A 55,881-nucleotide genomic window follows, 5' to 3' on the forward strand; every position below is an offset into this window, starting at 1 on the left:
AACATGACCCAGTGCTCCGATGGTCGCCGTCAACGCATCCACATCACCGCATTCCAGCGTCAACTTCACGCCGTTCGGCAGCGACGCGCTCACCTTGGCTGGAGAGGAAAAAGGCGCTGTCCTTTTCGATGCCGACCTACGTGCCCCATCGCAAGTCCCCGGCAAATCCACCGCAGCCATGCTGCTCTGTCGCAGCAAGGCCCGATCGGAAGTGCTTTCAATCTGAACCGGGATGAACGCCGATGGTGGGGGCTGTGGGAGGGACTGGGTCTCCGCCCGCTTCTTTATCCACTTCCGAAGAAGGTTCGCATTGACCCCATGTTCGAGCGCAAGCCTCGATACCGACACGCCAGGCTCAAGACAGGCCGAGACAAGACGGTCCTTCGATGCCGGGTCGTATCGGCGTCGCCCGTCCCGACCGACAAGCCTCACCCGCAGTTTCTGCTCATCTTCTTCCATCACAAGGTGTCCACCTATTTTGGTGGACACCTCATGCATCAGAGCACTCAACAGCAAAAGGTGCGGGGAAATTCGCGCTTACCCAGCAGCATTCGTTTTGGAATGTTGAGATCACCGGCCCCCATGCCTGTGCGGAGCCAGATGGCGGTCGCAAGTACGCGGCGATGAACGACGGGCGGCACCGTTTCGTCAGGCAGTCCGCTCATTTGGACACACGCTCGGCGGACAATTTGGGCAAGAAGACCGTTCCGAGTCAGGCCGACCGCGTGCGACTTGAATATGTCTCGGCTAGTTCTGCCCCGCCGCTGTCTGACAATGAAGGCAGTGATGTCGGTGTCGTGTTCACGCGCCAACGGATTCTCGGCGTAACTGAGCCTGCCGTAAAGGTCCTGCCAGTTGTCCTTGTTAAAGAACTGGTGCTCGGATGGCCTGCTCCCGGGTTCGATACGTAGCCTTCACACCCACTGCGTCCAACAGGGGAGCAGGGTTGCGCGACACCTCGTTCACATACTCCCGCAAGACCTCACGCCTCAATAGGGCATGCGCAGTCGGGCCTGTAGGGCGCGGATTCTTCAAGACGGCTTGCAGGTTATTCTTTATCTCGTCGAGGCTCTGCCCGAAAATTCGAACCGAGGCCCCGATCCTGATGAGTTCGGCCACGACAGGGGCAGTGTTCTCGCGCGCCAACTTCCCGGAGACACCGAGAAGTTCCATCGCAACTGGCGCATCCAGATAGACAACGAGGTCGGTCTTATCGACCGAGGTCACCGGCTTCACAAAGTCCTGAACGACCTCGGTCAGAAGCCCGATAGCTGCAATCCGGGCAAGTACCTCAGCACTGCCTTGGTTCTCCTCGATTGCATGTTTGACGAAGCGCGCGCACAGGAATTTCTCTTCGTCTCGGAGGGAGGTCGTATTGGGGATTTCTACTACCTGCCGCAGCTTTCCTGACGCATCCGGTTTGACGCCCGCTTTGAACTCGATGCTCTTCTCGCTGAACGCTTCGACGTAAAGGAGCCATTCGACAAGGATGTCCTCGAACTCTTCGACGTCTCGGGGGATTGTAGTGAGTGGCGAAAGCGCTTCGGAGAACTCCTTAAACTGAGTGGCGATGCGGCGTAGCTCAGCCTCAACGGTCTGAGTGGATGCATCCGGCTCGCCGTTGTCAGCCATCTGAATCGTATACGTGGTATCCTTGGCACCTGCGATGTCAGCAACAATCCAGCCGTGACGCTCTAAGTAAGGGACAAATGTCTCGACCAGATCGGAGTTGAAGTTCCACTTGTACATATCGCGAATTGCTGCGGCGATGACATCTGGGTCGAGTTTGCTGCCATTGTGACGGCGCAAGATCGGATCGAAGAACGGCAGCAACCCTTCCAGCACGTTTCCGCTGTCATTTCCGAGTGCAGACAACGCCCCGTAAATGCGAACCGCCGACCGAGTAAGTTGCGTTGCCATGACCCGTATTGAACCGTTGCCTACGGTTGCAGACTAAGGGTCAACGTGGTCGCAGGCTACTGCTTATTGTGCATGTCAAGATGATCATGGTCGGTAATTGTTATGGTCAACGTCGCGGATAGACGCGAACAGCTTCCACCTCTCTTAGCCAAATCAATCCGAAGCGATCCGGCGCCCTAGTGGACGCTCCGCTTCCGAGCCGAGGCGTCGCAGTATGGTCACATCGGGGAAGGTCCGCTTCCGCTCATCGCAAACAGCCTCGAACCGTCGGGCTGAATGACCGCAAACAATAATCCATAGCCGACGATCGCGATCACTGGCCTTGGAATGTCTGGCAAGGGTCAGGAGCGCTGGTTGCGCTCAACGTCGGGTTTCGGGAAGGAGAAACGGCCCAGGACGGGCAGCAATGGGTAGGGAACGCTGGTTGCGTTGAATGTCGGCTATCGGGGGGCTCGGCATAAGCATCGGACCTAAAAGCGGGCACGGGCAAGCCGACGCTCGGCAAAACCAGCAGGACACGTGAGCAATCCCGCCCGCGCTTTCGACCAGCTCAGAAGATCGAGTTGGTCACCGCTTTTATCGGGCCGAGCAGGATCGATCCTTCCGGCACGCCGGCGTCGATCGGAATGGCTTTGCGGTTTGCTGTCGCCACCATCGGCTGACCGATGTCGGCCGTCACCACGACCGGGGTCTTGTTCGGCACACGATCATAGAGATCGATGATGTCCTGGTTCATCAGGCGCACACAGCCCGACGACACCGATTTGCCGATCGACCGCCATTCCGGCGAACCGTGCAAGCGGTAGAGCGTGTCCTGGTTGCCCTGGAAGAGATAAAGCGCCCGCGCGCCAAGCGGGTTCTTGAGCCCACCGGGCATGCCGCCATTGTCGGCGCTGTACGGCTTCAACTCCGGCTGCCGGGCGATCATGTCGTCCGGCGGCGTCCATTTCGGCCATTTCTGCTTCCATTGGACCACCGCATCGCCCGACCATTCGAAGCCGGCGCGGCCGAGGCCGACGCCATAGCGGATCGCCTGGCCGCCCGGGCGCACCAGGTAGAGGAAGTGATTGGTCGTGTCGACGACGATGGTGCCCGGCTGCTGCCCGGTCGGATCGTCCACGATCTGGCGCAGGAACTGCGGGTCGATCTTGTCGACCGGTATGGCCGGCAGCTCGAAGCCGCCATCGGACATCGCCCCATACATCGTCACATAGTCGCCGAGCGCCGGCTCGACATAGGTCGGCGGCGGTGGCTCGACCGGTTGTTGCGACAGCGTGGTGCAACTGGAGACCGCGACCGAGGCGGCGCCAAGGGCTGCTGCGTTGAGAAAACCGCGACGGCTCAGGCGCAGAGAGGACGATGGGGGTGTGAACATGATTGCCTTTTTTAAGTCTCAAATCGCAACAAAGCATAAATGCGTCCTGTTGCGCAGGTGCCGAGCAATGCCCGGCGCGATAGGCGGTTCCAATTCTGGCCGCAGGGTGGACAAACAAAGGCAAAGCTGTGACTGGATCGTCACTGTTGCGCCGAGGCAACATGTCCGGTGTCACCCCCCGGCGACCAGACCTTCAAGGGACGGCAGGATCAGGGCCGGTGGAAAATCCCGGTATTCCTCTGGCTGATTGGCGCGGTTGATCCACACCGTCCTGAAGCCGAATTTGGTGGCGCCGGCGACGTCCCAGCGGTTGGATGACTGGAAAGAGACAGCGCCCGGATAGAGGCGCCAGCCCGTGGTGACCATGTCGTAGACCGACGGGTCGGTCTTGAAGCGCCTGACGCTGTCGACGGAATAGACGTCGTCCAGGACCTGGTCGAGCGCGGCGGACTTGACGGCCGCTTGCAGCATTTCAGGCGAACCGTTGGACAGGATCGCCAGCCTTGCTCCCGATGCCTTGAGCGCCTTGAGCACGGCCGGCACCTCCGGATAGCAGTCCAGCCGCCAATAAGCCTCGAGCAGCTTCGCCTTCAGCCCGGCATCGGCGGACGGAACCTTGCTCAGGGCGAAATCGAGCGCCTGCTCGGTGAGCTGCCAGAAATCGGCATAGGCCCCCATCAGCGTCCTGACCCAGGAATATTCCAGCTGCTTGGCGCGCCAGATCTCGGACAGCAACTGGCCGTCCGGCCCGATCTGGTCGGCGTGACGGCGCACGGCCGCATGCACGTCGAACAGCGTGCCATAGGCGTCGAAAACGTAAGCCGCGAACTGCATTCGACAGTTTTGAGGCCGCGTAAGGCAAGGCGCAAGCGCTGATTGCAGTCCGCCAGCCCGCTGGCCTCAACAAATCTCAGCCAAGCCGGTTGACGGCGGCCGCCAAAGCATCTTCCAATGCGCCGCAACAAGCATCGAACGGAACCTGGCAATGACACTGGCGACTGCGGCGCAATCCGCGACATGGACCTTCGTCGACGGCGACTGGTACGAGGGCAATGTTGCCATTCTAGGGCCGCGCAGCCACGCCATGTGGCTTGGCACCAGCGTGTTTGACGGCGCCCGCTGGTTCGAGGGCGTCGCTCCCGATCTCGATCGTCATGCGGCAAGGGTAAATGCCTCGGCGATCGCGCTCGGTCTGAAACCGACGATGAGCACCGACAGGATCGTCGGCCTGACCTGGGACGGGCTGAAGAAATTCGACGGCAACACGGCGGTCTACATCAGGCCGATGTATTGGGCCGAGCATGGCGGCTATATGGGCGTGCCGGCCGACCCGGCCTCGACGCGTTTCTGCCTTTGCCTCTATGAATCGCCGATGATCTCGCCGGCGGGGTTTTCGGTGACGGTGTCGCCGTTCCGGCGCCCGACCATCGAAACCATGCCGACCAACGCCAAAGCCGGCTGCCTTTATCCCAACAACGGCCGGGCCATCCTGGAAGCCAAGATGCGCGGCTTCGACAATGCGCTCGTGCTCGACATGCTGGGCAATGTCGCCGAGACCGGCACCTCGAACATTTTCCTGGTCAAGGATGGCCATGTCCTGACGCCGGCGCCGAACGGCACCTTCCTGTCCGGCATCACCCGCTCGCGCACCATGGCCCTGCTTGGCGAATACGGGTTCACGACGACGGAAAAGACGCTGTCGATCCGCGACTTCCTGGAGGCGGACGAAATCTTCTCGACCGGAAACCACTCGAAAGTCGTGCCGGTCACCCGTATCGAGGATCGCAATCTGCAGCCCGGACCGGTGGCCAAGAAGGCGCGCGAACTCTATTGGGAATGGGCGCATTCGACTTCGCCCGGCTGACCCGCTAAAAAGCGGCCGGCGCTTCGTTTCCGGAGTTGTTCCAGACCAATCCAGTCCTATGTTAGTCCGGTATCGACACCGGATTTTTCCACGAGGGAGTACGACCGATGGCTTTTGAATTGCCCGCCTTGCCCTATGATTACGAGGCTTTGCAGCCTTATATGTCCAAGGAAACGCTGGAATATCACCACGACAAGCACCACAAGGCCTATGTCGACAACGGCAACAAGCTGGCCGCCGAGGCGGGCATGGGCGATTTATCGGTCGAAGAGGCCGTCAAACAGTCCTTCGGCAAGAATGCGGGCCTCTTCAACAATGCCGCCCAGCACTACAATCACATCCATTTCTGGAAATGGATGAAGAAGGGCGGCGGTGGCAACAAGCTGCCCGGTGCATTGCAAAAGGCGGTCGACAGCGATCTTGGTGGCTACGACAAGTTCAAGGCCGACTTCATCGCCGCCGGCACCACCCAGTTCGGTTCGGGCTGGGCCTGGGTCTCGGTCAAGGACGGCAAGCTGGCGATCTCGAAGACGCCGAATGGCGAGAACCCGCTCGTCCATGGCGCGACGCCGATCCTCGGCGTCGATGTCTGGGAACACTCCTACTACATCGACTATCGCAACGCCCGGCCGAAATATCTCGAAGCCTTCGTCGACAGTCTCATCAACTGGGACTATGTGCTCGAACTCTACGAAAAGGCCTGATCCGTTCCAGAAAGCCCCGGCAGAACCGGGGCTTTTCTTTTTCAGCATCAGAACGACAGCTGCAAAAATTTCACGCAAGCGTGAGGCGAAGCGTCGGAATTTTTAAGCCATCCTTGCCGTTTGTCATCGGTGTGGGGCCGCATCCTGAATTGCCTTCAACATGGAGCCAAGTGAATGAGAAAGCTTATCCTCGCCATCTCGATGCTCGCCTTCGCCGGTTCGGCGGCATTTGGAGACCCGGTAGCTGACCGGCAGGCCCTGATGAAGGAACGTGGCAAGATCGCCGCCGGCTTGTCGAAAGTGGTCAAGGGCGAGACGCCCTACGACGCAGCTTCGGTGCTGACGGCGTTGCAGGCACTGCAGGTCAATGCCGAGAAATTCCATGCCGGCGTCGACACGCTTTTCCCGGCGGGCAGCGACACCGGCGACACCACGGCGTCCCCAAAAATCTGGCAGGACATGGCCGGCTTCAAGACGGCTGAAGGCAAGTACCTCGCCGACGTCAAGGCGGCGGTCGCCGCAGCACCTGCGGATGCCGACGCGTTGAAGGCGCAGTTCAACACCATCGGCGGCGGCTGCGGCAACTGTCATCAAAACTACAGGGTGAAAAAAGGATGATAGCGGGCAATGCGCTTGCTGAAGAAACTTGTCGGCGCCGCCCTCGTTCTGGGCGGTGCGGCCGCGATTGCCGGCTGGTTCCTGTCGGCTCCGGTCAGGCTCGATGCCGCAACGCTGGCTGAGCTTGGTCCTGGCGACGCCGCCAGGGGCAAGCGCATCTTCTACGCCGGCGGCTGCACATCCTGTCATGCCAAGCCTGGCTCGCAAGGCGACGCCCGTCTTCAGCTGGCGGGCGGCCTTGAACTCAAGACGCCATTCGGCACCTTCGTGCCGCCGAACATATCGCAGGATACCAGGGACGGCATCGGCGCCTGGTCGGTCGAGGATCTTGCCAACGCCATGCTGAAGGGCGTGTCGCCGTCGGGCGAGCATCTCTATCCGGCATTTCCCTATACTTCCTACGCGCGCATGAAGCCGGCCGACATTGCCGATCTCTATGCATTCCTGAAGACGTTACCCGCGGTCGCCGGCAAGGCGCCCGCCAATTCGCTGGGGTTTCCCTTCAACGTCCGACGCGGCCTTGGTCTGTGGAAATTGCTCTATTTGAGTGACCAGCCGGTCGTTTCCTTTCCCGACGGCCCACGGGATCCGGTGTTGACAGGCCGCTATCTGGTCGAAGGCCCCGGCCATTGCGGCGAATGCCACACGCCGCGGGATCTTGCCGGCGGCACCAGGAAGAGCCAATGGCTGGCAGGTGCGGCCGCCGCCGAAGGCAGCGGCATCGTGCCGAACATCACGTCGGGCGAGGGCGGCATCGCGGACTGGTCCGAGGCCGACATCGCCAACTATCTCGAAACCGGCTTCACGCCGGATTTCGATACGGTCGGCGGCGCAATGGTCGACGTGCAGCGGAACATGGCCGTGCTGACCCCGGAGGACCGCGCGGCGATCGCCGCCTACCTGAAAGCCGTGCCGCCGCACCCCAACGGCTATCCGGCGCGCAAGAAGCCGTCGAGCTGACGGCCGTTGCGTCAGCGGTCGCCGAGAAAGTCGAAGCCGGTTTCGAAGAAGTGATTGTAGTCGCAGGTCATTTCCTCGCCGGGCGCAATGTCGCGCAAGGCATAGGTCTCCTCCGGCTGCGAGACGTCGCAATTCGGGCTGTCGGCATGGTTCATGTAGCGCGCATCGTCGGCTTCGAAGACGATGTAATTCGGGTCGCGCCGGTCCGGATAGGCGTAGCGGTCGAGATAGGTTCTGACCGGCCCGGTTTCCCGCTCGTAGGCCGCTACCTCGATGCGCCGGTCGTATTTCGGGTCGAGCTTCCAGACCAGCGTGCCGCGGGCAATGTGGTTCTTGGCAAAGACGCCGATGCCCTGGATGGGCGATTTGTCGAGATAGACATCGACGAGCAACATGGCAGATCCCTGGGTGATTGTGTGTTGGCGCGGCTGTGAAAAGGCCGCGCACTGGGTAGCGCGCGGCCTTTGCAATTGCGAGCGGAAAATCAGCTGTGCCTGCCCATTATCCGCAGCCTCGTACGGCTCGTCGCCTGTCGAGACCCTAGCGCTGTTGCAGCGCCAGCCGGATGCCTAAGGCGCAATAGATACCGCCGACAGCCTTGCCTTGCCATCTCAGCACCGTCGGGTTTCGGCGCAGGAATGCACCGAGGCCGCCCGCACCCACGGCGAAAACCACCGTGCTGACGAGGCCCAACAGAACAAAGATGACGCCCAATATCGCCAGTTGAAGCATCACCGATCCGTTTTCAGGCCGCACGAACTGCGGAAGAAATGCGAGGAAGAAAAGCGCGGTCTTGGGATTGAGAACCTCGGTCAAAACAGCCTGCCGAAATGCTTTGGCAGCGGGGATCGCAAGTGCGCCGGCGGCCGGATAGACAGGCGTTTTCTCGATGATCGCGCGAATGCCGAGATAAATGAGGTAGGCTGCGCCGATGTACTTCACGATGCTGAAAAGCGCCGCCGACGTGGCAATGATCGCCGAAATGCCGACGATCGCCATGAAGGTGTGAACCACGTCGCCGGCCGCGATCCCGGCGCCGGTCGCAATGCCCACCCTGGTTCCGGAACTGGTTGCCCGCGCCACCGTCAGAAGAGTGGCGGGACCCGGGATGAAGACAAAGCCAAGCACAACCGCGACATAAGCTATCAACGTGGCGAGATCGATCATTGGTGGGCTCCGCAACTCTCACCGCCAATGAAGCCACGTCGCGGAACGGAAGGCAATGACCGCTCATCCGCCGATGTTCACGCCGCAAGCTCGGCCTTGCCCGTCACCTTGAGCGCGAAGGCGTAGGTGAAGGCGATTTCCTCCAGTCTTGAAAACCGGCCGGAGGCGCCGGCATGGCCTGAATCCAGGTTGATCTTGAACAGCACCGGATTTTCACCCGTCTTGCGGTCGCGCAGCCGCGCCGCCCATTTGGCCGGCTCCCAATAGGTGACGCGCGGGTCGGTCAGGCCGGCCAGTGCCAGGATCGGCGGATAGTCGAGTGCGGCGACATTGTCGTAGGGCGAGTAGGCGGCGATGGTCCGGTAATCCTCCGCCGACGCGATCGGATTGCCCCATTCCGGCCATTCCGGCGGCGTCAGCGGCAAGCTTGCGTCGAGCATGGTGGTGAGCACGTCGACGAAGGGAACCTCGGCGACGATTCCGCCGAAGCATTGCGGCGCCATGTTGGCGACCGTGCCCATCAGCATGCCGCCGGCGGAACCGCCTTGCGCAACGATGCGGTCATGCTGCGTATAGCGTTCGGCGACGAGGTGGTGGGCGGCAGCGACAAAATCGGTGAACGTGTTCATCTTGTTCGCCCGCTTGCCGTCGTCGTACCAGCCATAGCCCTTGTCCTTGCCGCCGCGAACATGGGCTATCGCGTAGACAAGGCCGCGGTCGACCAGCGAAAACAGATTGGTGTTGAACGCGGCGGGTACGGCTATGCCGTAAGATCCGTAGCCGTAAAGCAGGCAAGGGGCGGACCCGTCGAGCGGTGTGTCGCGGTGGTGGAGGAGCGAGATCGGCACCAGTTCGCCGTCGGCGGCAGGCGACATCAGCCGGCGCGTGACGTAGTGCTCCGGGTCGTGGCCGGACGGCACTTCCTGGGTCTTGAGCAGCACCCGCTCGCGGGTGCGCATGTTGTAATCGAAGACCTGCGCCGGGGTCGTCATCGACGAATAGGAAAAGCGCATGATCTCGGTGTCGTATTCGTAGGAGCCGGACAGGCCGAGCGAGAAGGCTTCCTCGTCGAAGGAGATCAGGTGCTCCTCGCCGCTCTTGCGGTCGCGCACGACGATGCGCGGCAGGCCTTCCTTGCGCTCGAGCCGGACCATGTGGTCCTTGAAGCCGATCACCGAAAGGATCAGCCGGCCCGCTTCGTGCGGCACCAGTTCCTGCCAATTGGCGCGCACCGGATCATGGGCCGGCGCCGTCATGATCTTGAAGTCCTTGGCGCCGTCGGCATTGGTGAGGATGAAGAAGATGTCGCCGCCTTCCTCGAGTTCGTACTGCAGGCCCGTCTGGCGCGCCGCAACCAGCTTCGGCTCTGCGAACGGATCGTCGGCGCTCATGATGCGGTATTCCGAGGTCTCATGATCGTTGATGCCGATCATGATCCACTCGTTGGAGCGCGTGCCGCCGACATCCATGAAGAAGCCGGGATCGGTCTCCTCGTAAATCAGCCGGTCGTTTTCAGGACCGTCGCCAAGCGCATGGAACAGCACTTTGGAAGGACGGTGGTTGGGGTCGAGGCGGGTGTAGAAAAAACCGTCATTGCCGGCATCCCACACACCGCCGCCGCCGGTGTCCGGGACCCTGTCCGCCAGATCGTTGCCGCCGGCCAGATCGCGGACGCGCAGCGTGTAGAATTCGGAACCCTTGTCGTCGAAGGCCCAGAGCAGCTTGCTGTGGTCGTCCGAATGATCGACGCCGCCCAGGCGGAAATAGGGCTTGCCCTCGGCCTCGGCATCGCCGTCGAGCAATATCTGCTTGTCGCCGCCGTCACGCGCCGTGCGGAAATAACGCGGCTGCTGGCCGCCAAGCTTGAAGGAGGAGCCGTAGGCGTAAGGTCCGTCCTTCATCGGCACGGAAGAATCGTCTTCCTTGATGCGTCCCTTCATTTCCGCGAAAAGCTGCTTCTGCAGTTGGACCGTATCGGCCATCAGCGCCGCCTGGTAAGCATTCTCGGCTTCGAGGTGGGCGCGGATTTGGCCGTCGAGCAGGGACGGATCCCTGAACATCTCTTGCCAATTGGCGGCCCTCAGCCAGCCATAATCGTCCGTCCGCGTTATGCCGTGATGCGTGTCGAAGATCGGCCGCTTCTCCGGCTGCGGCGGCGTGGCGGTCGGAAACACTGGGGTTCTGGTCATTGCGTCTCGCTGTGGAAGCTACTTGAATGGCGAATGAACACGCCGAGCAGCGCGGGTTCAAGGGCTATGATCTATTGTCGTGGTGGCTCGAGAGGACGGGCTGGAGGAGCGGATAAGGAATATTTCTTCTCGGACTGCCGCGGTTCTCGCCGTCGCTGCGATGACCCTGCCAGTGCCGGTCAATCTCATGCAACTGCCTTCGCGGCTTGGCAAGTGGCCGATACGGCTGGGTCTACGGAAATACATTACCCCATTTCAATGACACAGCGCACCGCTCCGGCGACGGCTCGCGAGCAACAGTAACGCTTCGCAACCTATGATTTTACTGAATCCGCCGATCATCCAGGCTGTAATGCCGCCGGCAGGGTCAAGCATCGAACTCTATTTACCTGCTGCCGTTTGTGTAATGGCTGCTTGCCGCGGCGCCAGTCGATGCTGGTCTGACCAGAAAAAACGGCAAAGTTACGCTTTGCACGAAAGAGTGAAGCTGAATATGGAAGATTTGACTTGTATCGCTGAATAGACCGAAAGAAGCGAATTGACTTACTTGGCGGCCCGGCCCATTAAGATGCCGCGACGCGAATCGCGGAGGCTTTTTCCTGCACAAGTTCGCGCGATGCCCAACTATCGAAACGGGCGCAAACAGAAACAATTCTCGTTGGGGCCTGAACGCCATGGATATTACCGAAACACCTTCCAGAAACAGCGACGCGCTGATCGAGCTCACCGCCGATGTGGTGGCCGCCTATGTCAGCAACAATCCCGTGCCGGTCGGCGAACTGCCGAACCTTATCGCCGATGTCCATGCCGCTCTCGGGCGTGTCGGCGGGGCCGCCGAGCAGCCTCCTGCCGACAAGCAGAAGCCGGCGGTAAATCCGAAGCGGTCGGTGCATGACGACTACATCATCTGTCTCGAAGACGGCAAGAAGTTCAAGTCGCTCAAGCGTCACTTGATGACCCACTATGATCTGACGCCCGACCAGTATCGCGAAAAGTGGAACCTGGACCCAAGCTATCCGATGGTTGCGCCCAATTACGCGGCCGCCCGTTCGCAGCTCGCCAAGAAGATGGGTCTCGGCCGCAAGCGCAAGGGACGCTGACAAGCGGCTCTTCCGGTTTGATACTCAAACGGCGCCTACAGGCGCCGTTTTCGCATTGTGGGGAGACCAAGCTCAGGCCGCCAGTTCTTCATGCCGCCAGCAACTGCCGTGCGGTCAGGCGGTCTGCTTCAGCGCTGCCTCGGCGTCACGCCTGATGCGCTTGACCATCGAGCGAAGACCATTGGCGCGCTGCGGCGACAGGTGCTCGTCAAGTCCGAGCGCCTTCAATGTGGCCTCTGCGTCGGTCCTCTGGATTTCGCTGGCCGGCCGTCCCGAAAACAGCGCCAGCATGATGGCGACCAGGCCGCGCACGATATGCGCGTCGGAATCGCCCTTGAAGGTGATAACGGGGTCGACACCCCCGCCTTGCTCAGTGGTCAGCCAGACCTGGCTGACGCAGCCGGGCACCTTGTTGGCTTGTATGCGTTGCTCGTCGGGAAACGGCGGCAGCGCTTCACCCAGTTCAATCACATAGCGATAGCGGTCTTCCCACTCGTCGAGCAGGGAAAAGTCGTCGCGGATGGTCTGGATCGTCGTCGTCATTCCCCCGGATATAGTCATCCGGCGCTGCCACGTCACGGAAAAAGAGGAGAAACGCCGCAGGTGCCGAGAGCGAGAGCCTTGCGGTTTAGCGATGAATTCGGCCGAAACAGTCTCAGTTCTTCGCCGGCAAGTGCACTTTCGCCGGCAAATCGACTTTCGCCGGCAAGACGATTTCCCCGGGCACGCTGCCGGTGGTCGTCACCGTATCGGTTCAGCGGCCTTGTCGTCCAGCATGGCGGCCGCGATCTTGGCGGTCTCCCTGGCCCGGGCGGTGATGGTGTGCATTGCCGATTTGCCGGTCTCGCACACGTCCGGCTTGCGCTCGCAGATGCCGGCGATATCGCCGACGGCTTCGCGCGCCGCAAACAGCGCCTGGAGCGGCCCGACGCTTTCGCGGCCCGCATCATCGGCGCCGACACCCAGCGGCAGCGCCAGAAGCACCAGCGAAAACCAGAAAGCAGCTCTTATCAGAAAGCCCATCTGTCTGTCCTTTATGACGTCATGCATCCGAACCGCACGACCCTTGTACCGCGATACTGACACAGACGCGCAAAGGACGGCTTGTCCCGAAAGCAACAGTTTTCCTTAAATTTTAGGTAGATTCGAAACGAAGCGTTTTGAAGTTCATTTGCCTCGAACGGCTCAGATTTTATTCAGCAAATGATAACCATCCAACCTATTGTTTTTCATGATCATTTTCTTAATCGGCGACAGTTTGATGCCATCGGTCGTAGGTGCAGGGGCGGGCGGTGTGGATAACGCTCCGTTTACTATGGCGGCAATTGCCCCGGTTTTTCCCCGCCGGTATCCCGATATTTGCAGCCTGCCGGGGGACGATCGGCCCAGCCTTATCCATTCCTTAAACGCTGGATGCGAGTTTTGGATCGACAAAAGCCGCCTGCAAAGCAGGGCCGTTCACGACCGGGTGCGTTGAGTTGAGTGCGATCAAGGCCAGATACGCCGAGTTGCCGGGCGCGATAGCCGCCGGTTGCGAACGGATGGTTCATCCGTCCGCCCTCGGCCAGAGCGATCGTCGCCGCCACAGCCGGTTCATTGGCGTCATGCTGGCGGCTCCCTTCTTCAGCGCAGGTGCAGCGGTGACGCTGGTCACGTCGGGCATGGGCGCCGCCTTGACTGTGGCTGCGATCTTTGCGGCGTTTGGCCTTTGCTGGTTCGCCGCCTTGCTGGTGGCGGCATCGGGCAAGATGACCCTGGCCGGCCAACTCGCCTTGGTCGTCGGCGGTGTTGCCCTGGGTGCCCTTATCGCTGCCGCCGGCGGTGTGGCCTCGCCGGTTGCCTTGCTTGCGGTGGCGCTGCCGTTTGAAGCCTGGTGGATCGGCCAGTCGCGCCGTGCCGTGATCTGGGGCGCCATATCGGCCTTTGTCGCAGTCTTGCTGCAGCCTTTAGCCGGTTCGGTCTTGCCGCTCGACCAGACCGAAATCGCCGCATGGCACTGGCTGGTACCACTGGCCTGGGCACTCACGCTCATTCCGCGTATCGCTCCGCTTCGCGGCGCCGCCAGCGCACAGTTCGATCCGGCCGGCAGCGACCGGCTCGAAGACCTCATCGACGCCGTCGTGCTGCGAATCGCGGCGCATGGCGAGGTTCTGGACGTCTCGGCTAAGGCACGCGCTATGCTGAGGCTGCCGCCGGAGCTGCTTTTCGGCACCGGACTTTTCGATCGCATCCATCTGTCCGACCGCGTCCCGTATCTCAGTGCGCTGGCCGATATGCGTGATGGAGCCCTGTCGCGCCGGCTCGACCTTCGCGTACGGCTGCCGCAGAGCAGCGGCGTGACGGCCGACAATTACCGGCCGTTCTCGCTCGAGATGATGCGCGCGCCGGGGCAGGAGACTGTCTTCACGCTTCTTCTGTGCGAGAACGACGAACTGGCCGGACTGCGCCAGGAGCTTGCCGCTGCCAATGAGGCGGCTGCCTCCGCCGAGGTGGCGAAAGGACGTTTCCTTGCCGTCGTCGGCCATGAGTTGCGCACCCCGCTCAATGCCATCATCGGCTTTTCCGACATGTTGCTGCACGAGATGTTCGGCAGCTTCAAGGATCCGCGCCAGAAGGAATATGTCGGGCTGGTCAGGGATTCGGGCCAGCACCTGCTTGCCGTCGTCACCTCGATACTCGACGTATCGCGGATCGAATCGGGCGCCTACGCGACCGAACCGGAACCGTTCCGCTTCCGCGAAGCGGTCGAGATGTGCCAGTCCATGATGCGCCTGCAAGCCGAGGCAAAGGCTATCGATCTGCAGGCCCAGATCGCGCCGGACGCAGGCGAAATAAATGCCGACCGTCGCGCCGTGCAGCAGATCCTGATCAATCTCGTCTCTAACGCGATCAAGTTCACGCCCGAAAGCGGCAATGTCGTCATCGGCGCCAAGCGCATCGGCTCGCGGCTGCATTTCTGGGTCCGGGACACCGGCATCGGCATCGCCGAGGAAGACTTCGTCAATCTCGGCAAGCCGTTCATGCAGATCCAGAACGACTATACCCGCCGTTTCGAAGGCACAGGCCTCGGGCTCTCACTGGTGAAGGGGCTGGTGGCGCTGCACGAGGGCACCATGTCGATCGAAAGCATGCCGGGCGAGGGCACCACGGTGACGATCAGCCTTCCCGTGAGCGGCCCGACGGGCCGCTCGGCGGAGAAGACCGGCGTGGTGCCGATGTCCGCGGTCAAAGCCAAGGCGGACGGTGGCAAAGGGGAGAGCAATGGGTCGCTCCGCAAAACAGCCTAAGGCGGTCAAACGCCGCGGCAATGCCTTCGAGCACGGAGCGATGGCGCTGGGCAGCCTGATCTCGCGCAATCCTGTTGTGGTCGGCGGCTCCACCGCGTTCCTGGTGACGCTGTTCTACGTCTCGGCGAACGCGCTTTGGTACCAGCCCTTTCCGCATGCCGGCGCGTTTTTCGCCACCAGGAGTATCGAGCGCTTTCCCCGGGCGGACAGCGACGAGCCCGAAACCACCATCAATATCGTGCGTCCGGCCGCTGCGCCGATCAAGAGCGACCCGGTCGTCGAACAGGTCCAGGGCATATTGAAGGATCTCGATTTCTATTCCGGCACCGTCGACGGGATTCCCGGACCGAATACGCGCAAGGCCATCCAGGCCTATCAGCAGAAGGTCGGATTGAATGCCTCCGGCGAGATCGACAGCGTCCTGCTGGATCAACTGGGCGCCACGCCAAAGACCGCGGCCGTGGTACCGCATCCGGTGCCGCGGCCGGTCGAAACGGCTGCTGTTCCAGCCGCCATTCCAGCGTCCGCACCGGCAAATGCGGTGGCGCAAACGCCTGATCCCCGCATCGTCAAGATCCAGGCCGGACTGAAAGCGTTCGGCAATGACGACATGCAATTGGATGGCGTCGTAGGCGCGCGCACCAAGGCCGCGATCAAGGAATTCCAGGCGCTGTTCGGCTTGCCGGAGACCGGCGAGCCAGACGAGATCGTCTACGTCAAGATGCGCGAGATCGGCCTGACCAACTAAGGGTCGTGACGGCCGCTCGCCGGTCGCTCGGCAAAGACCGGTTACGGTTTTCCGGCCAATGCTGTAAGGACCGCCGCATGTCCAGGAATTCTCCATGCGGGTAACCACCGATCTGTGGGTGTCGGCGCTGTTGCGCCGGGTTTTCAGCGCCGGCGGCTTTGCCGCCGTGGTCAAGCGCGGCGCGACGGAAGCCGGCGCGGTTTTCGTGCTGGCGCGGGGCAGGCTGGGGGAGATAGCGCTGTTCGGGCCGGCGCCGCAGACGAGTTACGATTCAGCCAGGCCGGACGACCGTTTTTTCAGCCTGCTTGGCGAAGGCGACGATGCCGCCATCTTCGACGCGCGGCTGGAGCGCGAGAAGAGATTCGATCCGGATATCTGGGTGGTCGAGATCGAGGCGGGCGCCATTCCCGTCGAGGAGCTTATCTCGGTCAAGGCGTCGTAACGGCAAGCCTTCAGATGCGACGCGCCTTTGGGGTGGCGGCTATATCGGCGCTGTTCGGCTTGCGCAGGTCGGCATTTGCGGCGACGCGCCCAGGCTTGCGAACAATTTTCGATACGGTGTCGGCCTTCCAGCCGCGGAGCCTGTCCAACGCCGCGTCGCGGTGCAGCAGGCGGTAGCGGTCGAGGAAGATGCGGATCGCCTGCGGGTGCGGAAACTCGGTCGGATAGATGGCCGCCGTGATCAGGAACGCCTTGTCTTCACTAAGGTCGAGCGCGCGCAAGGCGGCCAGCAGCGGTGTGTAATTGTGGCTCGCGGTGAGCGTCCGCGCCGTTGAAAAATCGACTTCGAGCGCATCGGCGAGCGCTGTCTGGAAGAATGCCGCATTGCCGGTCAGCGCGGTCTCGCGCAGCTTGACATAGGTTTGTGGCTCGACGAACGGACTGATGGCGGCGCCGCTCTCGGCGCGCATCATGGATCGCAACCGGCGGCGTACAGTTTCAGCGGCATCGGAAGCCTCTTGCCTGTTGACCTCGCCCGCAACCACTTCGGCGTTTTCGGACGCGGCTTTGGCGGTTGTTTCCGGCTGCTGCTGCGACCGCACCAGCGTCGGCCTTTCGAGCACTTTGATGAGATCCGCGATCGTTTGATTGAGATCCTTGCGGCGGGCAATGGCACGGGCATGCGGCAGGCCGTGACGTCCGATCAGCGCGATCAGGTCGACGTCGCTGAGGGCGCGCGAGCGGATGAGCAGCGGAGCGGCGATGTCGACCCGCTCCTGGCAAAGCCGCCGCACCAGCGCGGCGGGTGCATATTCGCATTCGGAAAGGGCTGCCGCGACGTAGCGGCGCGATTCGACCGAGACATTCTCGAAAAGCGGCAGCGTCAGGTCTTCGAGCTGCGCGATCTCCCGGCGCGAAGGGCGGGTGAGCGAGCAGAACGCCGATACCGCGGCGCGAAACAGCCTTTCGGCCTTTCCCGATTCAGCTCCTGCTGCGATTTGCCTGAAATCCGAAGCTGACACGAAGGATACGCCCGACACTCGACACGATCTGGACAGCGCTCTGCCGGGCTGTACCGGTTTCGCGTTTCCCAAGAACAAAGATCAATTTAGCGGCGATCCGTTAGCGCTCCGTTAACCTACTGCCTTCTTAATCGACTATGGAGGCGTTGCGTTGTGCTCCGGGGCAACCGAGAGGAATACGCGAACCATGGGCATGGTACTGTCTTTCGTGCCGCGAACGGCGGCAACCAATCGAGCACAACAAGCCGCGCCGGCGGCAGTGATCATCTTTCCCGGGGTGCGCTACGAGCAGCGGCCGCTGACGGGCGAAACGCGGCCGGCCGGCCCCGACAAGCCGGGACCTTCGGGAACATTGCCGGTACCGCATCACTGAGCATCGGAACCGGCTTAAAAATCCTGCAGTTCGCAGGAACTCTGTTCGAGAAACCGCGAGACGATCGGCTTCCAGCTGTCGTCGGGCACGAACGAACGGATGACGAATACGCCTTCCTCTATCGGCGCCTCGACGAAGATCGCCCCTTGCAGTTCCTCGGGAAGATCCTTGCGGACCTCGATCATCTGGGCCGGCGTCAGTACAACGGTGTCGAGCACGCCTGCGGTCGCGCTGTGGTCGTTGAACGAGTAGATGTTGTGGCCGCCGCGGTCATAGACCGATATCGACCAGAACGGCACCTTTCCCGGCGCCTTGACCCGCACCATCCCCTCGGCAAGATCGAAGCGGCATGCCGCCGCATAAAACAGCGGATCGACCGATTTCACCACCGGCGCGCCGCCGGCTTCCGCGTCGAGCCGGGTCATCTTGTAGAGATCCGAAGCCATGGCCAATCGCGACCAGGCGTCGCGTTCGGAAAACTCGGGGACGAGCACCAGCACGATGATGTGCACGATGCCGGCGCCGAGCAGGCCGAGCAGCACGGCATGCAGCAGGCTACGCATTGCAGCCGACCTTCTGGATCTGCGGCAGCGTGACGTCCGAGAGACCGGTGCTGCTGGCGATCGGCGTGTCGTAGAACGTAAGCACCAAGTACATCTTACCGGCGCCGCTGGTCAGCAGCCAGTTGCCGGGCGCAGGGCGGCTGCCGACGGAAATGACCACCGAATTGTCGGCCTGGCGCAGCACTTGATAGGACTGCAGCGCAGCCGGCCTCGGCTTGCCGGTCTCGACCACGCCAAGCGACTGGTCGGCGGCATAAAGCGTCCAGAACCGGGCGGTGGGAAAGCCGCCCGCAATCTTGTAGGCACATTGCCGCTTGAGCTGTTCGCCGCCGGAATCGCGCTCGGCTATGAAGGACAGTCCTTCCGCCTGTCCGAGCGCCAGCACGCCTTCGCGAGCCACGCGGGCCTTCGAATAGGGATCTGCCGTCGGCGTGCCGATATCGGGGAAGGCGGTCCATTGGCCGATCCTGATGGCGCCGACGCCGTCCTGCAGCTTCAGTGCATACCAGACGCTGCCGCCACCGCCGACGACGGCGATGGCAAGCGAAAGCAGTGTCAGGAAGGCGTTCTTGAGCATGAGGAGGCAAGGGAACCGAAGGCCGGGACTGAAAGATTGCCCCTCGGGGATATCGCGGCGCACGGCCTTGTGGCAAGCGGCCCCGCGCAATTGGCCGTCACAGCGCCGACAGGGTCTCCGGCGCAGCGGGCGCATCGAGCACGGGTGCCGCCTGGAACAGCCTGGTCAGTTCCTTCAGGGTCTGGGTGGTCCGGCTGGACAGCACCGGCGGACGCTCGGCGGCGGCATCGGCAGCTGCCTGTTCGGCGTTCTTCTTTTCCACTTCCTCGGCCTTGGCGGCGATTTCGGCATCGACGAAGGGGTGATCGAGGCCAGGGATCGGCTTGAGATCGATGTGCTGGTGCGCATAGAGCATCAGCCGCTGCCACACCATAGCCGGCAGCGTGCCGCCGGTCATCTTGTTGGTCGCGGTGAAGTCGTCATTGCCGAGCCAGACGGCGGCCGTGTAGTTGCCGGTAAAGCCGACAAACCAGGCATCGCGGTAGGACTGGGTCGTGCCGGTCTTGCCGGCGACGACGATGTTTGGAAGGGCCGCGCGCCGGGCCGTGCCGATCACCGGCACCGCCGCCAGCATGGTGTTCATGTATTTGAGCGCCTGCTCCGACAGCACCCGGTGCGGCGGCGGCGCATCCTTGGCGAAGTCGTAGACCACCTCGCCGGTACGGGTAAAGAGTTGGCTGACGCCGTGCCGGGTTCCGGCAAGGCCGTTCTGGGCAAACACGCTGTAACCCGTCGCCTGGTCCATCACGGTCATGCCCGACGTGCCGAGCACCATGGTCTTGTGCGATTCAAGCGGCGACTCGACGCCCATCGCCTCGGCCATCGCCTTGATCGGCTTGATGCCGAGATAATCCTTGGCCAGCCGCACCGGCACCGTATTGATCGATTTGGCCATCGCCGTGATCAGCGTGACGTTGCCGGCCGACCCGCCATTGTAATTGTGGGGCGACCAGCTGCCCCAGGAGATGGGTCCGCCGGAAACCACCGAATCCGGCGTGAAGCCATGCTCCATCGCCGTCGCATAGACATAGGGCTTGAACGAGGAGCCGGTCTGGCGAAGCGCTTTGGTGGCGCGGTTGAACTGGCTGGCGCCGTAGTCGCGGCCGCCGACGATCGCCCTGACCGCGCCATTGGTCTCGATGACGACGATGGCGCCCTCGGTGACGTTGTATTCCTTGCCGAACTGGCGGAGGTGGAACTCCATCGATTCTTCGGCCGCCTTCTGAATGTTGGCATCGAAGGTGGTGTGGGCGACAAGCGAGTGCGGGCCGCCTTTGGCGGCGATCTTCTTGACCTCGTCGAAGGCCCAGTCGAGGTAATAGTCGGGGCTCTTCTGCTCGCCGCGGTCGACGATTTCGGCCGGGTGCAGCCTTGCCTGCAGCACCTGACCTTCGGTCATGAAGCCGGAATCGACCAGATTGGACAGCACCACGTTGGCCCGCGCCCGGGCGGCGGGCAGGTTTATGTGCGGCGCATATTTGGTCGGCGCCTTGAACAGGCCGGCCAGCATCGCCGCCTCGGCAAGGTTCAGGTCCTTGACGCTCTTGCCGAAATAGAAATCGGCTGCCGCCTCGATGCCGAAGGTGCCGCCGCCCATATAGGCGCGGTCGAGGTAAAGCTGCAGGATTTCCTTCTTCGACAGATTGGCTTCGAGCCACAGCGACAGGAACGCTTCCTTGATCTTGCGCTCGAATGTCCGCTCATTGGTCAGGAACAGGTTCTTGGCCAGCTGTTGGGTGATGCTCGAGCCACCCTGGACGACGGAATTTGCCCGCACATTCTCGAATATGGCGCGCGACAGGCCGAGCACATCGATGCCGTAATGGTCGAAGAAACGGCGGTCCTCGGTCGCCAGCACCGCCTTGATGACATGGTCGGGCATCTCGTCGACCGGCACTGAATCGCGCTGGATGATGCCGCGCTGACCGATCTCGTTGCCGTAGCGGTCGAGGAAGGTGACGGCGAAGTCGCCTTGCGTGCGCCAGTCGCCGGCGGTTATCTGGAAGGCCGGCAAGGCCAGCGCCAAAAGCACGACGATGCCGCCGGCACCGAGCGTAAAGCCTTCACTCAACAGTTCGATCAGGCCGCGGCGCCAGCCGCCGACGCGGAAACGCCGCGAGAAGATGGTCGCCGCCTCCCAGAACTGGCGCGCCCTGAAGCCGATTTCGTAGACCGAGGAATCGATCCACGCATCCACCGCCAGCAGCCTAGCGGCGACCGGACCTCTTCTCTTGCGTGGTTCCAAAGGACTGGCCATTCCAGGATCCGGCTGCGGCGATGCCGCCAACTGAGAAACCGCATACCGGCAATTTCACGGCGGCGCGCCGCTATGACTATTCGTCCATTTTGGCGCTGCCTACAAGGGCGATGAAGATAAGGGCGATGAAGATAAGCGGGAGGTTTGTCGAGGGGAAGACGGCTCCCGTGCGGCGTCAGCGCAGGATGCTGACTGTCCTGCGCGAGTAGGTGGTGTCGTTGATCTGGGCGAGCATGAAGGCCGCTACGTCGGCCCGCGCCAGTGTCGGCAGCAGCGATGCCGCCCGGATGCCATTGCCATGGCGGAATTCACCCGTTGCCGCTCCATTGCTCAGCTTGGGCGGCCGCACGATGGTCCAGTCGAGACTGGATTGAACGACCAGGCTTTCCTTCACCTCATGGTCCGTCACCTCATTGCGCAGCACCAATGGCACGATGATGTTGCCCAACAGGAGGCCTAGTTGCCGCCGGCCGTCGCGAACGCCAAGGAATGAAAGATAGATGAGCCGTTCGGGGCCGGCCTGCTGCATCGCCGCGACGATGAAGCCGATGCCGGCAACGACGGCCGGATCGCGTTTCAGCGGCACGCCCACCCCAAGACAGCTGAAAACCGCATCATACCTAACAACGGCGCGTTCGACTGCCTGCCGATCGGCGACGTTTCCGACGATCACCTTCAGATTTTCGTGGCTGATGGCAAGCTTGCCCGGCGTGCGGACGAAGGCGGTCACCGCATGGCCCTTCGCCAACGCCGCCGAGACAAGCAGTCGACCCGTCGCACCGGAAGCGCCGAAGATCAGCAGTTTCATCGTCCGCTCCTGGAAACCGTTAGCCCCGCTTACGCCCGGCGACGAAGGCGACAGGCGCCCCGGTCGGGCCGGGCAGCAACCGGCTGTCGGCATAGCCGCTCTGATCGACCAGGTCCTGGGCTGCGCCTTTTTCAAAGACCGTGCCGCCCCACATTGTGGTGCGGAGGCGGGCGAGGGCGTCTCCCAGTGCATCCGGTCCAGGATTGACCATTGCCAGCAGCAGCCAGCCGCCGGGCCGCAACGCGGCGTGGCTGCGCTTGACGATGGCCCTGACATCCGGCTCGGGGATGAAGGCGCTTGGTACGAAAACAAGGTCGAACGCGTCCGTGTCCGCGATATCCTGGCCCAGCCCGGTGTGCAGTTCGATGCGATGTTCGAGCCCGGCTGCCCTGACGTTGGCAGCGGCCTGCGCGATGGCTTCAGGCAAGGGATCGACACCGACCGCCTTCAGGCCGGGCCATTGCCGCAGCATCGACACCGACAGGGCGCCGACGCCGACGCCGATATCCAGGAAGGCTGCGCCCGGTGCGGCGAGCCTCTCCGGCAAACCGGCCAGTTGTGGCGCGATCAGCCGCTTCAGCAACGCCGGGAAGCCAGATGAAACGTCGCCGAAGGCCTGGCGTAAACGGGCTTCCAGGGCCTCGACGCTTTCGGAGGAGCGCGACAGCAGCTTGCCACCTGAAAGCAGGTCGACCCGGATGCTGGCCAGCACCGGCGTAAGTTCGATGACGCCAGCACTTGCCACGACGTCGGAGGCGCCGAGTTCGGCAAGCACGGCCCCTGTGCGCCGGGCCACACTGCCCTCGAGTGGCGTGCCGGAAATACGCGCCTCCATCGCCAAACCGAGCGCCACCAACGCATTGGCCGACGTCGCGTGCCGCGCCACCATCGTTCGCAAACCTTCGATATCCATCGATCGCTTCCCTGAATTGGATCAGGCCTATTCTCGCGCGGACGTCAAATTCAGGCGATTTGCAATTTCCGCGCATGCTTGTGCAAAACTGCACAGGTGCGCGGCGAGGAATTGATCTAGACTAGGTTCGTGACCAAGACCGGCGAACCGGACTGGAACGATTTGCGCTACTTTCTCGCTGCCGCCCGCGCGGGAACGTTGTCGGGAGCAGCGCGCGTGCTCGGCGTGCGTCACACGACGATCAGCCGGCGCCTTGCTGCTCTTGAGGCGGCACTCGGGGTTTCGCTTGTCGTGCGAACGCGGCAAGGCATCGAGATCACGCCGCTTGGCCAGACATTGCTGCCGCTCGGTGATGACCTTGAACGTACCATGCAAGCACTGACGGCGCTTGTGCGTTCGGGCAAGAATAGCGTTCGGCTGGCACTGCCGTCGGGCTTCAGCCCCCTTTTTGCCGAGCGTATGGCCGGGTTCCATAAGACCCACCCCGATATCAATCTTGAACTGACGAGCGGCAGCAGGCCCGTGGACCTGCAGCACGGCGAGGCCGACCTAGCGGTCAGGATCGGCACCGTCGCCGCAGACGATTTGATCGCGCAGAAGCTTTGTGTTGCGGGCTGGTCGATCTATGCGTCCCAGCGCTATCTCGACCGTCACCCGATGCCCATCGATCCTCGCCAGCTGGCCGGACACGAGATCATTGGATTTCACGCAAGCCTTGCCGGCGTCCCCGGCGCCAAATGGGTTGAGGCGCACGGCGCCGGCGCGACAATTGTCCTTCGCGTTGCCGAAATGACGGAAATGCTGGCGGCGGCTCTGAGTGGCGCCGGTCTGGCGGTAATGCCCTGCATGTTGGCCGAAGCTGAACTGCGGATGGTGCGCCTTGCCCCCGACATTCTCGGCAGTCATCCGGTGTCGCTCGTCTATCGCCGTGAAATCGGGGCGGAGGCGCCGATGCGCGCCGTCATCCGCTTCGTTTCTACCATCATCAAGGACCATGCCGAGGTGATCAGCGGCGAGACGCAGTAGGGGCATGGTGCAGCCGCTTGCGCGAGGTGCCGAGGATTGGCAGTCGTCACACGGGACGCTTGTCCCGCTCTTTGCGGGTCGCACCGTATCGTCCGGCGTTGGTTCTCTCGGAAGACTCGCTGGATACTCGATTTGCGGGAGCGCCAGAGAATCTTGCGATCCGCGATAATATTAACAGGTATTATTTCTGCCAGGTCTCTCACCACAGTTGGGTCATGCCAAATGCCTGAGAATTGAATTTCCGCTGTGAAACACCTATCTTACAGTGAAATTCACGTTTTCGACTTTAGCTGCAAGGAGATTTTACCGATGGCCCAAGGCAATCAGAACATCATGGGAAAATCTGAGGCTCGCTTCATGGAAAATCAAAAGAAGACGGCGGAGCGGAACAAAGCAACTGCCGAATATCTCTCGGAGGCGAAGGCCAGGACCATCAAGACGGCAAGGCTGAGGGAATTGCGACTGGCCAAGGAAGAGGCGGACCGCGCGGCGGCGGCTCTGAATCCGGTCGCCCCGAAGAAGAAGCGGGCGTCGCGGACAGTCAAGCAGGCAGTATCCGCATCGATACAGCCCAAATCATGAGCCTGACATTTCCCATTCCAGCTGCAGCCAGGAAGCAAACGCATCGGCTTCGTCGGCCGTGCCGTCGCGGGTTGCAGGAGCAGGGCTTATTGCCGAGATCATGAAGGTTCATAATCCGCATGAGACGCGCTGATTCGCGCTTTGCCGGGATGCCTTCATGCAACGCAGCTACGCAGCCGGGAGGTCGACGCGACGGGCGAAGGGAAAGACGATGACCGCGCCCGCCGTCGAATTGCAGAGGGCCATATTCGAGGCAGTGAACGGCGATCCCCACCTGTCGGCGGCACTGGGCGATGCAAGATTGTTCGACCATGCGCCGGAAAATGTTGCGTTCCCCCACATGACCTTCGGCCGCACCAGCGTCTACGATTGGGCAACGGGGATGGAGAACGACGCAGAACAGTTGCTGACGTTGCATGTCTGGTCGAAATCAGAGGCCAGCAAGGAAACCAATGACATCATGGACCTTGTTAGCACCCGCCTGCGCGATACGGCTCTCTCGCTCGGCGAACATCGCCGCGCCTACCTCAAGCTCGAATTCGCCGAAGCCCGCTACGACGAGGACCTTTCGGCCCATCACGGGCTGCTGCGCTTCCGCGCCGTGATCAAGGACGAGGGCTGACCACCGGGCACTTTTTGCAAATCGAGCAATTTTGTTCTTGCTTTGTGCCGGCAGCTATGCTACTAATTCCCCTATGGTGCTGATGGCGCCAACGACCCGCCGCAGAGGCGGTTTTTTTGTTTCAGGTTCGGTTCGCCTGAACTGCCATCGGTTGCCTTGGGCCGGATGCTTCGTCCTCCCAAATGGTCCTGCCCGCCAGATGACGCCGGTTGTCGGCGAAGGATTGGAGGGCTAGGTTAAACATTGGCGATTTCGCGGAGCCGGGCGGCGAAATGGCAATCCGGTAATCTCGCGCTTCAGGGGTGTGGCGGGCATGCATTCGAGCGTTCACCGTTCATATCACGTTCAGCACCGGCGCGTTAGAACGCTGACCATGAAAACCCTTCGCTCCCACTTCCGGACCGCGGCACTGGCGCTGTCAGCCGCCGGTCTGCTTGCGTCGCAAGCGATGGCGATCCCCGCTGTCGTGCCCGAGTGGACTCAGCCGGTCGTCCTCGCCGCGTCCGACTGCTACGCGATCGGCCAGCAGGTGGCCGAGCAGAATGGCGGCACCCTGGCCAAGGCCTCGCAGTCGACACGCGGCGGCCAGCCGGTCTGCGTCATCGTCGTGCTCGTTCCGGGCAAGGACGGGCAGCGTCCCCGTCGCTCGGAGATCGTCGTTCCGCTGAACTGAACCGTGCCGTTTCCCAGTCTGCCGGAATCGGCCTATATCTGAACAGCTTCAACAGGCCTTCCGCATGCGCGTACTCGTCGTCGAAGATGACAAGGATCTCAACCGGCAGATCGGCGATGCGCTGGTCGATGCCGGCTATGTCGTCGACCGCGCTTTCGACGGCGAGGAAGGGCTTTTTCTCGGCGACACCGAGCCCTATGATGCCGCGGTGCTCGATATCGGCCTGCCGCAGATGGACGGCATCAGCGTGGTCGAGCGCTGGCGGCGCGGCGGCCGCAAGATGCCGGTGCTGATCCTGACGGCACGCGACCGCTGGAGCGACAAGGTTGCCGGCATCGACGCCGGCGCCGACGACTACGTCACCAAACCCTTCCACATCGAGGAAATCCTGGCCAGGGTGCGGGCCTTGATCCGGCGTGCTGCCGGGCACGCTTCGTCCGAACTGACCTGCGGGCCGCTCCGCCTCGACACCAAGGCCTCCAAGGCCGACGTCGACGGCGTGCCGCTGAAGCTGACCTCGCACGAATTCCGCTTGCTTGCCTATTTGATGCACCACATGGGCGAGGTGGTGTCCCGGACCGAGCTGGTCGAGCATCTCTACGACCAGGATTTCGACCGCGATTCCAACACGATCGAGGTCTTTGTCGGACGGCTTCGCAAGAAGATGGGCATCGACATGATCGAAACTGTTCGCGGCATGGGCTACCGCATGCGTAAGCCGGAGGCGTAACGCGGAACCGCTGCCTACAAAACCCGCCGTCTCGAACACGCCGTCGCTGCGGTCATGGCCGCGTTCGGTGGCGTTTCGCGTCATCGCCTTTTCCACGGTCTGGGCGATCCTCACTCTGGTCGTCATCTTCACCTTGATCACCACGCTCTATCGCCAGGCCAGCGAGCGCGGTTTCGACAGCCTGCTTTCGGCGCATCTGTTCAACCTGATCGGCTCGGTCGGCGTTTCTGAAAGCGGCCAATTGACCGGCGCCCCCGACCTTGGTGATTTGAGGTTCTCGGAACCGAATTCCGGCTGGTACTGGTCGGTCGAGCCTGCCTCGGAAGGCGTGCACGGCGATCTCCATTCGTCGTCGATGACCAAGGCGATCCCGTCGCCAAGCGTTGCCGAGGTGCCCTTCAATGCCAGCTTCCAGCGCAGCTATTCAGCGGACGGCATCGAAGGCGAGCAGTTGGAGGTGTTCGAGAGCGAGTTCGTGCTCGATGCGAAAAACCGCGCCGCGCGCTTCCGCGTCATGGGCAACCAGACCGAGCTCGAGCAGGAAATCGCCACCTTCCAGCGGCGCCTTTTGACCTATCTGTCGCTGTTCGGCGTCGGCATGATCGCCATCAATGCGATTGCCATCCTGCTCGGCCTGCAGCCGCTGCGCCGGGTCAGGAATGCGCTTGCCATGGTGCGCGAAGGAACCGCGCAGCGCCTAGACGGCCGTTTCCCGGCCGAGATCGAGCCGCTCGCCAACGAGACCAATGCGCTGATCGAGAACAACAGGCGTATCGTCGAGCGGTCGCGCACGCAGGTCGGCAACCTGGCTCACTCGCTGAAGACGCCGCTTGCCGTGCTGCTCAACGAGGGACGGGCGCTGGGTGGCGCCAAGGGTCAGCTGATCGCCGAGCAGGCCGCTTCCATGCAAAAGCAAGTGGACCATTATCTGCAACGTGCCCGCGTCGCCGCGCAGCGGGACAGCGTCGTCTACCGTACGCCGGTGGCGCCGCTGGTCCAGCGCATGGTTCGGGTGCTGCAGAAGCTCAACCCGCAGACGGCGCTGTCGCTCTCACTGCCGGCCACCGACATCGTCTTTGCCGGCGAACGCGAGGACCTGGAGGAGCTGCTCGGCAATCTGTTCGACAATGCGATGAAATGGGCAAGGAGCGCGGTCGCCGTTTCGGTCAAGCCAATCTCCAGCAAGGGTGGCGCTGGCACGGAAGGCGCAGCCAACCTGTTCGAGATCAGCATCGAGGATGACGGCCCCGGCATTCCCGACGACAAGGCGCGCGAGGTGTTGCAGCGCGGCCGGCGTCTCGACGAGACAAAACCGGGCAGCGGGCTCGGACTTGCCATTGTCGCCGACCTTGTCAACGAGTATGGAGGCTCTCTGGCGCTGGAACGATCCGTCATGGGTGGATTGAAGGCGATGGTTCGATTGCGGAGCCTTCAGTAATGCTTTTCCAGATTGCTTTTCCAGGTGGCCGGCTGCGGCCAAATTTCCGACAAACATCGACATTATGGCCGCGCCAGCTGCTGACAGCGCGGCGGTCCAGCTCAAGAAAGCCGGTATTGGCATGAAGATTCGCGTCGCGCTCGTTTCCGCCCTGCTCGCCGTCTCCGGCTGCACAACGCTCGGCAAGGGCCCGGCCGTTACGGTGACGCCGGCCGCGACGCCCCCCAGCGGCGCCAAGGTGGCGACGACGATCATCTCCGCCATGGGCGGCGGCCTCGTCGGCGGCTCTATCGGCGCCGGCCTGAGCGAGACCGAGAAGCGCAGCGCGCTCGAGGCGGAATACAAGGCGCTTGAATACACGGCGAGCGGCCAGAAAGTGGCTTGGAAGAGCGACAGTTCGGCCCATCGCGGCGAAGTGGTCGCCGCCCAGCCCTATCGCGTCGGCTCGCAGGACTGCCGGCAATACACCCATACGGTGTTTACCGGCACCGCCGGCGCCACCGCGCGCGGAACCGCGTGCCGCAATGCCGACGGCAGCTGGACGCCGCTGACGTAGCTGGCCGGCCGTCGATCCGCCGATTCCGGTCCGGCACTAAAGCGCGTCGCGTTCGACCGGCCTCATGCGACGCGCTTTAGGTTCTTGTTTTGATGCATGGTCGTTATCGCAAAACCGCTGCACACTTTTGCACGACATGCATTATCGATCGGAGCGGCCCCGCCAAAGCGTCGCAGCACGCTTGTGTTGGCAGGGCAAGGGTCTCGTTCTATTGGAAGAGCCATGCTGTTCTGGGTCATAGCCGCAATCCTGACGCTGGGCGCAAGCCTGGCGGTGCTGCTGCCGTTGGCCGGCGGATCGAAGAACGCGTCCGCTGCCGGCGATCACGACCTTGAAGTCTATCGCGACCAGCTGGCCGAGCTTGACCGCGATATGGCGCGTGGCCTGATCCAGCCAATGGAGGCCGAAGAGGCACGCGCCGAAATCGCCCGCCGCATCCTTCGCCTGAGCAATGCCGGCCACGCCGACGACACGGCGACGCAGCCGTCGCGGTCGACAAGGCTGGTGGCGACGGCGGCCGTGCTGCTGGTTCCGCTGGTCAGCTGGGGCCTCTATGGCCAGCTCGGCTCACCCGACCTGCCGTCGCAGCCGCTCAGCGAACGCCTGGCCAAGAACCCCGCCGACAGCTCGGTCGACGAGCTGATAGCCCGCGCCGAGGCGCACCTGGCGGCCAACCCATCCGATGGCCGCGGCTGGGACGTGCTGGCGCCGGTCTATCTGCGCATGCAGCGATACGCCGATGCGGTGACCGCCTATCGCAACGCCATCCGCCTCGACAGCGACAGCGCCGCCCGCCAGGCGGGTCTTGGCGAGGCGATCGCCAATGCGGCCGGCGGCATTGTCTCCGCCGAAGCGCAGGCGGCTTTCGAGGCGGCGTTGAAGTTCGATCCGGCCAATCCGAAGGCCTCGTTCTATCTCGCCATGGGCATGGCACAGGAAGGCCGCATAGCTGAAGCCACGGCGGCCTGGCAAAAGATGCTTGCCGCCTTGCCGCAGGGCTCGCCGTGGCGCGGCGCCGTCGAGCAGGCGCTGGCCGAATCCGCCGCCCGCAGCGTCGCTTCGGAGGCGCCCGCGAAAGGGCCGACCGCCGAGGATATCGATGCTGCTTCCTCGATGTCGCCGCAGGACCGGCAAGCCATGATCAGCACCATGGTTGCCGGCCTCGACGAAAAGCTTCGGCAAAATCCGCGCGACGAGGAAGGGTGGATGCAGCTCGTTCGTTCCTATGCCGTGCTGGGCAAGACAGATCAGGCGCGTGACGCGCTCAATCGCGGTATCGCCGTCTTTGGCGCGGACAGCGACCAGGCCAGGAAATTCACCGCCTTTGCCGCCTCGCTTGGCGTGACGGCGACGGAGTAGACGATGACGCGCAAGCAGAAACGACTGTCGGTGATCGCAGCGGGGCTGGGGTTTCTCGGTGTTGCCACGGGGCTGACCTTCTATGCGCTTGGCCAGAAGGCCTCCTATTTCTACATGCCGGCCGATCTGGCCACCGCCAGCCTTCAGCCGGGCCAGCGCATCAGGCTCGGCGGTCTCGTCGAAAAAGGCACGGTCGAGCGCGGCCAAGGCGCCACCGTCGCCTTTTCGGTGACCGACAACCAGAAGGACGTCAAGGTCACCTATACCGGCATTCTTCCCGACCTCTTCCGGGAAGGGCAGGGCGTGATCACCGAAGGCTCGTTTGGCCCTGACGGAATCTTTGTCGCCGACAGCGTGCTGGCCAAGCATGACGAGACCTATATGCCCAAGGAAGTGGCCGACGGCCTCAAGGCCAAGGGCGTATGGCAGGAGAGCAAGAGTGACTAGCGGGTGCGGTGACAATGGTTGAAACCGGACATTTCGCCCTGATCCTGGCGTTTGCGCTGGCCCTGGTGCAGACGATGGTGCCGCTGTTCGGTGCGCGCACCGGCAACCACAAGATGATGGCCATCGGCGCACCGGCCGCGCTGACCGGCTTTGCCTTGACGGCGCTGTCTTTCGTGGCGCTGGCAACCGCCTACGCCGGCTCCGACTTCTCGGTTGAGAGCGTCTGGGAGAACTCGCATTCGCTGCAGCCGCTGATCTACAAGATCACCGGAACCTGGGGCAATCACGAAGGTTCGATGCTGCTCTGGGTGCTGATCCTGACCTTCTTCGGCGCGCTCGTCGCCGTCTTCGGCGGCAATCTTCCGGCGACGCTCCGGGCCAATGTGCTTGCCGTGCAGGGAGCGATCGGCGCCACTTTCTTCCTGTTCATCCTGACGACGTCGAACCCGTTCGTCAGGCTCAATCCGGCGCCTATCGAGGGCCGCGATCTCAACCCGATCCTGCAGGACCTCGGCCTCGCCATCCATCCGCCGCTGCTTTATCTCGGCTATGTCGGTTTCTCGATCTGCTTTTCCTTCTCTGTCGCTGCCCTCATCGAGGGCCGCATTGACGCTTCGTGGGCGCGCTGGGTAAGGCCGTGGACATTGGTTGCCTGGATGTTCCTCACCGGCGGCATCGCCATGGGCTCCTACTGGGCCTATTATGAGCTCGGCTGGGGCGGCTTCTGGTTCTGGGATCCGGTCGAGAACGCATCCTTCATGCCGTGGCTGGCGGGCACGGCGCTGCTGCATTCGGCGATCGTCATGGAAAAGCGCTCGGCGCTGAAGATCTGGACGCTGCTTCTGGCGATCCTGACCTTCTCACTGTCGCTGCTCGGCACCTTCCTGGTGCGTTCCGGCGTGCTGACCTCGGTGCACGCATTCGCCACCGATCCGACGCGTGGCGTGTTCATCCTCTGCATCCTGACGCTGTTCATCGGCGGCTCGCTGGCGCTGTTTGCCTTGCGCGCCTCCCGGCTGACGGCCGGCGGCCTGTTTCACCCGATCTCGCGCGAAGGCGCGCTGGTCCTGAACAATCTGTTCCTGACCACCGCCACCGCCACCGTGCTGGTCGGCACGCTCTACCCGCTCGTCGTCGAAGCCCTGTCTGCCGACAAGATTTCGGTCGGCGCGCCGTTCTTCAACCTGACATTCGGCCCGCTGATGGTGCCGCTGCTGGTCGTCGTGCCGTTCGGGCCGCTGCTCGCCTGGAAGCGCGGCGACATTTTCGCGGTCGCCCAGCGCCTGATGGCGGCTTTCGCGGCGGCGCTGCTCGCCGTGCTGGTGACGGCCCTGTTCATCGATGGCGCTTCGGTGTTGGCGGCACTCGGTGTCGGCCTTGCCTTCTGGCTGATCTGCGGCGCGCTCTCCGATCTCGCCGTCAAATCCGGCTTCGGCACCGTCGCGCCCGCCACCATGCTCAGGCGCTTCGCCGGCCTGCCGCGCTCGGTCTTCGGCACAGCGCTTGCGCATCTCGGCCTCGGGCTGACAACGCTCGGCATTGTCGGCACGCTTTGCTTCGGCACCGAAAAAATCCTGTCGATGCATGCCGGCGAGACCGTCGAACTGTCCGGCCACAAGCTGCGCTTCGAGGGACTCTACCCGGCCCAGGGGCCTAACTACAGTGAGGATCGCGGCCGCTTCGCCCTGCTTGGCGCCGACGGCAGCGTCACCGGCGAGATCACCTCGGCCAAGCGCTCATATCCGGTGCGCCAGATGACCACAACCGAATCCGGCATCAGGACGATCGGCTTCAGCCAGCTCTATCTTTCGCTTGGCGACGAGGGCAGCGATGGCTCTGTGGTCGTTCGTCTGTGGTGGAAGCCGCTGGTGACGCTGATCTGGGGCGGCGGAATGGTGATGATGGCGGGCGCGGCGATGTCGCTGCTCGACCGCCGCCTGCGCGTCGGCGCACCGTCGCGCCGCAAGGCTGCGGCCGGCGTGCCATCGGCGAGCCCGCAATGAAAAGGGTCACGCTGGCCTCGCTGGTCCTGCTGCTGGCGCTGTTGTTCGCCGGCGCCGTGCAGGCGGTCAAGCCCGACGAGGTGCTCGCCGACCCGGCACTCGAGGCGAGGGCGCGCGCTTTGTCGGAAGGCCTGCGCTGCATGGTCTGCCAGAACCAGTCGATCGACGAGTCCGATGCCGACCTCGCCCGCGACCTGCGCATCCTTGTGCGCCAGCGCCTGGTCGCCGGCGATACCGATCGGCAGGTGATGGACTATGTCGTTTCGCGCTACGGCGAATTCGTGCTGCTGAAGCCACGCTTCAATCTGCGCAATGTTTTGCTCTGGGGGACGCCAGTTCTTCTGCTGCTCGTTGGCGGGACATTCATCCTGCTGGCCGCCCGCTCGCGCCATTCGACGGTGACCGCTGCATTAACTGCCGAGGAACAGGCGGCGCTGGACAAGATGCTCCGCCGCGATTGATCGATACATTACGAAAGTTTCATGTACCGGAAATGGCGCCGTAATGTGCGGCCCTCTATTTCCTTTGTCGAGGATGCCAATCAAGGGGCGTCCCTTGAAAAGAGGATACGATAACCATGAATGTTGCCCCCAATTCATATCTTCGCACCCGTAAACGCCTGCTGGCCGCAGCCGCATCCCTGGCCATTGCCGGCGCGATCGGCTTTGGTGCTGTTGCCACCGGGACAGCCCCGGTGCTGGCCGACGCCGTGCGTGTCGAGGCACCGCAGGTCCCGAGCTTCGCCGATGTGGTCGAGCGCGTTTCGCCGGCGGTCGTCAGCGTGCGCGTCAAGGCCAAGATCCAGTCGACGGCCGATGACGGTTCCGGCCAGATGGACGACGAGGACGGCTTAGGCAATCTTCCCGACAACCCGCAGCTGCGCCGGTTCTTCCGCGAATTCCGCGGCTTTGGCGATCAAGGCGGCGATCAGGGCCCGAACGGAATGCGCCGTTTTGGACACCGTGACCGCAACAACGACCAGCCGCGGCCGGTGGCGCAAGGGTCCGGTTTCTTCATCTCCGATGACGGCTATCTCGTCACCAACAACCATGTCGTCGAGGAGGGCACCGCCTTCACCGTGGTGACCAATGACGGCAAGGAACTCGACGCCAAGCTGATCGGCACCGATCCGCGCACCGATCTTGCCGTGCTCAAGGTCGATGACGGCAGCAAGTTCACCTATGTCGACTTCGCCGATGATTCCAAGGTTCGCGTCGGCGACTGGGTGGTGGCTGTCGGCAATCCGTTCGGCCTCGGCGGCACGGTTACCGCCGGCATCGTCTCGGCCCGCGGCCGCGATATCGGCGCCGGTCCCTATGACGACTTCATCCAGATCGACGCCTCGGTGAACCGCGGCAATTCGGGCGGCCCGACCTTCAACCTCAACGGCCAGGTTGTCGGCATCAACACCGCGATCTTCTCGCCGTCGGGCGGCAGCGTCGGCATTGCCTTCGATATTCCCGCTTCGACCGCCAAGCAGGTCGTGCAGGATCTGATGAAGAACGGTACAGTCCAGCGCGGCTGGCTCGGCGTCGAAATCCAGCCGGTCACGCCCGAAATCGCCGAGTCGCTTGGCCTTGGGTCCGGCAAGGGCGCGCTCGTTGCCAGCGCACAGGACAACGGTCCCGGCAAGAAGGCCGGCATCACCGCCGGTGACGTGATCACCCAGGTGGACGGCAAGGACGTTGCTTCGCCGAAGGAACTCGCCCGCCTGATCGGCGCTTACCCGCCCGGCAAATCTGTCGATGTCACGGTGTGGCGCAACGGCAAGAGCGAGGCGGTTAAGGTCGATCTCGGCAAGCTGCCGTCGAGCGACAAGCAGGCCTCGGCCGACCAGCAGCCTGCCCCCGCGCCGAAGACCGACACGCTCGCCGATCTCGGCCTGACCGTCACCAAGTCTGACAATGGCAAGGGCCTTGTGGTGACCGATGTCGACCCCGACAGCGATGCCGCCGATCGCGGCATCCAGCCCGGCGACGTCATCACCTCCGTCAATTCGACCGAAGTGAACGGCACCGGCGACGTCGACAAGGCGATGGCCGACGCGGTGAAGTCCGGCCGCAAGGCGGTGCTGATGCAGATCACCCGCGACGACAGCAACCGCTTCGTCGCACTGCCTGTCGCCAAGGGCTGAGCGCATGACCCCGAACACGTATTCCGTTTTCGGAAAGGCTCATGCGCCGATTCAAGGTGCTAGAGCGTCCTTTGCGCGTCCAAGAGGACGCGCGGCGCTCTAGTGGTCGACTTTTCCGATGCGGCGGTTTTCAACACCCCCGAGCCGCCGCACGGGAAAGCACGGGGCCTGAATACGTTAGTCAGTTATCGTGTTCCGCCCCAGCGGCAGCGGGCTTCCCATCGCCCGCTGCCGCTCGAACATGCCGCTCAAGGCGTGAAGCGGTTTTAGGCTACGACATGCTAAAACAAAGACTTACCGCGTATCCCTGAATCACTTTGTTCGCGATACGCCATGGAGAAGGCCACGATGCATATGCCGGCCACTCAATCTTCCAGCGAAATCGCGTATAACGGTTCTATGAAGATTCTCGTCATAGAAGACGATCGCGAGGCAGCCGACTACCTGCAGAAGGCGTTCGCCGAGGCCGGCCATACCGCCCATGTCGCCGGCGACGGCGAAACCGGCTTCGCGCTCGCTGATTCCGGCGACTATGACGTCATGGTCGTTGATCGCATGATGCCGCGCCGCGACGGCCTGTCCGTCATTGCCGGGCTCAGGTCCAGAGGCAATACGACGCCCGTGCTGATCCTGTCGGCGCTCGGCGAAGTCGACGACCGGGTCACCGGTCTGCGCGCCGGCGGCGACGACTATCTGACCAAGCCCTACGCCTTTTCCGAACTGCTCGCCCGCGTCGAGGTGCTGAACCGCCGCGCCAGCGCCAGGGAAGCCGAAACCGTCTACCGGGTCGGTGATCTCGAACTCGACCGGCTGTCGCACTCGGTGCGCCGCGCCGGGCGCGAGATAACGCTGCAGCCGCGCGAGTTCCGCCTGCTCGAATATCTGATGCGCCATGCCGGCCAGGTGGTGACGCGCACCATGCTGCTCGAGAATGTCTGGGACTACCATTTCGATCCGCAGACCAACGTCATCGACGTTCATATCTCGCGGCTGCGGGGCAAGATCGAGAAGGGCTTCGACAAGCCGATCCTGCACACGGTTCGCGGCGCCGGCTACATGCTGAAAAGCGGCTAGAACCCCATGACTCTTTCCGTGCCGGCCATCATGAAGACGACGGCAGCGCGGCTTTCGGCGCTCTACCTCCTGCTGTTCGCCATCTGCGCGGTGCTGCTCGTGTTCTACATGACCTCGCTGTCGGCGCGCATGCTGACCGGCCAGACCCAGGACACGATCAACGACGAGGTGCTCGGCCTCGCCCGCGCCTATCAGCGCGGCGGCTTGCCGCTGCTGGTCCGTGTCGTCGAGCAGCGCTCCCGCCAGCCCGGCGCCAATCTCTATCTGATCGCCGATGCCAACGGCCAGATCCTGACCGGCAACGTGCAGAGCCTGGAGCCGGGCGTGATCGAGGCCGAGGGCTGGACCACCGAGCCGTTCTCCTACCGCCGCTTCGGTGAGGGCGAGCTCGAGCGGCAGCGCAACCCGGTCTCCGACCCGAACGAGCCCGCCCAGAGCGAAGTCCAGGCCGAAGGCGAGAAAGGCCACAACGCCATTGCCCTGGTGCTGCGCCTGCCCAACCAGATGATCATGCTGGTCGGCCGCGACCTCGGCGAGCCGGAGCGCTTCCGCGCCGTCATTCGCCGCGCCTTGATGCTGGCGCTCGGCATGATGGGCGTCGGCGGGCTGCTGATCTGGTTCTTCGTCGGGCGCGCGGCGCTGAAGCGCATCGACAGCGTGTCCGAGGCGAGCCGCCGTATCATGGGCGGCGATCTTTCCGGCCGGCTGCCGGTCACCGGCGCCGGCGACGAGTTCGACCGGCTGTCGGAAAACCTCAATTCCATGCTGGCCAGGATCGCCACGCTGAACGAGGGCCTGAAGCAGGTCTCCGACAACATCGCCCACGACCTGAAGACGCCGCTGACCAGGCTGCGCAATCGCGCCGAGGCGACGCTTTCCGGCAAGCACAACACCAGCGACTACCGGCAGGCGCTGGAAGGAACGATCGCCGAATCCGATCAGCTGATAAAGACCTTCAACGCCATCCTGATGATCTCGCGACTGGAAGCCGGCTATTCCTCGGAAAGCACCACCAGGGTTGATCTGGCCGCTGCCGTGCACGACGTCGTCGAACTCTACGAGCCGGTAGCGGAGGAGGCGGGCGTGACGCTCGAAACTTCGGTGCAAGGTTCCTTCGCCGTCAACGGCAATCGCGAGCTGATTGGCCAGGCGCTGTCCAACATCGTCGACAACGCGATCAAATATTCGACCGACTCGACCTCCAGGCCTACGGTTCGCGTGACGCTGGAGCGTGTCGGTAGCGAGATCAGACTCGCCGTCTCCGACAACGGCCAGGGCATTCCCGACGATGTCGACCGCGCCAGGGTGACCGAGCGTTTCGTGCGGCTGGAAAAGAGCCGCTCGCAGCCGGGTTCCGGCCTTGGCTTGAGCCTCGCCAAGGCGATCGTGACGTTCCACAATGGACGGCTTGAGCTTCTGCCCGGCAATCCCGGATTGTCCGTCGTCATGAGTTTTCCCGGGCGGGAGGATCGCTGATAGTGGCGAGGATGGCAGTGCGACGCCTCGAAACGGACTGGCTGTTGAAGCCGGCGATAAAGCTCGTTCCGCTGGATGCAAGCCGCGCCAGGCAGGGATTGTCGGAGATCGCCGACGCCGCGCGGCAAAAAGAACTGCCGCGACTGGCGAAATTCTTGGCAGGCAAGGGGGTCGTCCAGGATTTCCTCGCCGCCGTGTTCGACCTGTCGCCGTTCCTGCGCGATACCGCGCGCCGCCGGCCGCGGATACTCGATGCGCTTTTCGACGAGGCCATCGAGGCGCGGCTATCATCGATCGGCGCCGCGGTCGACAAGGCAGCACGCGTACAGGCCGTCTCCGAAAGCAGCCTGATGATGGAGCTGCGCCAATGCAAGGCGGAGGCGCATTTCCTGATCGCCTTGGCCGATCTCGCCGGCGAAGCCGAGACCTCGCTGACGGTGCGGCGACTGAGCGACCTTGCCGACGCCTGCACGCGTGCGGCTGTCGATTTCCTGCTCCGCGACGCGCATGAGCAAGGCAAGCTCCGATTGCCGGATGCCAAAAATCCGGCGCGACGCTCGGGCTGGATTCTGCTCGGCATGGGCAAGCTCGGCGCGCATGAGCTGAACTTCTCCTCCGACATCGACCTCGTCGTCTTCTTCGACCCCGATGCGCCTGCCGTCGTCGATCCGCTCGATGCCACAGAGCTGTTTTCGCGCCTGACCCGCCGGCTTGTCCGTATCCTCCAGGACCGCACCGAGCACGGTTACGTCTTCCGCACCGATCTCAGGCTTCGTCCCGACCCCGGCTCGACGCCGCTGGCGATCCCGGTCGAGGCGGCGCTGCGCTACTATGAGGCGCGCGGCCAGAACTGGGAGCGCGCCGCCATGATCAAGGCGCGCCCGGTGGCCGGCGATGTTGCCGCCGGCGCCGCGTTCGTGAAGGGACTGCAGCCCTATATCTGGCGCAAATACATGGACTACGCGGCGATTGCCGACGTCCATTCGATCAAGCGCCAGATCCACGCCCACAAGGGCCATGGCGAGGTCGCGGTCAAAGGCCACAACGTCAAGCTCGGCCGCGGCGGCATCCGCGAGATCGAGTTCTTCGTCCAGACCCAGCAACTCATCGCCGGCGGCCGCTTTCCCGAACTGCGCGGCCGCGAGACCGTGCCGATGCTCGGCGAGCTCGCCGCGCGCGGCTGGATCACCGCCGACGCGCGCGATGCGCTCACCAGGCAATACTGGTTCCTGCGCCGCGTCGAACATGCCATCCAGATGGTTGCCGACCAGCAGACGCATATCCTGCCGGAGGACGAAGAGGGGCTGGAGCGCGTCGCCCGCATGCTGGGCTTTGCCGATGCGGCAGGCTTTGCCGAAACGTTCCGCGCGGCGCTGCACCAGGTCGAGCGCCACTATGCAGCGCTGTTCGAAACCGCGCCGGAGCTTTCGGCCGGCATCGGCAATCTGGTCTTTACCGGCGACGTCGACGATCCCGATACCTTGCAGACCTTGCAGCGGCTCGGCTTCCAGCGGCCGAGCGACATCTGCCGGGTTATCCGCGGCTGGCACTTCGGCCGCTACCGCGTCACCAGGTCGGCGGAAGCGCGCGAGCGGCTGACCGAACTGACGCCGGCGCTGCTGCAAGCCTTCGGCCAGACGCGGCGGGCGGACGAGGCAGTGATCCGCTTCGACGAATTCCTTGCCGGCCTGCCTGCCGGCATCCAGCTGTTTTCGCTGCTGCAGTCGAATCCGGCTTTGCTGAAGCTGATGGCGACTATCATGGGCGCGGCACCGCGGCTGGCCGCCATCATCACGCGCCGGCCGCATGTCTTCGATGGGCTGCTCGATCCGGCGCTGCTGAGCGAACTGCCAAACCGCGCCTATCTGTCGGCGCGCCTTGCCGCCTTCCTCGAAGGCGACAGAGCCTATGAAGACGTGCTCGACCGGCTGCGCATCTTTGCTTCGGAGCAAAAATTCCTGATCGGCGTCAGGCTGCTTGCCGGGTCGATCGACCCGCCGCGCGCCGGCCGCGCTTTTTCCGATCTCGCCGACCTGACCATCGAGGCGGCATTGCAGGCGGTGATGGCGGAATTCGCTTTGCGTCATGGCTATATTGCCGGCGGCCGGGTCGCGCTGCTCGGGATGGGCAAGCTCGGCAGCCGCGAACTGACGGCGGGCTCCGACGTCGACCTCATCCTGCTCTACGATCACGACGCCGATGCGGAGGAGTCCGACGGCGACAAGCCGCTTGCCCCGTCGCATTACTACAGCCGGCTGACACAGCGGCTGATCGCCGCCGTTTCCGCGCCGACCGCCGAGGGCGTGCTCTACGAGCTCGACCTTCGCCTGCGGCCGTCCGGCAACAAGGGGCCGGTGGCCACCCATGTCGACGCCTTCAAGAAGTATCAGCGCCAGGACGCCTGGACATGGGAGCACATGGCGCTGGCGCGCGCCCGCGCGATCGGCGGCGATGCCGAGCTCTGCCGCGAGGTCGAGGGAGAGGTTGCCGCAGTGCTCGCTCTGCCGCGCGATCCAGCCAAGGTGATGGCCGAGGCATCCGAGATGCGCGCCATGGTCGACAAGGAGAAGCCGCCGCGCGATCCCTGGGACATCAAGCAGATCCCGGGCGGCCTCATCGATCTCGAATTCATTGCCCAGGTTGCGCTGATCACCGGAAAGATCGAGGCAGGCCGCAGGGCCACCGGCACGGCTGAGGTCCTGTCGCGCCTGGCGCCGGATTTCGCCAGCGCCCAGGTCAGGCAGGAACTGGTGGATGCCTATTCGCTCTATCTGGCGCTGACCCAGATGATACGGCTTTGCCTCACCGGCGCGTTCGAACGCGACGACGTTCCGCCAGGGCTTTCGGATCTGCTTCTGGCCGTCACCGACCTGCCGGATTTCGGGGTGCTTGAAGCGCATCTCGGGGAGACGTCGCAGAAGGTCAGAAAGGATTTCGACCTTCTGCTTCGTGCGAGACAGCCGTGACGGTAACGGGCCGTAGGGTCGTTTCGGAAAGCATCGGGGGTGACGATGCAACAGGAGAAGACCATGAGAAAGACAACCAGACTTGCGCTCGTTTTCGCAGCCCTGGCCGGCGCCGTCGGCACCGCAGCCTATGCCGACGAGCACTCCGGCGCAGGGCCGCGCGACGGCATGATGATGCGCCTCGACAAGGTCATGAAGGACAATGACGGCACCATCACCTTCGACCAGTTCTCCGACGCCATGAACGCGCGGCTGAAGAAGATGGTCGCTGACAATGGCGGCAAGCTGACCGTGGCACAGCTCGCCGACGCGCTGGAGAAAGCACGCTTCGAGCAGATGGCCAGGCGCATCATCGCCCGTTACGACACCAAGGGCGACGGCACGCTGACCGCCGATGACATCACCAGCCGCCAGAAGAAGGTCTTCGCAGTGCTCGACCGTGACAATGACGGGAAAATCGAGAAGAACGAACTGCCGAAGGGTCCCGGCCGTCACCGCCAATGGGACGGCGAGGGCAATGATGGCGCTGACGGCATGCAGTGAGAATTGACAACCGCTCCGGCGGCGCGAGCCGCCGGAGACTTATTTTGTCATTCAGGCAGCGGCCCTGACCGCCTGCGCGGCTTTCTTGATCGGGATGCGTACCGAGACGATCGTGCCGACGCTTTCGGTCGAGCGGATCTTCAACGCGCCACCCTGAAGCTCGGCCAGCGAGCGCGAGATGGCGAGGCCGAGGCCGGAGCCGGCATGGCTCTTGGAGAACTGGTTTTGCACCTGTTCGAATGGCCGCCCGAGCTTGCTCAGCGCCGCCTTCGGGATGCCGCAGCCATTGTCCTCGATCGTCAGGATCAGCGCGCTGGAAATGCTGCGGGCTCTGACCGAGATGTGGCCGCCTTGCCCGGTGAACTTCACCGCATTGGACAGAAGGTTGATGAGGATCTGCTTGATCGCCCTGCGGTCGGCGAACAGCGTCAGCGAATCGGCGATGCGGGTTTCGACGGTGATCGACTTTTCCGCCGCCTGCAGAGAAACGACGCGAACCGTCTCCCTGATGAGCGGGCAGAGATCGATTTCTTCCTGATCCAGGGCGAACTGTCCGGCCTCGATCTTCGACATGTCGAGGATGTCATTGATCACACCGAGAAGATATTTGCCGCTGCCGTTGATGTCGGTGGCATACTCTTCGTAGCGCGGCGAACCCAGCGGCCCGAACAGCCGCCGTTCCATCAGTTCCGAGAAGCCGATGATCGCGTTGAGCGGGGTGCGCAACTCGTGCGACATGTTGGCCAGGAATTCGGATTTGGCCCGGTTTGCCGCTTCGGCGCGCTCGGTTTCCTTCATGTATTTGCGATTGAGTTCGACGAGCTCACGAGCCCGTTCTTCTTCCGCGCGGCGGGCAAGGCTGAGGTCATGGATTGTCGCCATCAGCCGGCGCTCGCTGTCGACCAGCTTCTCCTGGTGCAGCTTGATCTGGGTGATGTCGGAGCCGACGGAGACGGTACCGCCGTCCCTTGTCCGCAACTCGTTCACCTGCAGCCAGCGGCCGTCGGCAAGCTGGCGCTCGAAGGTCACGCCTCCCTGCGGTCCGTTGGTGTTGGCAAGCCGCCGCTCCGAGGCGAAGGCCAGCATGCGTTCCTCCAGAACGGCGCGCGGCGCGCCCGGCATCACGTCGCGATCCAACAGGCCGTTGTCCTGCTGGTATTTGGAATTGCACATGATCAGGCGTTCGGACGAATCCCACAGCACGAAAGATTCGTTGATGTTTTCGATGGCCGTCCTCAGGCGCAGGTCCGCCGCTTCGGAGCGCAGCGCCAGGTGCCGCTGCTCGGTGACGTCGACGGCGATGCCGATCAGCTGGATCTCCGGCGCTTCCGGGTCGATAACGTGTGCTCTTGCGCGCATCCACACCCATTGCCCGTCGGCATGGCGCATCCGGAACACCTGGTCGATATGGTCGATCTCGCGTGCGACGATCCTGTTGGCGAGTTCGAACAAATCGCCGTCCTCGGGATGAATGATTTCATCGACTTCGCCGAACGACAGCATCGTGTCGCAAGGCTCGTAGCCCAGCATGTCGTACATCGAGCGCGACCAGTACATCTTGCCGCGCACCATGTCCCAATCCCACAGGCCGCAGCGGCCGCGCACCAGCGCCATGTCGATGCGCTGGTGGGCTTCGAGATAGATGCGATCGGCGGCCTGGGCGCGCGCCGCCTGGCCGAAATAGGCGTAGAGGATGATGATCAGCACGCCGGCCGTCAGCACGAACAGCGTGACGTTGAGTGAGACCGTCTTGCGCCAGGCGTCAAAAACTGCCTCCTGCGGCACGAACGCTGCCGCGGCACCCCTTCGGCCATTCGCCAGGCTCACTGCCGCGTACCAGTCCTGTCCGCCGATGTTGACCTCCATTACCCCGGCGCGGTCGCCGAACATGAACAGCGGCTGCCCGCCCTGCACGACGCCATCGAGCGATCGCCCCTCCCAGTGCATCGACTGCGGCGATACGGCAATGATCTTGAAGGCGCTATCGGTGATCGCCAGTACGTGGCTTCGGCCCATCGCGCCCTGACGACCGGTGCTCTCCAGCAGGTCCTGGATCGCGCCGGGCGCGGAAACCATGGTCGCGTCGGCGATCGAACTGGCCAGTTGGCCGGCGGCCAGCGCAAGGATCGCCTTGGCGTCGCGCTCGATCTCGTCGCGCTCGTTCATCAGCGACAGAAAGCGCAGTACTGCGATGATCAACAGAAACATGATGATGAGGGCCGGGATCGATCGCCGCAACAGCGGCTCGGCTGCCAGCAGCCGTCGGTAGGCAGGTTCGGCGATGAGCCGCGTATTGCCCGCGAGACCGTCGCTTCGCGCCTCGCGACGCTCAAACGCCGTCCCGCCGGGCGCGCCCCACGCGTCCGCCTTCGCCATAAATGGCACTCCCCGATTTTCTGTCCCGCTTGACGATCCGGCAACGCCGCACTTCCGAATCGTCACTAAAGAATCAAAGGTGATTCGCCTTGTCCAGAGGCGCGGCGAAAAAAGATTAAAAATCGACTAAAATAATGGGGTTTTCGGGTGGTCTTCCCGTTTTCCCACAAGGGGAGAACGGGAGGTCGCTTACGCCAGGGTGCGCTCGACGATGTCTCGCAAATCGGCCGACAGCTTCTCGGTATTGGCGATCGAAAGCAACGCCTCCCTTGCCTTGGCCTGCCGCACCGGTTCGAGCGAGCGCCACGACCTGAGCGCCGTCGCCAGCCTGGCGGCCACCTGCGGGTTGCGTTTTTCGACCTGCAGCACCGTTTCGACGAAAAGCCGGTAGCCTTGGCCGTCGACGCGATGGAAGCCGGTCTGGTTGGCGCTGGAAAACGTACCGATGAGTGCCCGTACCCGGTTCGGGTTGGCCATCGAGAAAGCCGGGTGGCTGGTCAAGGCGCGCACCGCGTCCACGGTTTGCGGGCCGGGCACGCTGGCCTGGGTCTGGAACCATTTGTCCATGACCAGCGGATCGGTTGCATATTTCGCCTCGAAATCGGCCAGTGCCTTGGTCGCCTCAGGTGAGCCATGGTGACGGTGCGCAAGAACGGTCAACGCCGCGGCACGATCCGTCATGTTGGTCGCCGATTGGAAGTGCCCGGCAGCGAGTCCCGCACCTCCCGGCAGCAAGGAGAGATAGTCCAGCAGGACATTGCGCAGCGCCCGCCGCCCGGCACTGGCCGCGTCCGGGCTGAACGGGCCATTGTCGGCGAGCCGATCGTAAAGTTTGGAGAATATCTCGCGGTTGGCCCCGGCGATCGCAACTGCCAGCGCCTCGCGCGCCGCGAAAATGACGTCGGGGTCGATGTTCTTGCCGATGTCGCGGGCGATATCGGCCTCGCCGGGCAGCGCCAGGGCCAGTGCCCGATAGGCGGGTTCGAGTGCTTCGTCGCCGGCTGTCTTGCCGGCAAGCTCGGTCAGCCGGGCGCTGATCTCGGTTGGCCTGTGGTCCAGGATCTGGCGGAAACCGGCAATCAGCGCATCAGTCAAAAGCGTGTTGAACGACTGCCAGCGCGAGAAGGCGTCGCTGTCGTGGCCAGCCAGAAAAAACTGATCGTCGGGCCGCTGCTCGACCGAAAGCGTCACCGGCGCCGAAAAGCCGCGGTTGAGCGACATGGCCGGACGCTCGACAATCCCGGAAAACCTGACGACATGGCGGCGTTTGCGGATATGGATGACACCGTCCTCGACATTCGCCCCTTCGACGCCGCTATGGGCTATCGCCTCGCCACCGGCGCCAACCAGGCCGAAGGCAAGCGGAATGTGCATCAGCCGCTTGCGGCTTTCCGCCGGTGTTGGCGGCACCGACTGCTCGATTTCGAGCGTGAATTCCCGCGCCGCCGGATTATACGCCGAGCTGACGGTCAGGTTCGGCGTACCGGCCTGATGATACCACAGCGAAAACTGCGACAGGTCGCGACCCGAGACGTCTTCGAACACTTTGATGAAGTCTTCGATCGTCGCCGCCTGGCCGTCGTGACGTTCGAAGTAGAGGTCCATGCCGGCGCGGAACGTCTCGGCGCCGAGGATGGTATGGATCATGCGCACGACTTCCGAGCCTTTTTCGTAGACCGTCGCCGTGTAGAAATTGTTGATCTCGCGGTAGCGGCGAGGCCGGACCGGATGCGCCAGCGGCCCTTGGTCCTCGGGAAACTGATGGGCGCGCAGCGTACGAACCTCGGCGATGCGCTTGACGGCGCGCGAGCGCTGATCGGCCGAGAATTCGTGGTCGCGGAAAACCGTCAGCCCTTCCTTCAGGCAAAGCTGGAACCAGTCGCGGCAAGTGATTCTGTTACCTGTCCAATTGTGGAAATACTCATGCGCGATGATGGCTTCGATATTGGCGAAATCGGCGTCGGTCGCAGTTTCCTGGTCGGCAAGAACGTACTTGTCGTTGAAGATGTTGAGGCCCTTGTTCTCCATTGCGCCCATATTGAAGTCGGACACGGCGACGATGTTGAAGACATCGAGGTCGTATTCGCGGCCGAATGCCTCCTCGTCCCATTTCATCGACCGTTTCAAAGCGTCCATGGCGTAGCCGGCGAGCCTCTCCTTGCCCGGTTCGACATAGATTCCGAGCTCGACCTTGCGGCCAGACAGGGTGACAAAACTGTCCGAGATCTTGCCGAGGTCGCCCGCCACCAGCGCAAACAAATAGGACGGCTTGGGGAAGGGGTCGTGCCAGACCGCATAGTGCCAGCCGCCGGCAAGCTCGCCGCTGCCGGCCGGGTTGCCGTTGGACAAAAGCAGCGGCGCCTCACGGCGCTGAGCTTCGATGCGGACCGTATAGACCGACAGGATGTCGGGACGGTCGAGGAAATAAGTGATGCGGCGAAAGCCTTCGGCCTCGCATTGTGTGCAATAGACGTCGCTCGAGCGATAGAGGCCCATTAGCGCTTCGTTCTGCGCCGGCGCCAACACGGTTTCAATTCTCAGCTGGAAGCACCTTGTCGCAGGGGGGCTGATGATTGTCAGTTGATCGGGCGTGGCGAGAAAATCCGCAGGGCTCGGCTCCTGGCCGTCGATGGCAATGCTGCGGAGCGTCAGCCCGTCGCCATCCAGCACCAGTGGCACCGACGCCGCAATCCCGTCGCGGCGTTCGACCGTCAGCTCGGCGGTCACATGCGTTGCTTCAGGCGAAAGGCGGAAAGTCAGGCTGGTTTCCGGAATGAGATAATCACTGGGGCGATAGTCTTCGAGCTTGAAGACCTGGCCGGTATCTGTGCGCATTCCTTGATTTTTCCTGTCGATCCGGGAGCGGCGGGCGGGTCCGCTGGTCCAAATAATTTGAAGTCTGCGCTCTTTACACGAAACGCTCCCTCGACAAAACTGCAGCGACGTCTATTTCAGGCGATCATTTCCCAACCATCATCGCGAGGCTTCCATGACCGTCGTCACGCCGAAATTCGGAACGAGCGCCTCTGTGTTGCGTCGCGAGGATATGGCCTTCATCAAGGGCGCGCGGGAGGCGGGTACGATCGGGTCGACGCCTGCCGCGCACAATGCGGTGACCGACGCGCTCTACCGCACCTACGGCATCAGGCATATCGACATGCCGGCAACGCCGGCGTGCATCTGGGCGGCGATCGAGGAAGCAAAAGGGGCGTGACAGCCAGACCGGATTTGCCAGTGCTTGCAGCTGGCGACCTTGCCGGCGAGCACAGCACGCTGACCGGGATCTTGCTCAAGATCGTATCGGTGGCGGTTTTCGTCGGCATGTCGTCCTGCATCAAGGCGGCAGGCACCGTGCCGGCGGGGCAGATCGTCTTCTTCCGCTCCTTCTTTGCCATTTTTCCGATCATCGCCTTCCTTGCCTTCCAGGGAAAACTCGGAACCGCCTTTTCGACAAAGCGCCCGCTCAACCACATTGCGCGCGGCGTCGTCGGTGTCTGTGCCATGGGGCTCGGCTTCTTCGCGCTGACGCGGCTGCCGCTGCCGGAGGCGATCACACTGAACTACGCGCAGCCGCTGCTGGTCGTGGTGTTCAGTTCGATCTTCCTCGGCGAAGCCATCCGCATCTATCGCTGGAGTGCGGTTGCCGTCGGCCTGGTCGGGGTGCTGATCATCTCGTGGCCGGAACTGACGCTGCTCAGTTCGGGCGCTGCCCTTGGCGATCAGGAGGTGCTTGGCGTCATCGCCGCCCTCATAGCCGCGGCGATCTCGGCCATCGCCATGCTCCTGGTTCGCAACCTCGTCCAGAGCGAGCGGACGGCGACCATCGTGCTGTGGTTTTCGGTAACCGCGAGCGTCATGGCGCTGCTTTCGCTGCCATTCGGCTGGCATGCGCTGACGCCAGCACAGGCGGGGCTTCTGATTGCCGCGGGTTTTTGCGGCGGGCTTGGCCAGATCCTGATGACCTCGGCCTATCGCCATGCCGAGGCTTCCGTCGTAGCACCTTTCGAATACACTTCGATGATCCTCGGCGTCGTCGTCGGCTATCTGGTCTTTGGCGACGTCGCCACGATCAACATGCTGGTCGGCGGCATGATCGTGGTTGCGGCGGGGATTTTCATCATCTGGCGCGAGCGCCAGCTGGGTCTCGAACGCACCCGCACCCGCAAGGCCGTCGCGCCGGAAGGGTGATCAGCCCGCTGCGTCGGTCCGCTCTTTCGCCAGCCGCATCAGCACCGCCCGCGTCTGCTCGTCGGCGGGGAAAAAAGATTCGATCGCCAGCTCCGACAGCGTCACGTCGAGCGGCGTGCCGAACACGGTGATGGTGCTGATGAACGACAGCACCGCGTCGCCATGGGCAAGCTTGAGCGGATGGACAATCGCGTTCGGTTCGACCGGCGCCGGCCGGCTGCCTTTAAGGCCGGACGGATAGGCCCGAAGCTCGCGCTCGAGCTCGACCAGAACCGGATCGGCGGCAGCGTCGTTCTGCCGCTTCAGCCGCTCCAGAAGATGCGTCCGCCATTCCGCAAGGTTGACGATGCGCGGCGCGATGCCGCCGGGATGCAGGCTGAGGCGCAACACGTTGACCGGCGGCTTCAGCAGGGAGGCGTCGGCGACATTGGCGAGGAACGGGCCGATGGCGGCGTTCGCCGACACCAGGTTCCAATGCCGGTCCACGGCAAGCGCCGGGAACGGCTCGTGCGCCTTGAGCACGGTCTCGACCGCCGCCATCGCCGGTGCCATCGAGGCATCGTCAAGTGGTCGTTCGCTGAAGCTCGGGGCAAAGCCGGCGGCCAGCAGCAGCTGGTTGCGCTGCCTGAGCGGGATCGAAAGCTGCTCCGCCAGATGCAGCACCATGTCACGCGAGGGTGCGGCGCGGCCGCTTTCAACGAAACTCAGATGCCGCTGCGAGATCTCGGCCTCCATAGCGAGGTCGAGCTGGCTCATGCGCCGGCGTGTACGCCATTCGCGAATGAGACTGCCGGCGGAAATCTGGGCTGCTGTCATGACGAGATGACTAGGCCGGCAGTGGGCGCATTTCAATTACCTGCGAGGTCATGATGCCGCCCTTCCTTCCTCGCAAGGGGAGGACGGAAGACGCGTTCTGCACCGTTACCCAAGTGCCCGCAACTTCGCCTTCACTTCGAGGAAATCCCGCCACGCCAGCTTCTTGTGCGCCGGCGTTCTCAACAAATAGGCCGGATGCAGGGTCGGCATGGCGGGAATGGCGACGCCAGACGGGGTCGTGTGGACGCGCCAGTTGCCGCGCAGCCGCAATATGCCTTCGGAGGTGTTGAGCAGGGTCTTTGCCGACGGGCCGCCGAGATTGACCAGCACCTTCGGATTGACCAGTTCGATCTGCCGCTCGATGAACGGCCGGCAGATCTCGGTCTCGTGCGGCGTCGGCGTGCGGTTGCCCGGCGGCCGCCAGGGAATCACGTTGGCGATGTAGGCAGATGTCCGGTCAAGACCGATCGCGGCCAGCATGCGGTCGAGCAGCCGGCCCGAGCGGCCGACGAACGGCAAGCCCTCTATATCCTCGTCGCGGCCCGGCGCTTCGCCGACCAGCATCACCGCGGCAGTCGGATTGCCGTCGGCGAACACCAGGTTCTTGGCGGTGAATTTAAGATTGCAGCCGTCGAATGCCGCCATGTGCTGGCGAAGCTCGTCGAGGCTTGCCGCCGATCTCGCCAGTTGCCGCGCCAATGCCGCCTGCGCCTCGTCGGGCACCGTTGACATGGCCGGGGACGTTCGCACTGCCGGTGCCGTATTCGGTCTCTCGCCCATTTCGGCGCGCGACACGCTCGTCGAGCGATGAGGCGATGCATTTTCACCGGCCGGCAGAGCGGCAGCCGCAGGCACCCGCTCCGGCGGCCTGGCTTCTGCAAATCTGTTTACCGGCTGTTCTTCAAGTGCCTCGTCGACGCCGGCGCTGGCGTAGAAGGCCAGCAGCTCGGCGAGATCGGCTCGGCTAGTGTAGGGGGCGGCAGTCATGGTTTCACATTCGGCCGCGGAGCTTGAATTTGCAAGTTCAGCTCGACGGTATGCGCGGATCCTGCACCAGATAGAACGTCCAGCGCGGCGTGTAGTCGGTGATCAGGAAATAGAAGCTGGCGGTCTTCAGCGGGTCGATCTTGCCGTTCTTGAACAGCAGGCGGTCATACGGTTCGAAATTGCGGTCGAAATCGGCGTAGCTGCTCGACCAGATATTTTCGGGCGTTTTGTTGCGCTGGTCGAACGACAGGCCATCGCCGAACACGCTCGGCTGGTCGAGGATCTCCTGGAGTTCGAACTGGAACTCGACCCAGGCTTGGCCGCTATTGTTGAGCACGTCGATGCGCATATACATCAGACCATTGGCGAAGTCTCCCGCCTTGCCGAACGGCTGGATCGGCCTTGTCGTGCGAATGGCCAGCGTTACCGGCGTCGCTGAATTCAGCTCTTCGGTGATGACCAGCGGATCCTCCTTCGTGCCGATGCCGGAAGCCCCGGTGATGCGGAAACCGCCGCGCTCGTCGGAAAAGGAATAGGCGCCGGTCGCCCAGACCAGTTGCTGCTCGGCACGGGCATCGAGGGCCGTCAGTGGCAGAAGCGCCAAGAGCACCGCACGGCAAAACCGGCCGGGCGTGAAAAAAAAGCGCGTCGATGAAAAGCCAGCCGGCCCGAATATGCGCATGGCGGGAAGTATGGCCGATAAGCAAGCCGTCGAACAATTAAAAACATCAGTGCGACATATCTGTGCAAACGGAATAGGATTGAAGATTGATGCTCGTCACCGCGAATCTGTGCGGCAGGACGCGACTTTTTGACGAAATCGGTATTGTCACGTCCGCGCCGGTTTCCCGTCGCTATTTGATGCGCTATGCAGCGCGTGAGCCAGCAAGATGCCGGGAATAGCGAGCCAGTGAGGGATCGATGAGCGATATCGAACGCGAAAGCATGGAATTCGACGTGGTCATCGTCGGCGCCGGCCCGGCCGGCCTCGCCGCCGCGATCCGTCTCAAGCAGGTCAATCCCGAGCTTTCCGTCGTCGTGCTGGAAAAGGGCGGCGAAGTCGGTGCGCACATCCTGTCCGGCGCCGTCGTCGATCCGATCGGCATCGACCGGCTGCTGCCCGGCTGGCGCGAAGAGGAGGGTCATCCCTTCAGGACACCGGTCACCGACGACCATTTCCTGGTTCTCGGCCCCGCCGGTTCGTTCCGTCTGCCCAATATCCTGATGCCGCCGCTGATGAACAATCACGGCAACTATATCGTCTCGCTCGGCAATGTCTGCCGCTGGCTGGCGACCAAGGCCGAGGCGCTGGGCGTCGAGATCTATCCGGGCTTTGCCGCGGTCGGCCTGCTCTACAACGAGGCCGGTGCGGTCACCGGCGTCGTCACCGGCGACATGGGCGTCGAGAAGGACGGCACGCACGGTCCGGGCTTTGCGCCGGGCATGGCGCTGATGGGCAAATATGTCTTGATCGGCGAGGGCGCGCGCGGCTCGCTGGCCAAGCAACTGATCGCCAAACACCACCTTTCCGACGGTCGTGAGCCCGGAAAATACGGCATCGGCCTCAAGGAACTCTGGCAGATCAAACCGGAAAACCACCGGCCCGGCCTTGTCCAGCATTCCTTCGGCTGGCCGCTCGATATGAAGACCGGCGGCGGCTCCTTCCTCTACCATCTCGAGGACAACCAGGTGGCAGTCGGCTTCGTCGTTCACCTGAACTACAAGAACCCCTATCTGTCGCCCTTTGACGAGTTCCAGCGCTTCAAGACCCATCCGGCGATCCGCGGCACCTTCGAGGGTGCCAAGCGGCTGGGCTACGGTGCCCGCGCCATCACCGAAGGCGGCTGGCAGTCGGTGCCGAAACTGTCCTTTCCCGGCGGTGCGCTGATCGGCTGCGCGGCCGGCTTCGTCAACGTGCCGCGCATCAAGGGCTCGCACAATGCCGTGCTCTCCGGAATGCTGGCGGCCGAGCATGTCTGTGATGCGATAGCCGCCGGCCGCACCAATGACGAGCTGGCCTCCTACGAGGCCACCTGGCGCGCCACCGATATCGGCAAGGACCTGAAGAAAGTGCGCAACGTCAAGCCGCTATGGTCGCGCTTCGGCACCATTGTCGGCGTCGGCCTTGGCGGCCTCGACATGTGGCTGAACACGCTGTTCGGCTTCTCGCCCTTCGGCACGATGAAGCACGGCAGGGCCGACTACGCGACGCTGGAACCGGCCGCCGCGCACCAGAAGATCGCCTACCCGAAGCCGGACGGGGTGCTGACCTTCGACCGGCTGTCGTCGGTGTTCCTGTCCAACACCAACCACGAGGAGAACGAGCCGGTGCATCTGCTCGTCGCCGACATGGACCTGCAGAAGCGCTCCGAGCATGACGTCTATGCGGGGCCCTCGACGCGTTACTGCCCGGCCAGCGTCTACGAATGGGTCGACAAGGATGGCAATGCCGCCGCCGATCCTGCGGCCAAGGATGTGCGCTTCGTCATCAACGCGCAGAACTGCGTGCACTGCAAGACTTGCGACATCAAGGACCCGAACCAGAACATAAATTGGGTGCCGCCACAGGGCGGCGAGGGCCCGGTCTACCAGAACATGTAAGTCACAAGGTTTGCTCCGGACTAAACAAGATGAGGAGCAGCGCAACCGTAGGATTGTTGAATAAACCGCCTGCCTGTGTTTCCTTTCTGCGGCGACAGGGAGGAAGGAAAAATGCGCCTGGCAGTTCTGACGAGCGTTGTGGCGATCGGGGCATTGTGCGCCCCTGCAGCCTTGGCCGGCACTAAGGTGCTGGTCAAGACACGAACTTACAGCATTGCCGGAACCACCGGCGCGGCCCTGATCGAGGCCATGGATCGCAGTGGGCCGAAGCACGGCTTCATGACCCACGCCATCGCGCAGACCGGCTACAGCGTCGATGATTGGACCTTCGACGCCCATCGGGAAAACGGCGTCTGCCGCCTGCGCCAGGCCAACGGGACGCTCAATCTCTTCTATACCTATCCCAAACTAGTCTCAGCCACGTCGCCTGCGCTGCAGAAGCGCTGGAAGCGGTTCTTCGCTGGCGTCCGCGCCCATGAAGAGACCCATGGCCGCATCGCCAGACAGATGATGCGGGCCACCGAAAAGTCGGTTCGAGGGCTGACAGTCGGTGATGACCCGCACTGTTTCGAGGCACGTCGCGAGGCAAAGCGCCGGATCAATGCCATCTATGCCGAATACGAGGCAAAGCAGATCGCCTTCGATGCGCACGAGCATCGCGACGGCGGCCCTGTCGAGCACCTCATCCGCGCTTTTGTGGGCCAGTAATAAGCCAGGTCGAGATTGGACTGCGGATTTTCAGCTTCGCGTCCCGCCAGGCAGCGCCGCAAGCGCGGTCGCCGTCTGGTGCTCGTCGAGCGGCTTTTGTTCATCCGACCGTAGCGAAAACTCCACCAGCACCGGCAGATGGTCTGAGCCGGTGTCCTCAAGGGTCGACGCCGAACGGATAACGATGGCGCCCTTGCTGAAAACCTGGTCGATCGGCAGTCCGGCGAAGCGCAGGAAATCCGGCAGCCTTCTGTAGAGCCAGGTCGGCCCGACCGACGGCATTACAGTCAGCTTGCCAAGCGATGCGACGCGCCGGACGGCGGCGCTCCATGGCGCTGCGTTGCAGTCGCCTGCCAGGATCGACGTCTCGCCAAGCGAGGCGATTTCGTCAGACAACCCTCCAATCTGCCGTGATTGGTTGTGCGGCCATGGCCAGGTGAGGTGGATGGCGGCGACATCGACGTCGGTTCCGCCGAAATCGACCGTGGCGATCGCCATCGCGCCGCGGCTGTCGCAGTGCGGCTCCGTGCCTATGGCAAACGGTCGTCTGGACAGCAGCGCAACGCCGAACACGCCATTGGGATATGGGCAGAGGATCCGGTGGGGATAGGCGCCGGATAGCAGCCCAAGCTTTGCCTTCCACATCTCGGACACCTCGTCGAGGGTGATCACATCAGGCTGGGTCCGGCCGATCAGCGACAGCACCTTCTCAGGCGTTGGATTGTTGAACCTGAGGTTCATCTGCAGCAGGCGGTAGACTGGCTCGTCACCGGGTTTGGCTTCGTAGCCGGCCTGCACCTGCCATAGCCGCGAAAGCGGCAAGGCATTCGACGTAGTGGCAAAGGAGGCTATCGCAAACAGCAATGCGGCCGCGGCCTGCAGGCGAAACGAGGTGGCGAGCAGCGGCAGCGCGCAAAGCGCCATCAGCACCGAAAAATGGACGCGGAAATGAGCAAAGGAATCGAGGGCCGGATGCAGCGATCCGAAGAACCCGGCCACCAGCGCGGCCGAGAGTGCAAGCATTGCGACGAATGCCAGCGCAACCGTCATGTCCCGAACACGTGCCATCGCCTTGTCTATCGGCAGAAGTGCGGCTCAATCAAGATGACGAAATGTCCTGACCTGGACAGACACATGCGATTCGGCATTTACTGGAAGGCAGTTTCCGAAAAGCTCCTGAGTTTGCGCGAATGCAGTCGGTCCATCGGCATTTCAGCCAGCTTCTCCATCGCCCTGATGCCGATGGTCAGGTGCTGCGCTACTTGCCGCTTGTAGAACTCGGTCGCCATGCCCGGCAACTTCAATTCGCCATGCAGCGGCTTGTCGGATACGCAAAGCAGCGTGCCATAGGGCACCCGGAAGCGGAAGCCGTTGGCGGCGATCGTCGCCGATTCCATGTCGAGCGCGATCGCCCGTGACTGCGACAGCCGCTGGACCGGCCCGCGCTGGTCGCGCAGCTCCCAATTGCGGTTGTCGATAGTGGCGACGGTGCCAGTGCGCATGATGCGCTTGAGATCATATCCGGAAAGCCCGGTGACCTCGGCGACCGCTTCCTGCAGCGCCACCTGGATTTCGGCTAGCGGCGGGATCGGCACCCAGACCGGAAGATCGTCGTCGAGGACATGATCTTCTCGTACATAGGCATGGGCCAGCACATAATCCCCGAGCGCCTGCGTGTTGCGCAGGCCGGCGCAATGGCCGAGCATCACCCAGGCATGCGGCCGGAGCACCGCGATATGGTCGGTGATCGTCTTGGCGTTGGAAGGGCCAACGCCGATATTGACCATGGTGATGCCGCCATGGTTCGGCTTCTTCAGATGATAGGCCGGCATCTGCGGCAGGCGAGGGGGCGCAGCGCCCTCACAGGGCGCGCCGTCCCCCACCTTGGTCACGATGTTGCCCGGCTCGACGAACTCGACATATCCGTCACCGCCATTGGCCATCAATTCGCGTGCACGGGCCACGAATTCGTCGATATAGAATTGGTAGTTGGTGAACAGCACGAAGTTCTGGAAATGCTGGGGGCTGGTCGCCGTATAGTGCGACATCCGGTTCAGCGAATAATCGATGCGTTGCGCGGTGAACGGCGCCAGCGGCCGTGCCTCGCCCAATGCCACTTCGAACGTGCCGTTGGCGATCTGGTCGTCGGTGCCGTCGAGATCTGGCACGTCGAACAGGTCACGGATCGGCCGTTTGATGCGTTCGGCAGCAGCGCCGTCGACATGGGTGCCTTCGAGGAAGGCGAAATGCAGCGGGATGGGAGTGGTCGATTCCGAAACCGTGACGGGAACGCCGTGGTTGCGCATGATTAGCCGAAGCTGTTCGGTGAGGTAGCTTTCGAAAAGAGCAGGCTGGGTGATGGTGGTTGAGAAATGCCCCGGCGTCGGCATGTGGCCATAGGCCTGTCTCGAGTCGATTTGGGTGAACGAACTCGTGGTGACGCCGATCTCCGGATAGAAGGCCCGGTAGCGTTTGTTGTTGTCGCCGCCCGCGGCGAGCGCGGCAAATGAATCGCGCAGGAACTTGGTGTTGCGGTCGTAAAGCACCTGCAGGGTCGCGACCGCCTTCTTGGCATCGTTGAAGCTCTGTCGGCCAAACGGCTCCGGCGTGACGACCGATTCAATGGCTTGGGGATAGATTCGCTTTTCCATGACTCAATATAGAGAGTTGGACGCGCGGTTGGGAGGGGGTAAGGCGGCCTCAATACGCGCTGTCGGCGTTTTTCGGTCTGCTAACCGCGCTGCAGGCTAACCAGCAGCACAAAGCCGAGGCCTGACTTCCTCAACGCAGGCGCCTCGATCGTCGAGCCAGCATTGGTGCGCATCGTCGGCACGGCCAGTACCGGGACCGAAAGAACAGTCAGGATGAGCGCCGCGCGCGGCAGCAGCCGAAGCGTCTTGAGGGTGTTGGCGGCGAGGCGGTTCATCGGCGTTTTGCTTTTCTCTAAAGGTTCAGCTCTTTGTCGTTTCAGTGGTGAAGATGGTTCAAGCAACCGAGTCGGCAGGAACTTGCGACGTCCCAGGAGCGGGACGGCCGGCCGGCTTCGGCGACAAGGACGGCGAACAACATGCCGAACAGGCTCATCAGCAGGCAGACGATGGTGAAGCGGCGGGCAAGCATTGCGCGGTGTCTCCTTCAATACGCATGACAATGCCTTGCCCCGGCTGAACCGGCTCTGATGGCTCCGTTCATCTGGGGTTCAAAATGGTTGATGATCTCTGGGCGGGCCGCCTTGAAAGCAGCGACCTATGGCGACGCCGCGGCTGCGAGACCGATAACATGAAAACGGGGCCGACTGGCCCCGCTCACCCCTGGCAGGAATGGCACGATCAGAGCTTATGCCAGACTTAGCTTTATTTCTACGGAATGCGGTAAGCGCATAGCTTGGGATGCTCGTATGTTCCCGCTCCGTTCACCTGACGCCAGGGAACGCTAATGAAGCGACCATGCATAACGCGGACTGATCACGGTACAGGTGGAAGCCGAGGGTTCCCTTGGGGGCCACGGGGGGAATTAGCGCCCTGTATGTATATGAATACCGAAACACATTTTTTGCAAATTTGATCACACTCTGGTGTGATGCTCAGTAGGGCAGACATCAAGGGGGAGAATCCAAATGTCGAAGGTCACTTATTCGGGGTCGGAAATAGCCTTGCCTCACGCGAAGATGGTTGAGTTGCGGCGGCAAGG

Annotated in this window: 54 protein-coding genes and 1 pseudogene (1 of these 55 only partly in view); 31 read left to right on the forward strand and 24 right to left on the reverse strand. The window is 63.0% G+C overall.

What is annotated here, in order from left to right; genetic code table 11:
• The 4 genes from tnpA to NKI54_RS13805 all read right to left on the reverse strand — a co-directional run.
• Nucleotides 1-459, reverse strand: a 459-nt coding sequence (tnpA, locus tag NKI54_RS13790) for an IS66-like element accessory protein TnpA (RefSeq protein WP_352691734.1), incomplete at its 3' end; no start/stop codon positions are given.
• A 405-nt stretch (nt 460-864) separates the two neighbouring features.
• A complete protein-coding gene (locus NKI54_RS13795) occupies nt 865-1,920 on the reverse strand; it encodes a hypothetical protein (RefSeq protein WP_031213483.1) in 1,056 nt (351 codons plus the stop codon).
• Nucleotides 1,921-2,470: 550 nt separating this feature from the next.
• Nucleotides 2,471-3,295, reverse strand: coding sequence for a L,D-transpeptidase (locus NKI54_RS13800; protein ID WP_352636407.1), 825 nt, complete (start codon nt 3,293-3,295; stop codon nt 2,471-2,473).
• Between the two features lie 171 nt (nt 3,296-3,466).
• Complete coding sequence (locus NKI54_RS13805) at nt 3,467-4,129, reverse strand: haloacid dehalogenase type II (RefSeq protein WP_352591620.1); 663 nt, start codon at nt 4,127-4,129, stop codon at nt 3,467-3,469.
• 151 nt (nt 4,130-4,280) lie between these two features.
• Between NKI54_RS13805 and NKI54_RS13810 the strand changes: the two genes are divergently transcribed.
• The 4 genes from NKI54_RS13810 (at nt 4,281) to NKI54_RS13825 (ending at nt 7,441) form a co-directional block, all read left to right on the forward strand.
• The gene (locus tag NKI54_RS13810; protein WP_352622574.1) at nt 4,281-5,159 is read left to right on the forward strand and encodes a branched-chain amino acid aminotransferase; all 879 of its coding nucleotides are present in this window, start codon (nt 4,281-4,283) and stop codon (nt 5,157-5,159) included.
• A 107-nt stretch (nt 5,160-5,266) separates the two neighbouring features.
• Nucleotides 5,267-5,863, forward strand: a complete 597-nt coding sequence (locus NKI54_RS13815; RefSeq protein ID WP_023677850.1) for a superoxide dismutase — start codon at nt 5,267-5,269, stop codon at nt 5,861-5,863.
• Nucleotides 5,864-6,037: 174 nt separating this feature from the next.
• Nucleotides 6,038-6,481, forward strand: a complete 444-nt coding sequence (locus tag NKI54_RS13820) for a c-type cytochrome (RefSeq protein WP_352636408.1) — start codon at nt 6,038-6,040, stop codon at nt 6,479-6,481.
• Nucleotides 6,482-6,490: 9 nt separating this feature from the next.
• Nucleotides 6,491-7,441 (forward strand): cytochrome c, encoded by a 951-nt coding sequence (locus tag NKI54_RS13825; RefSeq protein WP_352636409.1) that lies wholly within the window; start codon nt 6,491-6,493, stop codon nt 7,439-7,441.
• An 11-nt stretch (nt 7,442-7,452) separates the two neighbouring features.
• On the opposite strand, the gene NKI54_RS13830 is transcribed toward NKI54_RS13825, so the two are convergent.
• The 3 genes from NKI54_RS13830 to NKI54_RS13840 all read right to left on the reverse strand — a co-directional run bounded on the left by NKI54_RS13830 (nt 7,453) and on the right by NKI54_RS13840 (nt 10,797).
• Nucleotides 7,453-7,836, reverse strand: a complete 384-nt coding sequence (locus tag NKI54_RS13830) for an SET domain-containing protein (protein WP_352449057.1) — start codon at nt 7,834-7,836, stop codon at nt 7,453-7,455.
• A 145-nt stretch (nt 7,837-7,981) separates the two neighbouring features.
• Nucleotides 7,982-8,608 carry a LysE family translocator gene (locus NKI54_RS13835; RefSeq protein ID WP_352636410.1) on the reverse strand — a complete coding sequence of 209 codons (627 nt, stop codon included), beginning with the start codon at nt 8,606-8,608 and terminating at the stop codon, nt 7,982-7,984.
• A gap of 77 nt (nt 8,609-8,685) precedes the next feature.
• On the reverse strand, nt 8,686-10,797 hold the full coding sequence (locus NKI54_RS13840) for a S9 family peptidase (protein ID WP_352691737.1): 2,112 nt from the start codon (nt 10,795-10,797) through the stop codon (nt 8,686-8,688).
• Nucleotides 10,798-11,471: 674 nt separating this feature from the next.
• Here NKI54_RS13840 and NKI54_RS13845 point away from each other — a divergent pair.
• On the forward strand, nt 11,472-11,897 hold the full coding sequence (locus NKI54_RS13845) for a Ros/MucR family transcriptional regulator (protein WP_023677844.1): 426 nt from the start codon (nt 11,472-11,474) through the stop codon (nt 11,895-11,897).
• 114 nt (nt 11,898-12,011) lie between these two features.
• Here the strand turns inward: NKI54_RS13845 and NKI54_RS13850 are convergent, their stop codons facing one another.
• Both NKI54_RS13850 and NKI54_RS13855 read right to left on the reverse strand, forming a co-directional pair.
• Nucleotides 12,012-12,440, reverse strand: a complete 429-nt coding sequence (locus tag NKI54_RS13850; RefSeq protein WP_352636437.1) for a SufE family protein — start codon at nt 12,438-12,440, stop codon at nt 12,012-12,014.
• 112 nt (nt 12,441-12,552) lie between these two features.
• Nucleotides 12,553-12,920, reverse strand: a pseudogene (locus NKI54_RS13855) (DUF5330 domain-containing protein).
• A gap of 518 nt (nt 12,921-13,438) precedes the next feature.
• On the opposite strand from NKI54_RS13855, the gene NKI54_RS13860 reads away from it, so the two are divergent.
• From NKI54_RS13860 to NKI54_RS13870, 3 genes are all read left to right on the forward strand, one after another.
• Entirely contained in the window at nt 13,439-15,184 is a 1,746-nt protein-coding gene (locus tag NKI54_RS13860; protein ID WP_352636438.1) for a sensor histidine kinase, read from the forward strand.
• A complete protein-coding gene (locus NKI54_RS13865; RefSeq protein WP_352622487.1) occupies nt 15,159-15,932 on the forward strand; it encodes a peptidoglycan-binding domain-containing protein in 774 nt (257 codons plus the stop codon). The genes NKI54_RS13860 and NKI54_RS13865 overlap by 26 nt, the downstream gene beginning before the upstream one ends.
• 94 nt (nt 15,933-16,026) lie before the next feature.
• Nucleotides 16,027-16,374: a DUF1491 family protein gene (locus NKI54_RS13870; protein ID WP_352454316.1), complete on the forward strand. Its 348-nt coding sequence runs from the start codon at nt 16,027-16,029 to the stop codon at nt 16,372-16,374.
• A 10-nt stretch (nt 16,375-16,384) separates the two neighbouring features.
• On the opposite strand, the gene NKI54_RS13875 is transcribed toward NKI54_RS13870, so the two are convergent.
• Nucleotides 16,385-17,395, reverse strand: coding sequence for a DUF2336 domain-containing protein (locus NKI54_RS13875; protein ID WP_352569878.1), 1,011 nt, complete (start codon nt 17,393-17,395; stop codon nt 16,385-16,387).
• 187 nt (nt 17,396-17,582) lie between these two features.
• Here NKI54_RS13875 and NKI54_RS13880 point away from each other — a divergent pair, with 187 nt between their 5' ends.
• Nucleotides 17,583-17,768 (forward strand): hypothetical protein, encoded by a 186-nt coding sequence (locus NKI54_RS13880; protein ID WP_023677835.1) that lies wholly within the window; start codon nt 17,583-17,585, stop codon nt 17,766-17,768.
• Nucleotides 17,769-17,782: 14 nt separating this feature from the next.
• On the opposite strand, the gene NKI54_RS13885 is transcribed toward NKI54_RS13880, so the two are convergent.
• From NKI54_RS13885 to NKI54_RS13905, 5 genes are all read right to left on the reverse strand, one after another.
• Nucleotides 17,783-18,331, reverse strand: coding sequence for a DUF1254 domain-containing protein (locus tag NKI54_RS13885; RefSeq protein WP_023677834.1), 549 nt, complete (start codon nt 18,329-18,331; stop codon nt 17,783-17,785).
• On the reverse strand, nt 18,324-18,908 hold the full coding sequence (locus tag NKI54_RS13890) for a DUF1214 domain-containing protein (protein ID WP_352449049.1): 585 nt from the start codon (nt 18,906-18,908) through the stop codon (nt 18,324-18,326). The genes NKI54_RS13885 and NKI54_RS13890 overlap by 8 nt, the downstream gene beginning before the upstream one ends.
• A 97-nt stretch (nt 18,909-19,005) precedes the next feature.
• On the reverse strand, nt 19,006-21,165 hold the full coding sequence (locus NKI54_RS13895; RefSeq protein WP_352636412.1) for a transglycosylase domain-containing protein: 2,160 nt from the start codon (nt 21,163-21,165) through the stop codon (nt 19,006-19,008).
• 175 nt (nt 21,166-21,340) lie between these two features.
• Nucleotides 21,341-21,973, reverse strand: a complete 633-nt coding sequence (locus NKI54_RS13900; protein ID WP_352636413.1) for an NAD(P)-dependent oxidoreductase — start codon at nt 21,971-21,973, stop codon at nt 21,341-21,343.
• A gap of 19 nt (nt 21,974-21,992) precedes the next feature.
• Nucleotides 21,993-22,886, reverse strand: coding sequence for a methyltransferase domain-containing protein (locus NKI54_RS13905; protein ID WP_352636414.1), 894 nt, complete (start codon nt 22,884-22,886; stop codon nt 21,993-21,995).
• A gap of 129 nt (nt 22,887-23,015) precedes the next feature.
• On the opposite strand from NKI54_RS13905, the gene NKI54_RS13910 reads away from it, so the two are divergent.
• The 16 genes from NKI54_RS13910 to NKI54_RS13985 all read left to right on the forward strand — a co-directional run bounded on the left by NKI54_RS13910 (nt 23,016) and on the right by NKI54_RS13985 (nt 40,515).
• Nucleotides 23,016-23,912, forward strand: a complete 897-nt coding sequence (locus NKI54_RS13910; protein ID WP_352636415.1) for a LysR family transcriptional regulator — start codon at nt 23,016-23,018, stop codon at nt 23,910-23,912.
• 309 nt (nt 23,913-24,221) lie between these two features.
• Nucleotides 24,222-24,494: a hypothetical protein gene (locus tag NKI54_RS13915; RefSeq protein ID WP_352636439.1), complete on the forward strand. Its 273-nt coding sequence runs from the start codon at nt 24,222-24,224 to the stop codon at nt 24,492-24,494.
• Nucleotides 24,495-24,705: 211 nt separating this feature from the next.
• The gene (locus NKI54_RS13920; protein WP_023677827.1) at nt 24,706-25,116 is read left to right on the forward strand and encodes a DUF3168 domain-containing protein; all 411 of its coding nucleotides are present in this window, start codon (nt 24,706-24,708) and stop codon (nt 25,114-25,116) included.
• Nucleotides 25,117-25,489: 373 nt separating this feature from the next.
• The gene (locus NKI54_RS13925) at nt 25,490-25,789 is read left to right on the forward strand and encodes a hypothetical protein (protein ID WP_352449043.1); all 300 of its coding nucleotides are present in this window, start codon (nt 25,490-25,492) and stop codon (nt 25,787-25,789) included.
• Nucleotides 25,790-25,853: 64 nt separating this feature from the next.
• Complete coding sequence (locus NKI54_RS13930; RefSeq protein ID WP_352636416.1) at nt 25,854-26,519, forward strand: response regulator transcription factor; 666 nt, start codon at nt 25,854-25,856, stop codon at nt 26,517-26,519.
• 10 nt (nt 26,520-26,529) lie between these two features.
• Entirely contained in the window at nt 26,530-27,957 is a 1,428-nt protein-coding gene (locus NKI54_RS13935) for an ATP-binding protein (RefSeq protein WP_051406157.1), read from the forward strand.
• A gap of 121 nt (nt 27,958-28,078) precedes the next feature.
• Nucleotides 28,079-28,513 (forward strand): RT0821/Lpp0805 family surface protein, encoded by a 435-nt coding sequence (locus NKI54_RS13940; RefSeq protein ID WP_023677823.1) that lies wholly within the window; start codon nt 28,079-28,081, stop codon nt 28,511-28,513.
• 222 nt (nt 28,514-28,735) lie between these two features.
• On the forward strand, nt 28,736-29,872 hold the full coding sequence (gene ccmI / locus NKI54_RS13945; protein WP_352636418.1) for a c-type cytochrome biogenesis protein CcmI: 1,137 nt from the start codon (nt 28,736-28,738) through the stop codon (nt 29,870-29,872).
• Nucleotides 29,873-29,875: 3 nt separating this feature from the next.
• Nucleotides 29,876-30,319 (forward strand): cytochrome c maturation protein CcmE, encoded by a 444-nt coding sequence (gene ccmE / locus NKI54_RS13950; protein WP_352471012.1) that lies wholly within the window; start codon nt 29,876-29,878, stop codon nt 30,317-30,319.
• A 14-nt stretch (nt 30,320-30,333) separates the two neighbouring features.
• Nucleotides 30,334-32,322 carry a heme lyase CcmF/NrfE family subunit gene (locus tag NKI54_RS13955; RefSeq protein ID WP_352691744.1) on the forward strand — a complete coding sequence of 663 codons (1,989 nt, stop codon included), beginning with the start codon at nt 30,334-30,336 and terminating at the stop codon, nt 32,320-32,322.
• Nucleotides 32,319-32,783: a cytochrome c-type biogenesis protein gene (locus NKI54_RS13960; RefSeq protein ID WP_352569863.1), complete on the forward strand. Its 465-nt coding sequence runs from the start codon at nt 32,319-32,321 to the stop codon at nt 32,781-32,783. Before NKI54_RS13955 ends, NKI54_RS13960 begins: the two co-directional genes overlap by 4 nt.
• 116 nt (nt 32,784-32,899) lie before the next feature.
• On the forward strand, nt 32,900-34,456 hold the full coding sequence (locus tag NKI54_RS13965) for a Do family serine endopeptidase (protein ID WP_352691746.1): 1,557 nt from the start codon (nt 32,900-32,902) through the stop codon (nt 34,454-34,456).
• 399 nt (nt 34,457-34,855) lie between these two features.
• Nucleotides 34,856-35,530, forward strand: a complete 675-nt coding sequence (locus NKI54_RS13970) for a response regulator transcription factor (protein WP_254819962.1) — start codon at nt 34,856-34,858, stop codon at nt 35,528-35,530.
• Between the two features lie 6 nt (nt 35,531-35,536).
• Nucleotides 35,537-37,006: a sensor histidine kinase gene (locus NKI54_RS13975; protein WP_352591936.1), complete on the forward strand. Its 1,470-nt coding sequence runs from the start codon at nt 35,537-35,539 to the stop codon at nt 37,004-37,006.
• Nucleotides 37,007-37,017: 11 nt separating this feature from the next.
• The gene (locus NKI54_RS13980) at nt 37,018-39,972 is read left to right on the forward strand and encodes a bifunctional [glutamine synthetase] adenylyltransferase/[glutamine synthetase]-adenylyl-L-tyrosine phosphorylase (protein WP_352691826.1); all 2,955 of its coding nucleotides are present in this window, start codon (nt 37,018-37,020) and stop codon (nt 39,970-39,972) included.
• Between the two features lie 63 nt (nt 39,973-40,035).
• Nucleotides 40,036-40,515, forward strand: a complete 480-nt coding sequence (locus NKI54_RS13985) for an EF-hand domain-containing protein (RefSeq protein ID WP_352591942.1) — start codon at nt 40,036-40,038, stop codon at nt 40,513-40,515.
• 51 nt (nt 40,516-40,566) lie between these two features.
• Here NKI54_RS13985 and NKI54_RS13990 read toward each other — a convergent pair whose 3' ends face one another.
• Both NKI54_RS13990 and pepN read right to left on the reverse strand, forming a co-directional pair.
• Complete coding sequence (locus tag NKI54_RS13990; RefSeq protein WP_352622511.1) at nt 40,567-42,891, reverse strand: PAS domain-containing sensor histidine kinase; 2,325 nt, start codon at nt 42,889-42,891, stop codon at nt 40,567-40,569.
• 189 nt (nt 42,892-43,080) lie between these two features.
• Nucleotides 43,081-45,726 (reverse strand): aminopeptidase N, encoded by a 2,646-nt coding sequence (gene pepN / locus NKI54_RS13995; protein WP_352691748.1) that lies wholly within the window; start codon nt 45,724-45,726, stop codon nt 43,081-43,083.
• 154 nt (nt 45,727-45,880) lie between these two features.
• Here pepN and NKI54_RS14000 point away from each other — a divergent pair, with 154 nt between their 5' ends.
• Together NKI54_RS14000 and NKI54_RS14005 are read left to right on the forward strand one after the other, a co-directional pair.
• Nucleotides 45,881-46,105, forward strand: a complete 225-nt coding sequence (locus NKI54_RS14000) for a hypothetical protein (RefSeq protein WP_352691838.1) — start codon at nt 45,881-45,883, stop codon at nt 46,103-46,105.
• Entirely contained in the window at nt 46,102-47,079 is a 978-nt protein-coding gene (locus tag NKI54_RS14005; protein WP_502894460.1) for a DMT family transporter, read from the forward strand. The genes NKI54_RS14000 and NKI54_RS14005 overlap by 4 nt, the downstream gene beginning before the upstream one ends.
• Here the strand turns inward: NKI54_RS14005 and NKI54_RS14010 are convergent, their stop codons facing one another.
• From NKI54_RS14010 to NKI54_RS14020, 3 genes are all read right to left on the reverse strand, one after another.
• The gene (locus NKI54_RS14010; RefSeq protein ID WP_352636421.1) at nt 47,080-47,895 is read right to left on the reverse strand and encodes a helix-turn-helix domain-containing protein; all 816 of its coding nucleotides are present in this window, start codon (nt 47,893-47,895) and stop codon (nt 47,080-47,082) included.
• Between the two features lie 105 nt (nt 47,896-48,000).
• Nucleotides 48,001-48,882, reverse strand: a complete 882-nt coding sequence (locus NKI54_RS14015; protein ID WP_352636422.1) for a uracil-DNA glycosylase — start codon at nt 48,880-48,882, stop codon at nt 48,001-48,003.
• 37 nt (nt 48,883-48,919) lie between these two features.
• A complete protein-coding gene (locus NKI54_RS14020; protein WP_352569852.1) occupies nt 48,920-49,564 on the reverse strand; it encodes a hypothetical protein in 645 nt (214 codons plus the stop codon).
• Between NKI54_RS14020 and NKI54_RS14025 the strand changes: the two genes are divergently transcribed.
• From NKI54_RS14025 to NKI54_RS14035, 3 genes are all read left to right on the forward strand, one after another.
• Nucleotides 49,515-49,697: a hypothetical protein gene (locus tag NKI54_RS14025; RefSeq protein WP_198023574.1), complete on the forward strand. Its 183-nt coding sequence runs from the start codon at nt 49,515-49,517 to the stop codon at nt 49,695-49,697. The genes NKI54_RS14020 and NKI54_RS14025 overlap by 50 nt on opposite strands.
• 106 nt (nt 49,698-49,803) lie before the next feature.
• Nucleotides 49,804-51,483 carry an electron transfer flavoprotein-ubiquinone oxidoreductase gene (locus NKI54_RS14030; protein WP_023677807.1) on the forward strand — a complete coding sequence of 560 codons (1,680 nt, stop codon included), beginning with the start codon at nt 49,804-49,806 and terminating at the stop codon, nt 51,481-51,483.
• 111 nt (nt 51,484-51,594) lie between these two features.
• Nucleotides 51,595-52,191: a DUF922 domain-containing protein gene (locus NKI54_RS14035; protein ID WP_352454346.1), complete on the forward strand. Its 597-nt coding sequence runs from the start codon at nt 51,595-51,597 to the stop codon at nt 52,189-52,191.
• Between the two features lie 30 nt (nt 52,192-52,221).
• On the opposite strand, the gene NKI54_RS14040 is transcribed toward NKI54_RS14035, so the two are convergent.
• From NKI54_RS14040 to NKI54_RS14055, 4 genes are all read right to left on the reverse strand, one after another.
• Nucleotides 52,222-53,259 (reverse strand): endonuclease/exonuclease/phosphatase family protein, encoded by a 1,038-nt coding sequence (locus NKI54_RS14040; protein WP_352591950.1) that lies wholly within the window; start codon nt 53,257-53,259, stop codon nt 52,222-52,224.
• An 80-nt stretch (nt 53,260-53,339) separates the two neighbouring features.
• On the reverse strand, nt 53,340-54,842 hold the full coding sequence (locus tag NKI54_RS14045; RefSeq protein ID WP_352691751.1) for an AMP nucleosidase: 1,503 nt from the start codon (nt 54,840-54,842) through the stop codon (nt 53,340-53,342).
• Between the two features lie 80 nt (nt 54,843-54,922).
• Nucleotides 54,923-55,117, reverse strand: a complete 195-nt coding sequence (locus NKI54_RS14050; RefSeq protein WP_352454349.1) for a hypothetical protein — start codon at nt 55,115-55,117, stop codon at nt 54,923-54,925.
• A 41-nt stretch (nt 55,118-55,158) separates the two neighbouring features.
• Nucleotides 55,159-55,311, reverse strand: coding sequence for a hypothetical protein (locus NKI54_RS14055; protein WP_023677802.1), 153 nt, complete (start codon nt 55,309-55,311; stop codon nt 55,159-55,161).
• Nucleotides 55,312-55,807: 496 nt separating this feature from the next.
• Between NKI54_RS14055 and NKI54_RS14060 the strand changes: the two genes are divergently transcribed.
• Nucleotides 55,808-55,881, forward strand: partial view of a hypothetical protein gene (locus tag NKI54_RS14060; RefSeq protein WP_352691753.1) — the 5' portion only. 343 nt of this gene lie beyond the right edge of the window; 74 of the gene's 417 nt are visible here — the first part of the coding sequence; the start codon lies at nt 55,808-55,810; the stop codon falls past the right edge of the window.

The sequence above is a fragment of the Mesorhizobium sp. M0663 genome (genome assembly GCF_040320585.1).
Taxonomy (GTDB): domain Bacteria; phylum Pseudomonadota; class Alphaproteobacteria; order Rhizobiales; family Rhizobiaceae; genus Mesorhizobium.

What these genes read in the sequence shown, in the direction of transcription:
- pepN (WP_352691748.1), bottom strand. Translation starts at nt 45,726, where the DNA reads ATGCGCACAGATACCGGCCAGGTCTTCAAGCTCGAAGACTATCGCCCC.
- ccmI (WP_352636418.1), top strand. Translation starts at nt 28,736, where the DNA reads ATGCTGTTCTGGGTCATAGCCGCAATCCTGACGCTGGGCGCAAGCCTG.
- NKI54_RS13810 (WP_352622574.1), top strand. Translation starts at nt 4,281, where the DNA reads ATGACACTGGCGACTGCGGCGCAATCCGCGACATGGACCTTCGTCGAC.
- NKI54_RS13920 (WP_023677827.1), top strand. Translation starts at nt 24,706, where the DNA reads ATGACCGCGCCCGCCGTCGAATTGCAGAGGGCCATATTCGAGGCAGTG.
- NKI54_RS13960 (WP_352569863.1), top strand. Translation starts at nt 32,319, where the DNA reads ATGAAAAGGGTCACGCTGGCCTCGCTGGTCCTGCTGCTGGCGCTGTTG.
- NKI54_RS13815 (WP_023677850.1), top strand. Translation starts at nt 5,267, where the DNA reads ATGGCTTTTGAATTGCCCGCCTTGCCCTATGATTACGAGGCTTTGCAG.
- NKI54_RS13820 (WP_352636408.1), top strand. Translation starts at nt 6,038, where the DNA reads ATGAGAAAGCTTATCCTCGCCATCTCGATGCTCGCCTTCGCCGGTTCG.
- NKI54_RS14035 (WP_352454346.1), top strand. Translation starts at nt 51,595, where the DNA reads ATGCGCCTGGCAGTTCTGACGAGCGTTGTGGCGATCGGGGCATTGTGC.
- NKI54_RS14015 (WP_352636422.1), bottom strand. Translation starts at nt 48,882, where the DNA reads ATGACTGCCGCCCCCTACACTAGCCGAGCCGATCTCGCCGAGCTGCTG.
- NKI54_RS13800 (WP_352636407.1), bottom strand. Translation starts at nt 3,295, where the DNA reads ATGTTCACACCCCCATCGTCCTCTCTGCGCCTGAGCCGTCGCGGTTTT.
- NKI54_RS13830 (WP_352449057.1), bottom strand. Translation starts at nt 7,836, where the DNA reads ATGTTGCTCGTCGATGTCTATCTCGACAAATCGCCCATCCAGGGCATC.
- NKI54_RS13905 (WP_352636414.1), bottom strand. Translation starts at nt 22,886, where the DNA reads ATGGATATCGAAGGTTTGCGAACGATGGTGGCGCGGCACGCGACGTCG.
- NKI54_RS13890 (WP_352449049.1), bottom strand. Translation starts at nt 18,908, where the DNA reads ATGCTCAAGAACGCCTTCCTGACACTGCTTTCGCTTGCCATCGCCGTC.
- NKI54_RS13930 (WP_352636416.1), top strand. Translation starts at nt 25,854, where the DNA reads ATGCGCGTACTCGTCGTCGAAGATGACAAGGATCTCAACCGGCAGATC.
- NKI54_RS13925 (WP_352449043.1), top strand. Translation starts at nt 25,490, where the DNA reads ATGAAAACCCTTCGCTCCCACTTCCGGACCGCGGCACTGGCGCTGTCA.
- NKI54_RS13805 (WP_352591620.1), bottom strand. Translation starts at nt 4,129, where the DNA reads ATGCAGTTCGCGGCTTACGTTTTCGACGCCTATGGCACGCTGTTCGAC.
- NKI54_RS13990 (WP_352622511.1), bottom strand. Translation starts at nt 42,891, where the DNA reads ATGGCGAAGGCGGACGCGTGGGGCGCGCCCGGCGGGACGGCGTTTGAG.
- NKI54_RS14050 (WP_352454349.1), bottom strand. Translation starts at nt 55,117, where the DNA reads ATGAACCGCCTCGCCGCCAACACCCTCAAGACGCTTCGGCTGCTGCCG.
- NKI54_RS14045 (WP_352691751.1), bottom strand. Translation starts at nt 54,842, where the DNA reads ATGGAAAAGCGAATCTATCCCCAAGCCATTGAATCGGTCGTCACGCCG.
- NKI54_RS13970 (WP_254819962.1), top strand. Translation starts at nt 34,856, where the DNA reads ATGAAGATTCTCGTCATAGAAGACGATCGCGAGGCAGCCGACTACCTG.
- NKI54_RS13835 (WP_352636410.1), bottom strand. Translation starts at nt 8,608, where the DNA reads ATGATCGATCTCGCCACGTTGATAGCTTATGTCGCGGTTGTGCTTGGC.
- NKI54_RS13975 (WP_352591936.1), top strand. Translation starts at nt 35,537, where the DNA reads ATGACTCTTTCCGTGCCGGCCATCATGAAGACGACGGCAGCGCGGCTT.
- NKI54_RS13900 (WP_352636413.1), bottom strand. Translation starts at nt 21,973, where the DNA reads ATGAAACTGCTGATCTTCGGCGCTTCCGGTGCGACGGGTCGACTGCTT.
- NKI54_RS13845 (WP_023677844.1), top strand. Translation starts at nt 11,472, where the DNA reads ATGGATATTACCGAAACACCTTCCAGAAACAGCGACGCGCTGATCGAG.
- NKI54_RS13850 (WP_352636437.1), bottom strand. Translation starts at nt 12,440, where the DNA reads ATGACGACGACGATCCAGACCATCCGCGACGACTTTTCCCTGCTCGAC.
- NKI54_RS13985 (WP_352591942.1), top strand. Translation starts at nt 40,036, where the DNA reads ATGAGAAAGACAACCAGACTTGCGCTCGTTTTCGCAGCCCTGGCCGGC.
- NKI54_RS14055 (WP_023677802.1), bottom strand. Translation starts at nt 55,311, where the DNA reads ATGCTTGCCCGCCGCTTCACCATCGTCTGCCTGCTGATGAGCCTGTTC.
- NKI54_RS14030 (WP_023677807.1), top strand. Translation starts at nt 49,804, where the DNA reads ATGAGCGATATCGAACGCGAAAGCATGGAATTCGACGTGGTCATCGTC.
- NKI54_RS13885 (WP_023677834.1), bottom strand. Translation starts at nt 18,331, where the DNA reads ATGCGTAGCCTGCTGCATGCCGTGCTGCTCGGCCTGCTCGGCGCCGGC.
- NKI54_RS13870 (WP_352454316.1), top strand. Translation starts at nt 16,027, where the DNA reads ATGCGGGTAACCACCGATCTGTGGGTGTCGGCGCTGTTGCGCCGGGTT.
- NKI54_RS13795 (WP_031213483.1), bottom strand. Translation starts at nt 1,920, where the DNA reads ATGGCAACGCAACTTACTCGGTCGGCGGTTCGCATTTACGGGGCGTTG.
- NKI54_RS13840 (WP_352691737.1), bottom strand. Translation starts at nt 10,797, where the DNA reads ATGACCAGAACCCCAGTGTTTCCGACCGCCACGCCGCCGCAGCCGGAG.
- NKI54_RS13880 (WP_023677835.1), top strand. Translation starts at nt 17,583, where the DNA reads ATGGGCATGGTACTGTCTTTCGTGCCGCGAACGGCGGCAACCAATCGA.
- ccmE (WP_352471012.1), top strand. Translation starts at nt 29,876, where the DNA reads ATGACGCGCAAGCAGAAACGACTGTCGGTGATCGCAGCGGGGCTGGGG.
- NKI54_RS14040 (WP_352591950.1), bottom strand. Translation starts at nt 53,259, where the DNA reads ATGGCACGTGTTCGGGACATGACGGTTGCGCTGGCATTCGTCGCAATG.
- NKI54_RS13895 (WP_352636412.1), bottom strand. Translation starts at nt 21,165, where the DNA reads ATGGCCAGTCCTTTGGAACCACGCAAGAGAAGAGGTCCGGTCGCCGCT.
- NKI54_RS14000 (WP_352691838.1), top strand. Translation starts at nt 45,881, where the DNA reads ATGACCGTCGTCACGCCGAAATTCGGAACGAGCGCCTCTGTGTTGCGT.
- NKI54_RS14010 (WP_352636421.1), bottom strand. Translation starts at nt 47,895, where the DNA reads ATGACAGCAGCCCAGATTTCCGCCGGCAGTCTCATTCGCGAATGGCGT.
- NKI54_RS14020 (WP_352569852.1), bottom strand. Translation starts at nt 49,564, where the DNA reads ATGCGCATATTCGGGCCGGCTGGCTTTTCATCGACGCGCTTTTTTTTC.
- NKI54_RS13955 (WP_352691744.1), top strand. Translation starts at nt 30,334, where the DNA reads ATGGTTGAAACCGGACATTTCGCCCTGATCCTGGCGTTTGCGCTGGCC.
- NKI54_RS13965 (WP_352691746.1), top strand. Translation starts at nt 32,900, where the DNA reads ATGAATGTTGCCCCCAATTCATATCTTCGCACCCGTAAACGCCTGCTG.
- NKI54_RS13980 (WP_352691826.1), top strand. Translation starts at nt 37,018, where the DNA reads ATGGCAGTGCGACGCCTCGAAACGGACTGGCTGTTGAAGCCGGCGATA.
- NKI54_RS13825 (WP_352636409.1), top strand. Translation starts at nt 6,491, where the DNA reads ATGCGCTTGCTGAAGAAACTTGTCGGCGCCGCCCTCGTTCTGGGCGGT.
- NKI54_RS13915 (WP_352636439.1), top strand. Translation starts at nt 24,222, where the DNA reads ATGGCCCAAGGCAATCAGAACATCATGGGAAAATCTGAGGCTCGCTTC.
- NKI54_RS13940 (WP_023677823.1), top strand. Translation starts at nt 28,079, where the DNA reads ATGAAGATTCGCGTCGCGCTCGTTTCCGCCCTGCTCGCCGTCTCCGGC.
- NKI54_RS13860 (WP_352636438.1), top strand. Translation starts at nt 13,439, where the DNA reads ATGGTTCATCCGTCCGCCCTCGGCCAGAGCGATCGTCGCCGCCACAGC.
- NKI54_RS13865 (WP_352622487.1), top strand. Translation starts at nt 15,159, where the DNA reads ATGGGTCGCTCCGCAAAACAGCCTAAGGCGGTCAAACGCCGCGGCAAT.